At 35.9% G+C, this 57,671-nt stretch carries 33 protein-coding genes (2 of these 33 cut by a window edge); 26 read left to right on the forward strand and 7 right to left on the reverse strand.

The genetic code is table 11. The features are described from left to right. From Q5N74_RS09105 to Q5N74_RS09115, 3 genes are all read left to right on the forward strand, one after another. On the forward strand, positions 1 to 588 hold the final stretch of the coding sequence (locus tag Q5N74_RS09105; RefSeq protein ID WP_304388473.1) for a glycoside hydrolase family 2 TIM barrel-domain containing protein. The gene continues 2,619 nt to the left of window position 1, outside the view; 588 of the gene's 3,207 nt are visible here — the last part of the coding sequence; its start codon lies off the left edge, out of view; the stop codon is at positions 586 to 588. 260 nt (positions 589 to 848) lie between these two features. Next, a complete protein-coding gene (locus tag Q5N74_RS09110; RefSeq protein ID WP_304388474.1) occupies positions 849 to 1,043 on the forward strand; it encodes a hypothetical protein in 195 nt (64 codons plus the stop codon). After that, positions 1,015 to 1,239 (forward strand): hypothetical protein, encoded by a 225-nt coding sequence (locus Q5N74_RS09115; RefSeq protein WP_304388475.1) that lies wholly within the window; start codon positions 1,015 to 1,017, stop codon positions 1,237 to 1,239. The genes Q5N74_RS09110 and Q5N74_RS09115 overlap by 29 nt, the downstream gene beginning before the upstream one ends. Positions 1,240 to 1,395: 156 nt before the next feature. Here Q5N74_RS09115 and Q5N74_RS09120 read toward each other — a convergent pair whose 3' ends face one another. The 6 genes from Q5N74_RS09120 to Q5N74_RS09145 form a co-directional block, all read right to left on the reverse strand. Then, entirely contained in the window at positions 1,396 to 2,301 is a 906-nt protein-coding gene (locus tag Q5N74_RS09120; protein WP_304388476.1) for a DUF1735 domain-containing protein, read from the reverse strand. Positions 2,302 to 2,321: 20 nt separating this feature from the next. Then, positions 2,322 to 4,052, reverse strand: a complete 1,731-nt coding sequence (locus tag Q5N74_RS09125) for a RagB/SusD family nutrient uptake outer membrane protein (protein WP_304388477.1) — start codon at positions 4,050 to 4,052, stop codon at positions 2,322 to 2,324. 31 nt (positions 4,053 to 4,083) lie between these two features. Then, positions 4,084 to 6,879: a SusC/RagA family TonB-linked outer membrane protein gene (locus Q5N74_RS09130; protein ID WP_304388479.1), complete on the reverse strand. Its 2,796-nt coding sequence runs from the start codon at positions 6,877 to 6,879 to the stop codon at positions 4,084 to 4,086. Between the two features lie 56 nt (positions 6,880 to 6,935). Continuing rightward, on the reverse strand, positions 6,936 to 8,855 hold the full coding sequence (locus Q5N74_RS09135; RefSeq protein ID WP_304388480.1) for a RagB/SusD family nutrient uptake outer membrane protein: 1,920 nt from the start codon (positions 8,853 to 8,855) through the stop codon (positions 6,936 to 6,938). Between the two features lie 11 nt (positions 8,856 to 8,866). After that, positions 8,867 to 11,923 carry a TonB-dependent receptor gene (locus Q5N74_RS09140; RefSeq protein WP_304388481.1) on the reverse strand — a complete coding sequence of 1,019 codons (3,057 nt, stop codon included), beginning with the start codon at positions 11,921 to 11,923 and terminating at the stop codon, positions 8,867 to 8,869. 240 nt (positions 11,924 to 12,163) lie between these two features. Continuing rightward, positions 12,164 to 15,256, reverse strand: coding sequence for a glycoside hydrolase family 2 TIM barrel-domain containing protein (locus tag Q5N74_RS09145; protein WP_304388482.1), 3,093 nt, complete (start codon positions 15,254 to 15,256; stop codon positions 12,164 to 12,166). Between the two features lie 579 nt (positions 15,257 to 15,835). Between Q5N74_RS09145 and Q5N74_RS09150 the strand changes: the two genes are divergently transcribed. The 23 genes from Q5N74_RS09150 to Q5N74_RS09260 all read left to right on the forward strand — a co-directional run bounded on the left by Q5N74_RS09150 (position 15,836) and on the right by Q5N74_RS09260 (position 56,269). After that, entirely contained in the window at positions 15,836 to 17,311 is a 1,476-nt protein-coding gene (locus tag Q5N74_RS09150) for an arylsulfatase (protein WP_304388600.1), read from the forward strand. A gap of 44 nt (positions 17,312 to 17,355) precedes the next feature. Then, positions 17,356 to 18,792 (forward strand): arylsulfatase, encoded by a 1,437-nt coding sequence (locus tag Q5N74_RS09155; RefSeq protein WP_304388483.1) that lies wholly within the window; start codon positions 17,356 to 17,358, stop codon positions 18,790 to 18,792. Positions 18,793 to 18,842: 50 nt separating this feature from the next. Next, positions 18,843 to 20,993 carry an alpha/beta hydrolase fold domain-containing protein gene (locus Q5N74_RS09160; protein ID WP_304388484.1) on the forward strand — a complete coding sequence of 717 codons (2,151 nt, stop codon included), beginning with the start codon at positions 18,843 to 18,845 and terminating at the stop codon, positions 20,991 to 20,993. 81 nt (positions 20,994 to 21,074) lie between these two features. After that, positions 21,075 to 23,252 (forward strand): glycosyl hydrolase, encoded by a 2,178-nt coding sequence (locus tag Q5N74_RS09165; protein ID WP_304388485.1) that lies wholly within the window; start codon positions 21,075 to 21,077, stop codon positions 23,250 to 23,252. 9 nt (positions 23,253 to 23,261) lie between these two features. Further along, complete coding sequence (locus tag Q5N74_RS09170) at positions 23,262 to 25,397, forward strand: glycosyl hydrolase (protein WP_304388486.1); 2,136 nt, start codon at positions 23,262 to 23,264, stop codon at positions 25,395 to 25,397. A gap of 64 nt (positions 25,398 to 25,461) precedes the next feature. After that, on the forward strand, positions 25,462 to 27,120 hold the full coding sequence (locus Q5N74_RS09175; protein ID WP_304388487.1) for a T9SS type A sorting domain-containing protein: 1,659 nt from the start codon (positions 25,462 to 25,464) through the stop codon (positions 27,118 to 27,120). Between the two features lie 316 nt (positions 27,121 to 27,436). After that, on the forward strand, positions 27,437 to 29,074 hold the full coding sequence (locus Q5N74_RS09180; protein ID WP_304388488.1) for a discoidin domain-containing protein: 1,638 nt from the start codon (positions 27,437 to 27,439) through the stop codon (positions 29,072 to 29,074). Between the two features lie 17 nt (positions 29,075 to 29,091). Next, entirely contained in the window at positions 29,092 to 31,695 is a 2,604-nt protein-coding gene (locus tag Q5N74_RS09185; protein ID WP_304388489.1) for a fibronectin type III domain-containing protein, read from the forward strand. A 69-nt stretch (positions 31,696 to 31,764) separates the two neighbouring features. Beyond that, positions 31,765 to 33,273 (forward strand): arylsulfatase, encoded by a 1,509-nt coding sequence (locus tag Q5N74_RS09190; RefSeq protein ID WP_304388490.1) that lies wholly within the window; start codon positions 31,765 to 31,767, stop codon positions 33,271 to 33,273. 162 nt (positions 33,274 to 33,435) lie between these two features. After that, positions 33,436 to 35,256, forward strand: a complete 1,821-nt coding sequence (locus tag Q5N74_RS09195; protein WP_304388601.1) for a glycoside hydrolase family 97 protein — start codon at positions 33,436 to 33,438, stop codon at positions 35,254 to 35,256. 96 nt (positions 35,257 to 35,352) lie between these two features. Then, positions 35,353 to 36,945: a sulfatase gene (locus Q5N74_RS09200; RefSeq protein ID WP_304388491.1), complete on the forward strand. Its 1,593-nt coding sequence runs from the start codon at positions 35,353 to 35,355 to the stop codon at positions 36,943 to 36,945. Positions 36,946 to 37,107: 162 nt separating this feature from the next. Beyond that, the gene (locus Q5N74_RS09205) at positions 37,108 to 38,466 is read left to right on the forward strand and encodes a sulfatase (RefSeq protein ID WP_304388492.1); all 1,359 of its coding nucleotides are present in this window, start codon (positions 37,108 to 37,110) and stop codon (positions 38,464 to 38,466) included. A 20-nt stretch (positions 38,467 to 38,486) separates the two neighbouring features. Beyond that, positions 38,487 to 39,536, forward strand: a complete 1,050-nt coding sequence (locus tag Q5N74_RS09210) for a glycoside hydrolase family protein (protein ID WP_304388493.1) — start codon at positions 38,487 to 38,489, stop codon at positions 39,534 to 39,536. Positions 39,537 to 39,542: 6 nt separating this feature from the next. Further along, positions 39,543 to 42,125 (forward strand): GH116 family glycosyl-hydrolase, encoded by a 2,583-nt coding sequence (locus tag Q5N74_RS09215; RefSeq protein WP_304388494.1) that lies wholly within the window; start codon positions 39,543 to 39,545, stop codon positions 42,123 to 42,125. 7 nt (positions 42,126 to 42,132) lie between these two features. After that, a complete protein-coding gene (locus Q5N74_RS09220; RefSeq protein WP_304388495.1) occupies positions 42,133 to 43,410 on the forward strand; it encodes a DUF6786 family protein in 1,278 nt (425 codons plus the stop codon). A 20-nt stretch (positions 43,411 to 43,430) separates the two neighbouring features. Beyond that, positions 43,431 to 44,447, forward strand: coding sequence for a family 43 glycosylhydrolase (locus tag Q5N74_RS09225; RefSeq protein ID WP_304388496.1), 1,017 nt, complete (start codon positions 43,431 to 43,433; stop codon positions 44,445 to 44,447). Positions 44,448 to 44,479: 32 nt separating this feature from the next. Next, the gene (locus Q5N74_RS09230) at positions 44,480 to 45,940 is read left to right on the forward strand and encodes a sulfatase (protein WP_304388497.1); all 1,461 of its coding nucleotides are present in this window, start codon (positions 44,480 to 44,482) and stop codon (positions 45,938 to 45,940) included. Positions 45,941 to 45,984: 44 nt separating this feature from the next. Further along, positions 45,985 to 47,841 carry an alpha-L-fucosidase gene (locus tag Q5N74_RS09235; RefSeq protein ID WP_304388498.1) on the forward strand — a complete coding sequence of 619 codons (1,857 nt, stop codon included), beginning with the start codon at positions 45,985 to 45,987 and terminating at the stop codon, positions 47,839 to 47,841. A gap of 119 nt (positions 47,842 to 47,960) precedes the next feature. Then, positions 47,961 to 50,273: a glycoside hydrolase family 95 protein gene (locus Q5N74_RS09240; protein WP_304388499.1), complete on the forward strand. Its 2,313-nt coding sequence runs from the start codon at positions 47,961 to 47,963 to the stop codon at positions 50,271 to 50,273. Between the two features lie 13 nt (positions 50,274 to 50,286). Beyond that, positions 50,287 to 51,840 carry a sulfatase-like hydrolase/transferase gene (locus Q5N74_RS09245; RefSeq protein ID WP_304388500.1) on the forward strand — a complete coding sequence of 518 codons (1,554 nt, stop codon included), beginning with the start codon at positions 50,287 to 50,289 and terminating at the stop codon, positions 51,838 to 51,840. Positions 51,841 to 51,853: 13 nt separating this feature from the next. Further along, positions 51,854 to 53,983, forward strand: coding sequence for a Sip1-related alpha-galactosidase (locus Q5N74_RS09250; RefSeq protein ID WP_304388501.1), 2,130 nt, complete (start codon positions 51,854 to 51,856; stop codon positions 53,981 to 53,983). A 39-nt stretch (positions 53,984 to 54,022) separates the two neighbouring features. Further along, positions 54,023 to 54,667, forward strand: coding sequence for an SGNH/GDSL hydrolase family protein (locus Q5N74_RS09255; protein ID WP_304388502.1), 645 nt, complete (start codon positions 54,023 to 54,025; stop codon positions 54,665 to 54,667). A 42-nt stretch (positions 54,668 to 54,709) separates the two neighbouring features. Next, positions 54,710 to 56,269 (forward strand): ThuA domain-containing protein, encoded by a 1,560-nt coding sequence (locus Q5N74_RS09260; protein ID WP_304388503.1) that lies wholly within the window; start codon positions 54,710 to 54,712, stop codon positions 56,267 to 56,269. A 53-nt stretch (positions 56,270 to 56,322) separates the two neighbouring features. Here the strand turns inward: Q5N74_RS09260 and Q5N74_RS09265 are convergent, their stop codons facing one another. After that, a protein-coding gene (locus Q5N74_RS09265) for a sulfatase (RefSeq protein ID WP_304388504.1) crosses the window boundary here: on the reverse strand, positions 56,323 to 57,671 show its 3' portion. It continues 514 nt past the right edge of the window; the window shows 1,349 of its 1,863 coding nt (coding positions 515–1,863); the start codon falls outside the window, past its right edge; the stop codon is at positions 56,323 to 56,325.

Here is a 57,671-nt window from a genome sequence, read left to right on the forward strand (position 1 = left end):
TTAAATGCAGTAAAAGGGCATGTAACTATTGAGTATAGTATTCACCCTTCTGGGGAAATTACAGTAACCAATAAGTTGAGTCATATAGATGAAACGTTACCTCATTTACCACGATTTGGAAATAATGTTATCATTAAAAATGAATACCAAAATGTAGAATGGTTTGGTAGAGGGCCTCATGAAAATTATAATGATAGAAATACATCGGCATTGGTTGGTGTTTATAAAGCATCGGTTGGCGATTTGTATTTCCCATACATTCGTCCGCAAGAAAACGGATATAAAACAGATGTTCGTTGGGTAACTTTCACGAACACTTCTGGTAAAGGTGTTAAAATAGAAGGGCAACAATTATTAGGTTTTAGTGCACACCATCAATACAATAATGATTTTGATTCTGGAAAATCAAAACAACAACGTCACACTACCGATATTAAGAAAAGAGATTTTGTAAACATCAATATCGACTACAAGCAAACTGGAGTAGGAGGTGATAACAGTTGGAGTGAAAAAGGACTAGCACATGAGGAGTTTAGAGTGCAGGCCAAAAATTTGGAGTATGCCTATAAAATAATCCCTATAAAATAACAGTGTTGTTTTAATTAGAGCTCCTATTTTTCTCAAATAGGAGCTCTTTTTTTTTGGATTAAAAATGAATCCCTTAAGAAAGTAGAAATATTAAGTCTAAAGGCTGGGAACGTATTTTAAATTCGTAAACAGTTATATGAAAAATAAAATGATACAAGAACTTCTTTTAGGAAGTTCTTTATTTATTGTGGGTGTTTTTTGTGCACTTTCAATCCAAGCGATGGTACCAGAAAAAGCGACGAAGGTTAAACAAAAAACCAATGTGCTATTTATTTTTGCAGATGATAAAAGGGCGTATGGCCGACCATTATAATACGTCCATGAGAAGTTTGGGTAGTGATGGTAAGCTAAGTGAACCTGTAAACAAAGGTTATTCAACCAATATGTTTTCAGATACAGTTATGAACTATTTAAATAACTATGTAGTTGGTAATAAAGAAACCCCATTCGTCTAGAGAAGATTATAAAGAGATGTACATAGGTGAAGAGATGCCTTTACCAGGGAATAATAAAGCGCTATATCCATTTAAGTTCGATAATTTAGATATTAGAGATGAAACATTGGGGACATGGCCTCGAACTCCAGAATTAATTCAAGCCTCTTTTATACTTAATGTAAGAGTTAATACTGGGCTTGTGCCCGGTTTTTAAGGCGCTTAAAGCGCATTTGTTTATAAAACGACTCGTTTGTTCATCAAAGCACTTTAATAAACATAATAACTTCTATTTAGCTCGTTATTGGATAAAAAAAAAGTCTCTTAAAAGTTTAAACTTTTAAGAGACTTTTTTTTGCGTAAAACTTTTTTACTATAAATCAAATTGATTAACACCGTCTACAATTCTATTTCTAAAGTCTAAAACATCCGTTGCTTTATAGCTTGCTCCGTTAAAATCGAAGGAATAGTTAATAGTAACCTTTCGTGTAGTAGGATCATAGAACGAACCACCATCATCTACAACTGGTACAGCTCCAGAGATGCTTTCAATTGTTATTGTGTTGTCATCAGCTATCACAAGGTTCATTCGTTTGTCTGAGCCTCTTAAATCGGCCAAACCACTACAGCTAACTGTATTTGGAGCTACCATAGATAATTCTAAAACATCTGTAATGCCACCAGGGTATACAATGGTTTCTTCTGCAGCACCTTCTGTTTTTACAACTTGCCCAGTTTGAACATAATTACCATATAGTTGGTTGATGTATGAGAACGTGATTACAGACGATTTGTAATTTGATAAAATCGAATCTGCTTTCACTACATTATCTAATTTAAACCCTAGTGCGTAGTTATTTCCTAAGGACACATCGTCTGCAAGAAAGTTAATAGAATCTGCTTTTACATAAACAAATCCTTGCACTTTTCCTGCTGGTATAATAATTTTGTTATTTGCAGGGTTTCCATCGGCATCAACCAAGGTATAGTGGCTTTGTGGCAATACCGTACGACCAGCATCGGTTACTAAAGCATCATCTAATGAAAATGTAACTTCTACATTTTCTGTATTGGACAGTCTTCCACCTAATACAACACCTACACCAATTTGCAGACCTTCTCCCATTATAAAAGTACGGTCAATTTGTGGTTTAGGTAAATAAACAGAGGTAAACTCAAATTCATTATCAACAAAATCGTCGTAAGAACAAGATGTAGCAAGGAACCCTACTACAAGTACCACTAGCATGGTAATATGTTTTAATTTATTGTTTTTCATAATCTTTATATTTAAATTTTTTACCATCCTTGGTTTTGTTTCAAGTTTTTGTTTAATAATAACTCGGCATATGGTAATGGTAAATAATAGTTTTTAGCTTCAAACACTCTTCTTTCTACATCTACATTTTCATAAGAAAAAGTATCGTCGGTGTTTTTAGTAATCTTAACACCTTTTACATTTTCTGTGTTAATGATATCTTTCCAGCGTCTTAAATCATGAAAACGTTCGCCAGTAAAACAAAGTTCAATACGTCTTTCATTTTTTAGAAGGGTTCTAAAATCTGATTGAGTAGTAGATACTTCATCTAGATAAGGATCAAAAAATAATCCGGCTCTTTGTCTTACTCTCGCTAAAGCGTCTTTTGCAGAAAAATTATATCCAGCAGGTGTTACATCAGGTCCATAAGCTTCGTTTAAAGCTTCGGCATAGGCTAAATAAATTTCTGTTAAACCTAATTGTACATACACTTTAGGTTGGTTCGTGATAGGGTCTATGGCCGATGGGTCAAAATTTAAGTTATTTAGATATTTTTTTAAGTAATAACCAGTTCTTGTGCCTTCGTTAGGGATAAAACCTCCATAAGTATCTAATCCACCTTGAAAAGTTTCTATAGGGTTGTAATCGGTACAAGTCGCAGATGTAAAACATTGGTCTCCATTATAGAAAACGAATTTATAGAATCTATTATCTCTAGAAACGTATGGTGTGGTAGCATCGTAAGTACTATTGGCAGCACTAATAGGGTATCCATTAGATGCTGGAAAAGCTTCGATTAAGTTTTGAGAAGGGTTAACTTCTCCTTGACCGTATAAGGTTGGAGGGTATAATCTGTTTTCAAGACTATTGTTGTTTCTTGAATTACGCATTCTCCAAATATGGTCTGGATTGTCTTCTCTACTAAAATCGAATGATTGTAATGATTTTAATCCGCCATTTTTCACAATAACCTCATGTGCTAAACTTGCAGCTAATTCCCATTTAGTAGTATCGTTTGTTGGGTTAAAAGCAGGACTTGCAGCCATTAAAGCTACTTTTGCTTTTAGTGCATAAGCAGCTAAACCACTTGCTCTACCAATTTCTTGATCACTATACCCTGGGTTGTTGTTTTCATTACCAGAATAGGTAAGTGGTAAATTTTCGATGGCTACATCTAAATCTTCCATAATTTGAGTTACACATTCTGCATAGGTGTTTCTAGCTATAGAGGCATAGGCTTCATTCTCTAAAATTCCATCTATAATAGGAAAGCCAAGCATGGTGCCATTTTCATCAGGACCACCAAATACTTTTAGTAATTCCCATTCAGCAAAAGCTTTTAAAAAGTGTGCTTCGCCGTAGTATCTGCTTATTACGATATCGTTCAAATCTGAGCTTGCTTCAGATGGTAAATACGGTAAACCTTTATCGTGTACTAATTCAATATATTGATACACTTGTCTGATATTATCGTAGGATTGTTGCCAAACATAGCCGTAAGGGTTATCTGTAGGTCCCCAATAACTGGTTACTAGGGCTGTTTCTTGTGAATTTAAAACGCCGTTATCTGTTAGATATTCAATTGAAAAATCTCTGAAATAATCAAAAGAATAATCGGTATATACATCTTCAATAAGACCTCTTGAGCGTAATCCTGAAGATGTTATTTCTTCCTCTTGGGTGTATTGAATTTCGTCTTCTAAAAAACTACTACATCCTGAAAAGCTTAATCCCAAGACTATAATGGTTAATATTTTATTAGTTAATTTCATCTTTTTGTGTTTTTTTTTTAACATTTACTTATTAAAAATCTAAAGAAGCACCTAAAACAAACGTTCTCATCATAGGGTATTCATAAATTCCAGATCTAGGATCTTCTGGATCTAAATCGTTCATTTTACTAAATAATGCTAAATTACTTCCTCTTAAAAATAACTTCACGTCTGCAAATGGTCCGTTGCCAATGATTGATTGTGGTAAGGTATAACCTAATTCTAAATTAGATATTCTAAAGAAACTACCATCTACCAACCAATAGTCAGAATTTTTATAATTATTAATACTACTAATAGTACTTAACCTTGGGTTGGCGTTACCATTTGGAAGATCGCTATTTACGCTTCCGAAGTAGTTGCCTAAACCACCATGTTTAAAATAAGCGTAATTGTTAAGGTTAATATCATAACCGGAAACTCCCATACCTACAACATCTAAGTTGAAGCCTTTAAAGGCAACACCCACATTAATACCATAGTTAAATCGTGGTGTGTTATTACCAATAGCGCGTTGGTCTCTTACATCAATAACATTATCTCCATTTTGGTCTACGTACCTAACGTCGCCTACTTTTACATCTCCAAATTGAGGTAGGGCAGAACCTATATTATCTGCCGTAAAAAGACCATCACTTACGTAACCAATAATGTTATCTTCCGCTTGACCTTGTTGTAATCTGTATTGATCTGGGTAAGGTACTTCTGCAATTTTTTCGCCGGTAATCTTATTATAACCTGCGTTTACACTTACGTAATATTTAAAAGTATCAAAACTATCACTAAAAGTAATGTTTGAATTAAAACCTTTATTACTTCTTTGGGTAAAGTTTAATTGAGGTAAATACACATCATCTCCTAAAGCACTTGCATAAAGTTGACTGGCCTTTGTTAATTGATCTTGAATATCAATACTAAAGTAATTAATATCTAATTTCAACTTTTTGAACATACTTAATTCAAAACCAGCAAACATTTGATTGTAAACTACCCAGTCGATATCTTCGTTACCTGTAGTCGCTTGTCTGTATCCAAATTCATCTTGTGAATTATTTCCAGTACCTAGAAAAATGGTGCCATTATTTCTACCACCACCCCATGTGTCTAAATAATAGAATGTAGAAGCTGTATATTCTGTTCCTACCTGTCCAAAAGAGGTTCTGAATTTTAAATAATCGACCGTTTTACTATCCTTTAAGAAGTTTTCATTGGATGCGATCCAAGAAAAACCAAGGGTAGGGAATAGGTTGGTTCTATTGTGACCAATAAACTTAGAACTACTGCTAGAGTTTAAGTTGGCGTAAACAACATATTTATCTAATAACGCAAACGATCCATTTAAATTAAAGGTTAGGTTACGTTTATCTGGTTGTGTAGATTCTCTATTAGGTTGGTAATACAAGAGATGACTGAAATTTAAGTTTAATGAAGCGTCATTCATGTCCTTAAAGTAGTTAAAGTTACCACCGTAAGCAAAGTTTCTTTGAATAGCTGCATTCGATCTACCTACGTTAAGGTCTATCGATTCTTGTTTGTACAAATTTAAGGCTAATGAATCTAGTCCAGCTTCATCTTGTAAGTTTTCTAGGGTATATAAAGCTGGTGTATTGTTTGTTATAAGCGAGTGCGCATTATACGTTCGCATCATCACATACGTACTATACTTAAGTCCTGGTACATAGTCTTTAAAATCGAAATCTAAGCCTAAATCGAAAACCATATTGGCTGTATAATCTGTTCTAGTTCCTCCGTTTTCTAATTCAGATAATAAGTTTGTGTTGAACTGGTTACTTACTACATAGGCAGAATCACCCACTTTTAAAGGGAAAGCGTTTGCTGGTGTTGAAGTAATCCAATTAAACATAGCATCAGCATTAAGTACGGGTCTGTCATCTTCTCCAAACTTTCCATAAACACTGGCATGTGTTGTTAATAAGTTATTAATTTTAGTGTTTATTTTGGTTCTGAAAGTAAGGTTTCTTCCTTTAATAGGGTCACCAATTTTCTCAATACCTTTCCAATCGGAATACCCTAGGAATGCACTGTATGATACATTTTCTTCACCACCATAAAAATTAAACGATGCAAAATTAGATGGAGACGAATCTTCCAGAAAAGTATCCTGTCTGTTTACATTAGGAAAGTTTATAGGGTCTGAACCGTTGCTATAGGCAGCAATTGCTTCAGGGCTATAAATAGCGCCTAAACCATCATTGCTCGCAGCTTGGTTTATAACTGTTGCGTACTCTGAAGCTGATAACAGCTTAGGTAAGCGTGTTGTGGTATTAAGACCTCTTTGATAGTTAACCTCTATAGTAGGTTTTCCTATTTTACCTCCTTTGGTAATCACGTAAATAAGTCCGTTATCACCTAAGTTTCCTAACAAAGAATTAAAAGTACCATCACTAAGTACTAATACTTCTTCAACTTCTCTTAAATCTACTTGTAAACCTCTAGGTTGGCCATCAATTAACACATAAGGCGTACCTCCGTTTAATGTATAGGTATACCCACCATCGGCACCAGGTGTATTTGTTTGTCTTATAATTTTTAATCCTGGTACGCGTCCTCTTAGGGCTTCAGATAAGTTATCACCAGGTGTTTTACGAAGGTCATCACCAGAGACTCTAAATACGGCCCCTGTTGAATTACTTAAATTGAAAACCCCAAAAGGTGTTGTCAACATCTCGTCTTTACTAGTTGTTTGGAGCGAATCTTGTGCTGCCAAATTAGTTAGAGGTGTATTTTGAGCCACACCAATATTAATAACTACCGCATTTAGTAAGCAGAAAATAAAAATTTTCAATTCTGTTATGGTTAGTTTCATTTGTTTGATTTTATAATTTTTAGTTTGTGGAATCTCACGTTTTTGAATTCGTTTGTTTACCACCCCTCTGTTTGTCTAAATGTTGGTACAGCTTCAATTTCTGAACTAGGAATTGGCCACCAATAGTTCTTGTCAGAAAATGTTTTTCTAAGATCATTTTGTTCTACATTTTCAAAACTAAAACCAGTAGGGTATAGAGCAGATGTTCCACCTTGCCAGCGCATTTCTAAAAATTCAACTTTTAAATTTTCATCTAAATGTGCTACTTTCCATCTTCTTATATCATCATATCTAAAACCTTCAAAACACAGTTCAATGGCACGTTCATTTCTAATACGCTCTCTAAAGCTTTCTTTAGAGCCTGTATAAGAAGCGTGTACATTTGGCATGCCTACTCTATTTCGTATCATATTAATGGCCTCGATCGCTGTTAGGTTAGCTCCAGGAGCGGTACCTGTTGGTCCATAAGCTTCGTTCACTGCTTCTGCATAATTTAAATACACTTCACCCATTCTGAACAAAATATTATTGGCATAATAATCTAATTGACCTTTCCACCCTTGGGTTAAAAAATAACCATTAGGAATCCATTTTCTAATCCGGTATCCCGTTTTATTTTTAACCTGCCATAGTCTATTATTTGGCGTATTGGGATCGTGAATATCTAATCCAAGGTTTCCTTGTTCGTTCACAATTGCTAAATCGGCAAAGCCAGATCTATTTGTTGCATTTGAGGATGTTACCGTCCATGGCACACCATCAAATAAAATGGCATTGTAGAATCTAGGATCTCTGTTTATAAAAGGTTCTTGTGGATTGTATGAAGGATCATTCTCAATAGCCAAACCGTTTTTTGTTTCAAATTTGGCGACAAAATTAGCTAAGGCACCTATGTTCATCGGGTTGTTATTTCCTTTTGCGATGTCAAAACCAGTTGTTAAATAGGTTCTAGGTAGAGGCACTAAGGTACCACCACCACCAGCAGTAAAATCGTTTACTTCCATGAAAATAACTTCTGGAGGTAATGTTTTAGATTTCCCAGGGCCTACAAACATGCTTCTGTAAGGCTGTAATGCTTCTGGTTCTGGCTCAAAAAGATCGGCGCCTTCGTGATCAACATCTATGCTATTGGCATTAGGCGCACTAGCAAGCGTGTATAATCCATTATCATTAGCGAAATTAATAAGGTTTGAAGCTGCTGCTGCGGCATCTACCCATGCTTGTTGGCTATTAGCTGTGTTTACTAAAGGGCTGGCTCCGAATAATGTTACTCTAGACTTTAAGGCGTAAGCGGCACCTCTTGTTGGGCGACCTAAATTCTCTGCAGTCCAACTTACAGGAAGTAAACTTATGGCAACATCTAAATCTTCTAGCATATTTGCTAAATTACTTTCGTAGGTTTCTCTTTCTTGATCAAATGGGTTATTAAGGTTTAAGTTTTCCTTTAAATAAAGAAGACCTCCGTGACGCTTCGTCATTAGATGGTAAAAATAAGCTCTTAGAAAATAAGCTTGCCCTTTTAACTCATTAACCTCGGCTTCAGTAGCGTTTATTATTTTGTCACTGTTTGCAAGAAAACTGTTTACGGTTCTAATACCTCTCCAAGATTCAAAATACCTGGAAACAAAATTTGGTGTTTGACCTTGACCTACATCACCATTAAGGTTCATTAAGGTTAAATAGTCTGAATTTGCATAAGACTGGTACCTTTCTGGCACATTGTTATTCATTCTTCCAGGGTAGCCTTCTCCTGCCATGGTCATGGCTGGGAGTACATCTGGATTGTTGGATTTTGCACTTACTTCCGATATTAAACTGGTATAAGCACCATCTAAAAATCTTTTAGCCAAACGAATATCGCTAAAAACATCGTCTTGGTCTAATCCTTCGAAATCTTGGACTTTTTCTAAATAATCTTCACAGCTGAAAAATAGACTAACAAAGATTAAAATGAATGTATATTTTGTTGTTTTCATAGTTTTAATTTTTAAAAGCTCATATTTAAACCTAGGTTAATTCTTTGTAGTATAGGGTAAGAACCCGGTGAATTACCTTCAGGATCGGCATATTTCAAGTCTGAAAAGGTAAGTAGGTTTGTGCCACTAAGATATAATCTTAAATTGTTTAGACTGTTACTGTTGTCCATATTAAAATCATAGCCAATGTATACGTTTCGTAATTTAATATAGTCTAAACTCACAATTCTTGCTGTTGTTGCTGCGGCTAAATTAGGGTTGTCCAGCCCTACGTGTAATGCTGGATAACTCGCATCAGTATTGGTTGGTGTCCAATAATCTAATTGGCCAAAACGTCCAACGGATTCTCCACCTGGTAGTGCGTAGGCTAAACTTCCATTAACAAGCCCTTTATGGCCTTCGATACCGTTAATTAAGGTACTCATAGACCATCTTTTATAAGACCAGTTAAGTTTTAAACTATAACTGTGTTGAGGTGCATCTGGTAAATCGAAACGAATCATATCTTCTAAATTATTTCCAATTACAGTTCCATTGGCGTTATAATCTATATATCTATAATCTCCCAATCCAGGGTTACCAGCATAATATGGGTAGTTTACTAGTTCGTCAATATTTTGAAAATAGCCATCTGTTTGTAATAAAGCCGAGGCCCCAGCTGGTTTACCTGCTATTTTTGTGTATTCTGGCGTCCCAGGTCCATCTGCAGGACTTGAGAGAATACGGTTTTCATAGAAACCATAAACGGCGGTTGCAGAATATTTAAAGCCTCCTGGTGTTTTGTTTTTATAAGTTAGTGTGGCTTCGTAACCATGACTCTCTGATGCTCCTAGGTTAGCAAAAGGAAGACTGGCGTTAGAACCAAAGTAAGCTGGAATTGTAGCCGAAGGTCTGTTAATCAAACCATCTCTTTGGTCTTTGAAAAATTCAACTTCTCCTGATATTTTATTATTAAAAAAACCGAATTCAATACCTAAATTTTGTTTTGTAACAGTAGACCATGTTAATAGTTCGTTACCTATTTGAGATTCAGAGATAGGGAACAGACGGTCTGTGTCACCTTCACCAAAGTTATATCTCCATGTTTCTCTTGGTCTTGAAGAATCATAGAAACTTAAATATTGCCAGCGGTTGTTACCCAAGCCACTTTTGGTACCAGTTGTACCATGAGAATATCTAATTTTAAAGTTATTGATAGCAGGAATGGCCTTTTTTACAAATTTTTCTTTAGCTAAATTGATACCTACAGAGTAAGATGGGAAAAACTTAAAACGAGAACCTCTTGCGAAAGTTTCATCGCCATTATACGAGCCATTTAACTCGAAAAAATAACGTGTATCATAATCATAGGTCGCTCTGCTCACCCAAACTTCTTCAAAATAAGGGAATTGCGTATTGTTAATTCTCTTATTACGGCTAAAAGCAGCTAAACCTGTAACATTATGTTTTCCAAAAGAACGCTTATAATCTAATTGTGCTTTTTGATAGGTTATTTCTTGAGTACTTGTAATGTTTTCGTCACCTAAATTAAAGTCGAATGGGCGCTCATAATCTCTACCTTCAAAAGAATCCCATGTACCATCACGTAATAAATCATAGCGATCTAGTCGTGATTCTACTGATGAATCAAATGAAATGGTGCTCGTTGTTTCGTAATTACTTATAAAGTTATACTTACCAATAAAAGACAAACCTTTTGTAACAAAATCCAATTCTTGTTCTAATTGGAAATCCATAGAAAAGACAGTGTTCAACACATTAGAAGATCCACTCAAGTTGTTACCTACAGTACCACTAATTGGGAATCTTTTTTCTACTAATCCGGGATAAAGCGGGTCTGGGTATTGCTCTAATACCGATTCTGGGTAAAAAGGTACGCTTCCTCCAGGGGATAATGTATATAAGCCTAAAAAGTTACCGCTTCCGCCAGCCTTATTCTGGTCTTCAACACGGTTACTAATACTGGTTTTTAATTTGGTTGTTTTAGATAGGGTGAAATCTAAATTTCCACGAAAAGAGTATCTTTTAAATTTATACTCAGGATCGAAGTTAAAAAACTGTTGTGAATGGGTAATATCACCTTCTTGTAAATATCCAGCAGAAGCATAATATTTTACGAAATCAGTACCACCTCTTACAGAGACCGATTGATTCGAACTTGTTACGTAATCTTTTGTGGTGTAATCAATCCAATCTGTATCGGGGTAGATGTATGGTAAATCGCCATCTCTCCAATGGTTCAAATCAGTTTGCGAAGAAAAACCACTATCAAAAGCAGCATCATTATAAACCCCTACATTACGTAAACTCTCAGCAGTATAAGCATCTAAAGAATCATACGTATCTGGGTATAGTTTTACAGCAAATTCACTAGTAAAACTTACTTTAGGCCTACCTATTTTTCCACGCTTCGTTGTTATAATAATAACACCATTAGCACCTCTAATACCGTAAACTGCTGTTGCAGCACCATCTTTAAGTGTACTAATACTTTCCACGTCTCTTGGGTCTATGTTTGAAAATCCACCTACAATTTCGACACCATCTACTAAAATTAGTGGGTTTGCATTTCCACGAATAAATATTTGACCATCATCTGCTCCAGGTTGTCCACTACTTTGAACAATGTTAAGTCCAGGTGATAGACCACTAAGGGCATTGGTTATGTTGGCAGAACCAGTTTCTAATAGTTCGGTTCCTTTAACTTGATTAATAGCTCCTAAAACACTTTCTTTCTTTTGACTACCGTAACCTACAATTACAATTTCGTCTAAAGCAGAAGCGTTTTCTTTCATTACAACATCTAGCTTCTTTTGAGATTTAATAGTAATTTGTAGATCTTCGAAACCTACATAAGAATATATAAGAACGGCTCCCTGTTTAACGTTCAATGTATAATTTCCATCAAAATCTGTTACGGCACCGGTTGATGTACCTTTTACTATAATATTAACACCTGCAAGAGGCATGGTCGTTTCGTCTGTGACTGTTCCTGAGACCACGGTTTGTGACCATGCAGAGACGAGACTAAAACAACATAGAAAGAGTGTAAGTATTTTTAACTTCATAATTTCATAATTTAATTAGTTTTTAGTTTTGGTTTTAAGTTTTATTTAATCCTACGAGTAAAAAATCAGTGTTAAGATATTACTTCTACAAAATTAGCAGGTTTAATCGTTTAGGGTTTCTCAATTAAGGGGTTCAAATGTTACAGAAATGTTAATTCCTGTATGAAAAGCACTCAAAATGTAAAGAACTTAGGTTTACGATGTGTTTCCTAAAAAAAAGCTTTGCTGTATTCAATTTGGTTATTTTACAGCAATTTCATCTATAAAAAGACCGCTGTTATTTAAGGTTTCTATGGTTATAGTGTTCGCACCACGATCTATTTTAATAGGTGCTTTTACTTGATTCCAAGTACTTCCCTTGGTTGCTGTATTGGGTAAAAATAGTTCGCTACTTACTATCTGTCCATTCACTATAACTTTAATATGGGTCCCAGATTTGCTTGCTGTTTTTGAACTATAACGAATATATAAATCGGCATTACCCGCACCACCATCATTTTCTTGATACCAAGAGATGGAAGCGCCTTTTTGATCCATGCTAACATAGCCACTACCATTAAAACCTTCTCCTTTTGATGCTATTTGTGCATTTTTAATAGTGGCATCTTCAGCTTGATCTCCTATTTGCCCTTGAGACGCTAGGGTTTCATTCCATGTAAAACCTTCGTTTTGTCCAAAAGTTTCCTCTAAAACTTGTATAGGCTTCCCATCAACAACGATTAACGCTTTTACAGTTGTTTCCAAGTTAATTTGAAAAGCTTCTGTATAAATGGCAGATTGCTGGGTTGGAGTGTCTCCATTTGTAGTGTAATAAATATCTATTTTAGGATTGATTTTTGCGCCTCTTAAATTGATAATATTAATATCGATGCTCACTTGGTTAGAAGTAATTAACTTCTTTTCTCCCAAAATACAACTCGCCAATAGATTAATAGGTTCTGCTGGGTTTGTAGACGTAATGTAAGCACGCGTTAAGCCGTAAAAAGCTTTTCTATGGTTAGGACCTACATGTTGTTCTACATCCACAGGACTTCCATTATCTAAGGCTTTTATTTTACCTGCTCCAATGACATTAAAATAGGTTCTGTTTTCTCCATATGGATAAAAGGTTCCATGGGCATCTGTAGTGGTAACACGAACTTGCACAATATCATCCGTTATATTTCCTAACGATTCACCATCTACTGATAATTTAATTTTAGAAGGTTGCTTTGCTGTTTTTATTATTTCTTCTGAAATTGCTTTCCCAGCTTTATAACCAACAGCTTTTAAGGTTCCTGGTTTCCAAGGCACCATCCATTGGCATTGCATGGTTTCCCATGCTGTTCCTGGCGTTTGTTTTCCTAAGGATGTATTATTGAAAAATAGCTCCACTTCATCACAATTGGAATAAACCCACACAGGAATTTCAGTACCTAAAGCCACTTTTGGATGTGTCCAATGTGGTAAAATATGCACCATTGGCTTGCTAGTCCATTGACTTTGATATAAATAGAATAAATCTTTTTCAAAATTAGCTAAATCGATAGCACCTCCCATGAAGGCTCTAAAAGGCCAACCTCCGTGTACATAACCTGCTTCGCCAATATAATCATGACCCGTCCAACGGAAAGAGCCTGCATACGCCGGAATATCTCTTAGTTGCGCAATGTTTAATCGTGAAGAAACACGTACCGTGGCGTTATCATAACTGGAGTTGAAAATTTGTTTTCTGTTTTCTCTGTCTGCTTCCGCTACCCAATCGTGTGTAAAAACTTCTTTTTCGGTTAAGTCTGCAATGGCATAAGGTCTTTGGTTTTTATTAGGGAAGCCATCTCGAAACCATGTTTTTGTTCTGTAATAGCCTCTAACTTGCCAAGTATGGGTGTTTTCTGTACCTATAAAGACTTTGCCTTCTTGGTTTTTTTCTAAATTTTCTAGAAAACCTTTCTTTTCGCTGCTTCCGTTTACTCCTAAAACATTCATGAATTCAGATCCTGAATGTCCTGAAGTTACTGGTCGGGTAGGGTCTAAGGCATTGCAAGCTGCAACCAAATCTTTACCAATAGCGCCACGTGTTTCATTACCAACGCTGTAAATAACAATGGATGGGTGGTTTCTGTCTCTTTTTATCCAATCGGTTAAATCTTGCTTCCACCAGGTATCGAAATGATGTGCGCCATAATCGTTAGTAGCTTTTTTCATCCAACCATCAAAAATCTCATCCATAACCAACATGCCTAATTCATCACAGATGTCGTAAAAATCGGGTGTTTGTGGATTGTGAGCAGTTCGAATCGCATTCACGCCCATATCTTTTAATTGCTGAATTCTAAAACGCAGTATTTTGTAAGGTACCGCAGCACCTAAAGCGCCAGCATCTTGATGGTTACATACACCTTGTAATTTTACGTTTTTACCGTTTAACCACATGCCAGTTTCTGGTTTCCACTCCACATCTCGAATACCAAATTTGGTTTCAACTAGGTCTACCACCTTGTTGCCTATTCGTAATTCGGTTTTTAAAGTATATAAGTAAGGTGTTTCAGTAGACCAACGATTGGGGGTATTGATGTCTAATTCGGTTTTAATTACAGCTTCTTTATCTAGCTTTGTTTTATCTTTTGTAGTCGCTACTACAAGACCATTTTTATCAATAATTGAAGTGATTAGTTTTGCGTTTTTGCGTTTATCATTATTACTAACTAGTTGTGTTTCAATAAGAATTTTGTTCCCTTCAGTTCTAATAAAAATCCCATCTCTGGAAATACGGGCTTTGTTCTTTACGTCAATCCATGTGTTTGCATAAATACCACTTCCAGTGTACCAACGTGCTGATGGTTGCTTATCATTATCAACGCGAACAGCAAATGTTATCGTCTCAGAATTTTGAGCTAGTTCACTAATATCATATGCAAAAGAAATCCATCCATAAGGTCTGGCACCTAATTCTTTACCATTTGCCCAAACGGTACTATTCATAAATACACCATCAAAAGCAATTTCAATATGGTTTCCTTTCCAAGTTTGAGGAACAGTAATTGTTTTTCTGTACCATCCAAAACCAGCAGGTAAATAGCCGCATTGTGCGCCCATAGGGTTGCTTTCGTCATACGCGCCTTCAATGCTCCAATCGTGTGGTAAATTTAAAGTTCTCCAGGAAGCATCATCAAATGCCATTTGTTCGGCACCGGCAACATCTTCTTGTACAAATTTCCAATTCGCATTGAAATTTAGTCGCTCGATATTAGTTTGTCCTTGAACATGAAATCCAGTGAGTGTTAGACATAGACTTAAAAACAGAATCAAGTTTGTGATACTTTTTGTTTTACAATTCCCTTTGTAGTTAAGCATACTTTTATTTTATAATTAGTAGTTGAATTTTTATTCAAAACCCATGTGTTTTGGGTAGGTTTTATAATGTATAATAGATTTCAAATATATCAACTTAAATGCGCCTTTGCTTATCAATTACTACCCACAAATGTTGCAAACATATAAAAGCCTGAGCACAAACGCCTAAAAAGAGGTGTTTGCAACATTATACAGCTTCTTTCTTTTAAGTGCTAATGTCGACATAAAATAAAAGTTATAAACCTTTAAAATGAGTTTTGAAAAGTACCGTGGTAAATTTTTAAAGAGGATTTAATCATTGAATAAAGGTTTTTCAACGGAAAACGCACTTAATAAGTAACATATCACCCCCTTAATTGAGAAATTAAATTTCATTAAACAACTTAAATTTGAAGTGTAATACACTTGGCACTAAATAATTGTGTGAATTAAAAAAAAGGGAAGTTCATTTTTATTTTTTTTAATTGAAAAAAGAACGGTCCAACAATTTCTGTGTAAAGAATATTTAAATAGTTAGTTAATATGAAAAAAATAAAATTACCTGTATTCCTTTTTGGCATTGCCTTAATGGTTTTAAACATGAGCTGTAAGAGTAAAGTTCAAAATGCAACGGCAAATGTGGAGGGCGATTTCCAAAAACCAAACATAGTTGTTATATATCTGGACGATTTGGGATATGGCGACTTAAGTTGCTATGGAGCTACAGAACTTCACACTCCTAATATCGATGCTTTGGCAACTGGAGGTGTGAAATTCACGAATGGTTATGCAACTTCTGCCACTTGTACACCAAGTAGGTATGCGCTGTTAACCGGAATGTATCCGTGGAAAAATAAAGATGCTAAAATATTACCAGGAGATGCCCCTTTGTTAATAGATGTGCAACAGCAAACTTTACCAAAATTACTATCTAAAGCGGGGTATCAAACAGGTATTATCGGGAAATGGCATTTAGGTTTGGGTTCTGGTGATGTAAACTGGAATGAAACTATTAAACCAAGCCCGAATGAAGTAGGTTTTGATGTGTCTTATATTCTAGCAGCTACACAGGATCGAGTGCCAACTGTGTATATTGAAAATGGAAATGTAGTTAATCTAGATAAAAACGATCCTATAGAAGTTAACTATAAAAAGAATTTTGAAGGCGAACCTACCGCTATTTCTAATCCGGAAATGCAAACAATGACATGGCATCACGGTCATAACAATAGTATTGTAAACGGAATTCCAAGAATTGGTTATATGAAAGGTGGTGAAGCAGCAAAATGGAGTGACGTAGATATGGCTGATCATTTTTTAGTGAAAGCTCAAAATTATGTGAAGACACATAAAGAGAAACCGTTCTTTCTGTATTACGCCATGCAACAACCGCATGTACCAAGAACGCCACATCCGCGTTTTGTAGGTAAATCTGGAATGGGCCCAAGAGGCGATGTTATTTTAGAAGCCGATTGGTGTATTGGTGAATTCATGAAAACTTTAGAGGCAGAAGGTGTTTTAGAAAATACATTGATTGTGTTTTCTAGTGATAATGGCCCTGTTTTAAATGATGGGTATTATGATGATGCTGTAGAGAAACTAGGAAATCATGACCCAAAAGGAGGTTTACGTGGTGGTAAATACAGCTTGTTTGAAGCAGGTACTCGTGTTCCTTTTATTACCTATTGGAAAAATCACATCAAGCCAAATGTGTCTGATGCTTTAGTGTGTCAAATAGATTTGTTAGCCTCTTTAGGGAGTCTTGTAGGTGTTGAAGATAAAACAACAGACAGTGAAAATATATTGAATGCTTTATTAGGTGAAGCAGAAAAAGGACGCGGTCATTTAATTATTGAAGCAAATTCGAATACCGCTTTAAGAAGCGGTGATTGGATTATGATTCCGCCATACAAAGGCAGTCCTATGAATAAAAAAGTAGGAACGGAAACAGGGGTTTCATTACAATACCAATTATTTAATTTGAAGGAAGACCTTGGTCAAGAAACTAATTTAGCCAAATCGAACCCTGAGAAATTGGAAGACATGGTTCAAATTTTCGAAAGATTAAAACAATAAAATAAAAGGAAGTTAAACTTTACTCCAAGAAAACGCACAAGCAAATGGCTAAAATCAGAAACCTTATAAGCATCGGTATCCTTGCATGCTGTTTCAATACTAAGGTGATGGCATTTCAGAAAAACCAAGAAAAACCCAATATCATTTTCATTATGGCCGATGATTTGGGGTATGGCGATTTGGGCAGTTATGGACAAACAAAAATTAAAACGCCGCATCTAGATAAAATGGCCTCTGAGGGTATGATTTTTACCAATCATTATGCCGGTTCTACGGTGTGTATGCCTTCCCGTGCCAGTTTACTAACAGGTTATGATCAAGGTCATGCCAGTGTGAGAGGGAATCCTATTTGGACGGAAAGTGGTAACCCTGTGAACCTTCAACGGAATGAAATTACAGTTGCTACCGAGCTTAAAAAAGTGGGATATAAAACAGCTATCATTGGGAAATGGGGGCTTTCTGAAGGTGTTACTAATGAGAATATGCCATCGGAACATGGTTTTGATTATTTTTTAGGGTACAAAGAACACCGTCATGCACATCATTATTACTGGGATACATTATACCGTAATAATGATGCTTTTATTTTAAAGGATAATAAGTACGCCTTAAAACAAGGTAAATACACACACGATGTTTTTGTAAACGAGGCATTGGCTTATGTGGAAAAGGAAAAGAACCATCCGTTTTTTCTGTACTTAGCACTAACAATTCCTCATTTAGAATTAACGGTTCCTAAAGATTCCAAAGAACCTTATCAAAAATTAGGATGGCCTAAACGAAAAATGAATACCACAGGCCATTATAAAAATGATGAAGAAGGAAATACCGCATATGCTGGTATGGTCTCTCGAATGGATAGAGATTTAGGGCGCTTATTTGAGAAACTAAAGGCTCTAGGAATTGAAGATAACACCATTATTTTCTTTACAAGTGATAATGGGCCTGAATATGAAAGATATGATAAATTCTTTAATAGCAACGGCGCATTAAAAGGAGGGAAAAGAGATTTATATGATGGCGGAATACGTATCCCGTTTATAGTTAAGTATCCCGGTAAAATTGCTCCGGGTTCTAAAAGCAGTCACATCTCTGCTTTTTGGGATTTCTTACCAACCGTTTGTGAATTGGTTGGAGTGACACCTACTCATAACGACATAAACGGAATTTCTTTAGTACCAGAATTGATGGGAAATCAAAAGAAACAAAAAAAGCATGACTATCTATACTGGGAGTTCAACGAAAAACAAGGACCTATTCAAGCCATTCGTAAAAACGATTGGAAATTGGTTTGGAAACTTGAAGGAAAACCAGAGTTATACAATCTTTCTACTGATATAGGGGAAACCAAAAACCTTGCTTTGCAAGAACAAGATAAATTAAACGAAATGCTCACATTACTTAAAAAGATTAGGACAGAGCATAAAGAATTTCCTTTAACCACGAGGGAAATAGCACTAAGAAAGCGCCTTAATAATTAAAGGCAGATAAAAAACTATTTTAAAAACGATAATAACTAAACCAACTAATAATGAAACATATTTTACAATGTACCTGTTTATTCTTGCTATGTACTTCAAGTTTATTCAGTCAAACTAAAGTCTTGTCATTACAGAATGCTACCGGAATTGTAACCGATAATTTAGGCTCGGTAATTAAATGGGAAAACCAAATTGTAGGCTATGGAGATGCCACACAAAGTAATACAAATCTTGGTGCCGAAGAATCACAAGAAACCTACCCAGGAAAAACAACAGTTCTATTTAATAGAGACGGCTCGTTTCTAGAACTTGAAGGTTCAAATACTTCTATTTCAGATAACGCTTACAGTGTTTTTTATGTGGGCAAAACAGAGAATTTAACAACGAATAAACCTGCGGGCTTATTAGGAAACTATGATATGAGTGGAGGGTTTTCTAGTTGCTATGGCATTAGGTTTGTAAGGCTGCAAGATGGCACCATTGGTTTTGACTATGCACGACCAAATTATACACGGGTAACTTTAGGGACTAATCAAATAACTGAAAATAGTTATTTCTTTTTTGGTTTTACGATGGATGCTTTAGGGAATTATCAATATTTTGATAGCACTTCTCCTCTAATAACGTCAGGCACTATCACTAACAACATGCGTGCTAACCCTAATGAAAATCTTAAATTTAATATTTTTGAAGAAGTAGCTGGAGCACAAACATACAACCACACAGAGGTTGTAGAATTAACCATGTTTGATGGCGCACTTTCTACGACTCTATTTGAAGATGAATACACGCGATTAGCCACAGAATACCCAGAACTTGTTACAGCAGAATTTTCAGTGGCAGATGTGTTGCCAGCTAACCGTACTGGGTTGCCTGCCACATCTGATATTGTAATAAACTTTAGTCAAAATGTAGATGCTACTTCTGTATTACCAAAAATTTATGTTGATAAAAGTGATGTGGAAGCGACTGGAACATGGAGTTTATCACCTTCTAACACACTTACTTTTTCACCAGATCAAAATTGGCCAGCGAATGTATTAGTGTCTTTGCAAATACAAGAAGGACTAAAATCGACTGATGGTATTGCCATCGATTTATCTAAAGGATCAAAATACAATTTCATAGTAGAAACAGATGAAGATTATGGTGTTTCAGAAAATATAGTACTAACATCCATAGCAACGGTGGATTTTCCTCAAGAAGGGCACACCTTAGGAATGAAATTAAACTTACCAACCAATAGAACTCATAAAATGCCTGTGCATATTTGGGTACACGGTGGCGGTTGGTCAGGAGGAACCGCCGCTGCATCTGCAGGGGCTTATTCTCCTCATGGAGAATATTTAGCTGAAAATTTAGGGATTGCGACTTTAGGAATTGCATATAGATGTTCAGGTTCTAGCGGAACTTTTACTTTGGCAATGGAAGATGTAGCTACCGCATACCAATGGGCTTTAGATAATGCAGATGCCTATAATTTTGATATGACTAAAGTCTTTTTTAGTGGAGGGTCTGCGGGAACACCTTTAGCAGCCTTAGCATCGCAAAGGCTTCCTAATGTTATTGGGTTTATTGGATTTAATGGAATTTATGATTTTGTAAATGATGCAGGTGATTTTGGTACAGGCAATTGGTACAAGCAAAATGTGCCAAGTGAAGAGGCTAACTCACCTATTTTTCAACTTAAAACCAATCCACCAGCAACGATCATGATGCATGGTGATGCAGATACAACCATATCCCATACTCAAAGTACGCTTTTTGCAGACGCTATTAATACGAATGGAGGCGATGCCACGGCAGTAATATACCCAGGTGAAGTTCATGCCTTTTTTAACCCCGGAAAACCAGCTTATGAAGATGTTTTAATTGAAATGGTCAATTTTATGTCTCAAGCACTTAAAACAGCAGAAAGTTTGGGAGTTAATGATTTACGCATAAATGATGCTAAGCTATTAGCGTATCCCAATCCGGTAAAAAAAGGGGATACTCTTAATATTGCTTTAGATTCAAGTGGCATCCAAGGGGAACCACAAGTTCAAATAGTGAATCAATTAGGGCAGCAATTGGCGAAACCAGCTATGCATGTCGATACGAATACACTTTACATCGATACCCAAAAATATGAAGAAGGTATTTATTTCTTGAGCATTTTTGTGAATCAGACGTCTAAAACTGTAAAGTTTGTAATTCAATAATTCAACTAGGAAAACGAAAATAATAATTAAGCATTTTATAAATCTATAATTAAGATTTAAAAAGAAACTAAACTATACTTTATGAAAATTAAATTACTTTATGCATTCGCACTTTTTTGTGCTATGAATTCTTTTGCTCAAACGGATCCTTGCGGCACTAAAGTAGATGATACTTTCGAGGAAGCCGGAGCCTTGCCAAATGGCTGGACAGAATATAATACCTCGGGACGAGTAACTGTTGAGGGAGGTAAACTGAAGTTTAACCACAATACCACGAAGCCTTCGGCGTATCGTACTTTCAGCCCAACTTCTAGCGATTTGTCTTTTTCTTTTGATGTCTCTGCGTCACGTAATTCTGTGAATTGTCAAATTCACTTGGTGTCGTCAACAGGTAAATACTTATCTAGTATTGCCGTTGGGGTAGGACCAGCGACTATAAAATATGCAACAACCATGGAAGGTGGCGTTCCTAGTGGTTTTATACCAGGAACACCTGAAGTAAGTTTTAAAACGAATACCGTTTATACGCTTTCTGCGCAAGTAGATTTTACTTCAAAAAAAGTAAATATTTACAGTAATGGTGAACTAATGGCAACTGATGTTCCTTTTTTAGAAACGGCAGAAGATGTTGCTGAAATTGATATTCAGTTAATTTATATGTATTCCAATAATGGGCAATTCTATTTCGATAATATTTCCTTGATAAGTGGAGAGGCCAACAGATTACAATTAACTAGCAACGTAAATGCTGCAGAAAATTTAGTAGCATCTGCATCTATTGGCACTAGCTATAATCAATACCCACAATCTGCTGTTGATGCTTTTCAACTGGCAATTGATGATGCTAATGCAGTACTTGCCAATTGCGATTCCGCTTCAAATACTATAGATACATCTATGTCAGATCTTCAAGCGGCTCAAGATATTTTAGATGGGTCTCGAGTAAATGATCCGGTTCTTAAAGTGTACGATGGTTTTAATTTTTCAGGTGAAGAACACGAAATATACTGTGGTTATTACAATGGTGGTTTAGGAGCCTATGAAGATTGGGCTGTTTCATTTACGCTTGAAAAAGGGTATATGGCAACGTTTGCTCAAGATGTGAATGGCTTAGGGGTTAGTAAAATATATATTGCTCAAGATCATGCTATTGAGATTAACTTGCCTGCAGATTTGCAGCGTTCTATTTCATTCATTCGTGTGAGTCCTTGGTTTCCTGTAGGTAAAAAAGGAAGTTTAGGAGGCGATATAAAATGGAGTTCGGCAGATAACTATAATACTACTTGGCATTATAACTGGGGCTTGGAATCGCCTAGTCAGAGCTCAGGAGTGCAATTTGTTCCAATGGCGTGGAGTAAGTCTGATAATTGGACATCGCTTGAAAAGATGAAAGCAGTTGGGGAGAACATGTCCTTTAATAATCTCATGGCGTTTAATGAACCGGATAACTCGGGACAATCGAACTTAACGGTAGAAGAGGCTTTGGATGCTTACCCTAAACTTTTGGCTTCTGGTCTTAGACTGGGTGCTCCTGGTGTTGAGAATGTACAATATAGTTCAACAAATGATTCGTTTAATGAAGATTCTTGGATTAAAGCATTTATGGACGGGTGTGTAGCACGTGGTTACCGTGTTGATTTTATTCCAGCTCATGATTATGTGCGTCGTTCAAAGTCTAGCTTCTTGGAACGTTTTAAAGGTCTTCATGACCGATATAATCTTCCGATATGGGTAACAGAATACAACTATGGAAACCCAAATATGGGGTCGGCAAATATTACAGTAGAACAAGGTTACACTAATATAAAGGGCTTAACTGAAGTTCTTGAAGGGGCAGATTTTGTTGAACGTTACAATTGGTATTATTTCTTTGGTGCAGCTTCCGGTATAGGCGGTATAACTGATGGCGAACTGAATATCACGGGGCAATTTTATCGAGACCTTGAATCACAAAATCCCTCATACATTCAAGAAGTGTATGCGCAAGGCCAATTAAGTACTTCCGATTTTGATAGAGATAAAGGGTTAAGCATTTCGCCAAACCCGGTTACAAAAGGTATAATTACGGTTAACTATAGAGACTCTTACTTCTCAAAAGATACTACAATTAGAATTTTTAATAGTTCAGGACAAGAATTAAAAAAGTTAAATGATGCATCTAAACAAATTGATGTTTCTAAGTTCAGTAATGGCATTTATTTCATTCAGTTCATTTCTTCGGAAACAAATGTGACAAAAAAAATTATAGTTAATCAATAAGATCAGATTATGAGAAAATTAAATACACTACTAATTATATTATTTTTTACCATCTCTGGTTTTGCTCAAACAACTACCTGTGGTAGTGTTGTTGACGATACGTTTGAAGTGGACGGAGCTTTACCAAGTGGCTGGACCGAATACAACACCTCGGGGCGTGTTACTGTAGAGGGCGGTAATTTGAAATTTAACCACAATACCACCAAGCCTTCGGCGTATCGCACATTCAGTCCTACTTCTAATGATTTGGCCTTTTCTTTTGATGTATCTGCTTCACGTAATTCTGTGAATTGTCAAATTCACTTGGTGTCATCAACAGGTAAATACTTATCTAGTATTGCTGTAGGTGTTGGACCAGCGACTATAAAATATGCTACAATCATGGAAGGTGGCGTTCCTAGTGGTTTTATTCCTGGAACACCAGAAGTAAGTTTTAAAACGAATACCGTTTACACACTTTCTACTCAAGTTGATTTTACAAATAAAAAAGTAAATATTTATAGTGACGGCATATTAATGGCGGCCGATATCCCTTTTTTAGAATTAGCCGAAGATGTTACTAAAATTGATATCCAATTAATTTATATGTACGCCAATAATGGGCAATTCTATTTCGATAATATATCGATATTACGTGGAGAAGCCAACAGATTGCAATTAACGAGCAATGTGGCTGCTGCTGAAAATTTATTGGCATCTGCATCTATTGGAGATAGTTATAATCAATATCCACAGTCTGCTGTTGATGCTTTTCAATTGGAAATAAATGATGCTAATACGGTACTTTCAGATTGTGATTCTGCTTCAAATACCATTGACACGTCTATTTCAGACCTGCAAATAGCTCAAGATATTTTTGAAGGGTCTCGAGTAAATGATCCAGTTCTTAAAATTTATGAGGCTTATAATTTTGCTGGTGAAGAACATGAAATGTATTGTGGTTACTATAATGGTGATTTAGGCGCTTATAATGATTGGGCAGTTTCTTTTACTTTAGAAAAAGGATATATGGTCACTTTTGCAGAAAATATAAACGGTACGGGAGTAAGTAAAGTATATATAGCCGCCGATACTGATTTAGCAATTAATTTACCAGCAACTTTACAAAAGAAAGCCTCTTTCATTCGTGTTTCGCCATGGTTTAATGTGCAAAAGAAAGGAATGGCTGGAAAAGGTACAGATGTTATAGTTGAGTTTGATAATTCGTGGCATTATAACTGGAGTATTTCAGGTTCAGATGTGGGTGATGCCAAATTTGTTCCAAATCAATGGAGTGGAGGTTCTGTTGCTAACGCAATAAGTTTAGGTAATAGAATGGACATCTCACATTATATGTCTTTTAACGAACCCGATGGATCAGAGCAAGCAAATATGACCGTAGATAGAGCTATTGAAAAATATGAAGATATGCTCGCTTCTGGTTTACGTTTAGGTTCACCAGCAAATAAAGATAATGCAAAAGGAGGCGTATGGCGTGATGAATTTATGACCAAAGCTGAAGCTGCAGGATATCGTGTAGACTACATTGTAGTTCATTATTATAAAAAAACCTCACCTGCAAATTTTTACAATTGGTTGAAAGCTATTCATGATAAATGGCAACGTCCTATCTGGATTAAGGAATTTAATTATGGAGCAACTTGGACCGATCAACCTGCTTCAAATGAGGCAGCAAGAGATGGGTTGCAATCTTATATGAATATGTTAGATAACACTAGTTTTATAGAGCGTTATGCTGTATTTACTTGGCAACCAGATAAACCGGTTTATTCTTTAATGACTGTTCGTAATCCAGTAACCTTAAGTAGTTCTGGCATCATGTATAGAGATCATACATCACCATTAGCTTACAGTCAGGAGTCCTATGCACAAGGCGAACAACTATCTGTAAATAACAATGCGATGTCAACGCATGTTTTGGTTTCAAAAACAGTAGTGTCAAATGGTTTTTTAAATTTGATTTATTCAGATGAAATCAAAAACAGTAGAATAGAACTTAGTATTTACAACACCTCAGGGCAGCTTGTAAATAAGGTGTCTGACTCTAGTACTGAAATAAATGTTAACCGCTTGTCTAGTGGTTTATATATTGTTAAAATAGAATCTAGTTTGGGGGTTTTTACTAAAAAATTTATAATTCAATAAGGTTTACGTTTATAAAAGAACAGGACAAGATCTAAAGTGGATTTAAAGTGTGAAAACCAACAAAATGAAATTAATTAAAATGATGAAAAGATTACATGTGAATAAAATTAAAATAATAGGTATTGTTTTAATTTTAGGTTGCTTCAATTTTAAGGCATTTAGCCAGACTATTTATACCAACGACATGGATTATGTTTTAGGAGACACAAAGCAACGCTTCATTACAGGGGCAGTGACAACACAAGCGCAGGCAGATAATTTGTTAACGGGATTTAAGACTATGAAGGTAAATGGAATACGTATTCCTATTTTTCCAATAGGTGAGAACCCAGAACCAGCTATAATGGACTATTTTTTCGAACAAGCTCTTGCTCAAGGGTTTCCTGTTTTTGCGAATCCAGCACAAGATTCTGGGGCACGTAGAATAGCGAGTGGTTCTCTAAAAAGCGCAGATTTAATTACAACCAGAGACAATCCGAATGCAACCGCAACCGTTATTAATGTGGTTTCTCAATTTGCATTAGACCACCCAGGACTTAAATGGATTAATCCCTTTAATGAAGATGGAAAACCTGGAGATGCTTGGAGTGCAGCGCAAATGAATGCGATCTATAGTGGCGTTAAAGCAAACATGGAATCGTATTTTGCTAACGGCCAAATTCCAAATGTTCCTGAGTTAATAGGGCCATGTGTTTGGGGGCTTCCAGCGTCTATATTAGTAATGGAACAAACCAATATCGGTGAATATATTACTGTGGCATCAAGCCATAATTTAGGTTTTAATCACGGGAGGTGGCCCGATTTTATTGCCTTAGCAAATGCGAATACAACTGGAGGTGTTTCCAATCCTTTACCTGTTTGGGATTCTGAAGTGAATAACAGTAATAATGGAGGTCTTTCACGAATTGATGCGGCAATAGCAAATGAAGTAGATGGCTTAGTTATATACAATTCTGGGAATACCATTAATATCAATAATGGAAAAATAGGCGACCTTAATGAAGTCTATATGTCTAAGTATTTAAAGCCATTTGTTAACCTTGCACTTACTGGTACAGCTACACAGTCATCAACAAATCCAAGTTGGAATATGGAGGCTTCTCGTGCCATTGATGGTGATATTGCAGGGAGCTTTTCGGGGGGAAACGGATCGATTTCATTAACAAGTAGTGAAACAAACCCTTGGTGGCAGCTAGATCTCGGTTCTAATACAGAAATAGGATCTATTAAAGTATTTAATAGATCGGATGGATGTTGTAAAGCCAATATGTCTAATTTTACAGTGACAGTCACAAACACTAGTGGTGCAGAAGTTTTTTCTGAAACTTTCACAGATTTTCCAGATCAAGCACAGGTAGTTGAAACAGGTAATGTAACTGGTAGAATTGTTAAAATTCAATTAAATGCAACAGCGGCCTTAGCAATAGCAGAAGTACAAGTTTTTGCTCCAGAATCACAATTATCCATAGCTGATTATAGTGAAGGTGTTGAAGTAAGGGTCTATCCAAATCCGGCTTCCGATAGTGTTACGGTGGCAGCACCTATATCCATATATAATCAATATGAAGTATTCAACATTAATGGACAGAAAATGTTAAGTCATAAAATTTCAAACGATGCGTCTGAAATAGTGATTGACTTAGGTGAGCTATCCAAAGGTATTTATATATTAAAATTAATGGGAGCGGAATCTTCTAAAATCCATAAGCTTATTAAGAATTAGTTTTAAGAGAACGTCTATTTACTAGTACACAATTAACAAAGCAGCATCTATCATGGATGCTGCTTTTTTTGTTTGAGTAGGATTCTATGTTATTAGCTTGAATTCAATAAGAAAGCAATGGTTTAGCAACAAATTGACTCCATAATTGAGAATTTAGAAAGCTCTGAAAATGTTTACTTTGTGTTAAAGAGCTAAAACACCTATTTTCCTATTTAAAAAAACGGAAAAGGGTGTTTGTAAAATGAGTAGTTCGATGTTTTAAGTTGGTCAAAACCGATTAAAAACAGACCTCAAAGTTCACTTAAATTTCAGAAAAATGAGAATAGAAAATTACACAAAAAGTATTAAAGTTATTTTATTTGCCTTGGTAACGGGATGTCTTAGTTTTAACTCGTTTAGCCAAACTATTTATACTAATGATATGGATTATGTGCTAGGTGATACAAAGCAAGCATTTATTACAAATCAAATTACAACCATAGAAAAAGCAGATAATTTACTTAAAGGTTTTGCTAAATTGAAGGTAAACGGTATTCGTATCCCGCTTTTTGGAAGAGGTGTTGATGGTGTCGATCTTAATCCTAACAAATCAATGATGGATTATTTTTATAATCAAGCCTTGGCTCAAGGTTTTGATATTTTTGCAAACCCTGCCCAAGGAGGTGGAGGCCATAGAGTAGCAAATAATAGACTTAATGGAAATGGTTCTAATGAAGGTGCAGAGTCATCTGTAAATGGTGTTCAAGCTGCAACCGATGAATTGGTTAATAGAGTCATACAATTTTCAAATCAATATCCAGGATGTAAATGGATAAATCCATTTAATGAGGATGGAAGGGCAACTAATAGTACTTGGAGTATCAGTCAAATCAATGAAATATATCAAAGACTTTATAATCATGGTGTAAACGGTGCAGAATTAATAGGACCTTGTACTTGGGGGCTTCCTGCGGGAATTGACATGTTGCAGAATACTGCTATTGCAGATTATATTACTGTTGCAGCAACCCATAATTTAGGTTTTAATCATAACCAATGGTCTAGCTTTATAGCTTTGGCTAAGGCTGAAGGTTTTCCTGTTTGGGATTCTGAAGTGAACCATAATGATGCAAAAGATAACGGAACACGATTAGAAAAAGCCATTGAGAATAAAGTTGACGGCTTGGTTTTATACAATTCATGGAATACCATTAGTTTAACCGATGGGTCTATAAACCCAGCGGCACAAAATCAAATGCTTTTATACCTAAAAGACTATACGATACCCGTTAATATCGCAGTTAACGGTACAGCATCACAATCATCAACAAATCATGATTGGAATATGGAAGCGTCTCGTGCAATTGATGGAAATACTGCAGGTAGCTTTGCATCTGGAAACGGATCTATTTCACTTACCAATGTTGAAGAAAATCCTTGGTGGCAAGTTGACCTTGGAGCGAATAAAAGAATAGATGATATTAAAATTTTTAATAGAACAGATTCTTGCTGTAAAAATAGAATGTCGGATTTCACGGTATATGTTATCGATGCTAGCGGAACAACTACCTTTTCTAAAACATATACAATAGCTCCAGATCCTTCGGTTGTAGTTAATGCAGGTAATGTTCAAGGGCAAATTATTAGAATACAGTTAAATTCAAATAACGCCTTAGCTTTAGCAGAGGTACAAGTTTACGAAGCAGAAGCAGGTTTGTCTGTTAATGATAAAGAAACGATTCCTGTTTCTGTGTACCCGAATCCAGTTTCCGATATCTTTAAGGTGGCAGCACCCATAGCGACATTCAACCAATTTGAAATCTATAACATTAGCGGACAACAAATTTTAAGTGGTAACATTTCTAATAGTGCTAGAGTATTTGAGGTTAATTTAAGTGCTTTTTCTAAAGGGATTTATGTGTTGAAATTACAAGGTGATCAAGTTTCAAGAACATTAAAAGTTATTAAAAAATAAAGGTTTATATCGGAATAATGTATTTAAAAAAACTAGTTTCATTAGTTGTTGTTAGCCTTTGTTTTCAACTAGTAGTCGCTCAAAATAATCAAGGAATTATACATGTTGACACAAAAAATGGTCATGAGATTAAAGTGGGCTCTAGCGGATTTAATGTGCGTATTGCAGATAAAAGTTGGAGTTTTCTGCATCCAGATTTTAGGCAAGTCGTACATGAATTAAAACCAGGGTGGCTTCGTTATTTTTCTGGCACCATGGGTGATGCTTTTAGCAGTGCTACAGGGCAGTATGATATGGATTATGCCATGATGTTCGACCATCCAAAACAGTACCTTAAAGGCTATAGGTTTACTGAAATTAAAGGTCCGCACCGCATCATCGATTTATATGATTTACTAAGTGAAATTAATGGGAAATTAATCATAACAATCAATGGTTTTTCCGAAACACCAGAAATGACTTATGAGTTGGCCCGTTTTTGTAAAAACAATAATATAGAAGTCGCTACATGGCAATTTTGCAACGAACCCTATTTTTATGTGCCTCACAGAGAACGCTATTGGTGGAATAACGGGTACGATTACGCTGCAAAAATGAAACCTCATGCCGATGCTATTAAAAAGGTATATCCAGACGCTTTTCTGGCATTAAATAATACTTGGGATGGTATTTGGGGCTTTATGAAAGAAATTAATAGCTACCAAAAAGAGCAAGGAGCTTATTGGAATGTATTTTCTAAACATTCGTACGCACCACATACAGGTAAAAAGGAGTCCGTAGAAAGCGCTTATAAAAGAGCCAACACCAAATTATTAGAAGCTACGTCTCCTGCTGCTATGCAGGAAATTGAAGCGTACGCATCCAAAGATATCCCAATGGTTATTACCGAATTTGGAGTTTGGAACGCACCCTTAAACGGAATCTATTCAAGTATTTATAATATTGAATACGTGATGCGCCAATTACAACATACAAATACGTGGTATGTAGGCGCGCATGAAGTTAGTAGTAAATATGCCCCAAAAAAGAATATTAATAATGAGATAGAAGCTGCTTTTAAAAACGGCACAACACTTAATACCGATAGTATTTTAACAGGTATAAACAGAACTTTGGAAGGGAAAGCCTATGAAATTTACCATAAGGTCACGAACCATTCCGATTATATTTTCGACTCTAGTATTACAAGTGCTTTTAAGGCTCCAGGGCTAAAAAACGCTGTTGAAACGGGCTGCTTCACACAAGCTTACCGTGGTATAAATGGTTATGATTATCTAGTATTTACCAACAGAACCAATCAATCTAAAGATTTTGAAATTGTAATTGATGGTGTGCCGCTAAATAAAAAAATAGAGGTAAGTTATATTACAGCCGATTCCATAGAGGTTGAAAACACCGAAATTAAACAGTCCAGCTTCAATTCAGGTAAAATTAACATTCCTGCCTTTAGTGTCTCTGTAGCAAAATGGGCTTCCAAATTGGTAACCAAACCTGCTGTTCCAACTATTTATAAAGGCGAAGTGCTTGCTAAAAGCATCAAATTAACTTGGGGAGCTATTGAAAATGTACAACATTACACCCTTTTTTATGGTGAAGATGCTAAAAATTTAAATAAGACAATTAAGATTGAAGGTGCTTCCGTAAACACAATCGAGATTAATAATTTGAATACTAACGCGACTTATTATTTTAAAATGAGTGCAGAGAACGAACAAGGTGTAAGTCCGTTTTCAAATGAAATTAATATAAAAAACAGTATTCCTGAAACACCTGAAATTTTTAAAATATCAAGAAGAAATACAACAGCTACCATTTTTTGGAAAAGTGTTGCAAATACATCGGGTTATACGCTTAAATATTTAAATGAAACATCAGGACAAGAAACTTTAGTGGAAACCAATAATGTGTATGGTTATAGGGTTGAAGGTTTGGAATATGATGTTCCTTATCAATTTTCTGTAGCAGCGAATAATGGGCTTGGTCGTGGGCAGTTTTCAAAAGTAAATACACTTGTTTTATCTGAAAAGGTTCCGTTTAGTCCAAGAAATGTATCGGCCATTAAAGCTGAAGATGGTAGTGTATCTGTAAAATGGCTTGCCCAAGATTCCATCCATCCGGAAACGACTTACAATGTGTATAGAGGGAAAGAACTTCATAAGTATCAAAAAATAGCAGAAGGAATTAAAACAACCTTTTATAAAGATACTTCAGTAGAAAATGATCAGGTTTATTTCTATACCGTAAAAGCGGAAACATCTGCTGGTGAAAGTAATTTTTATCCGAATACTGCAACTTTATTAAGTTTTGAGGATGAATTCGCAATCGATATTCAGTCGGTTAAAAAAGAAAACGATGGCTTTTTGTTTAAAGTCGCTTTTCAAAATATTCTGTTAGATGGAGACTATTCATACGGACTCAAAATAGAGAATATATCCTATTTAACGGTTGAAGAACAATTGGTTCATGGTCGAGACTTGTCGCATAATTCAAAAACGTTTGAGGTCTTTGTACCCAATTCAGATTTGGCTAAAAAATCAAAATACGCGATTAAGGCGTTTATAAACACCAATGGGAAAAGCCTTTTTAGTAAGTTGCCAAATAAGAGTATTCAGACAGATTAATCTTGTCAGCTTCAATAATTGTATTATTTTTAAAAAATCCATGTTTTCAGAATCAAAACAACCAAAACAATGAAAATAGTTAGAGTTCTTTTAGTATTAATTTTAATAGTGTCTTGCCAAGCAAAAAAAGGACTTAAAAAGGAAACTATAGTAAGTTCTACGAATGCACCAAACATTGTTTATATTCTAGCAGATGATATGGGCTATGGCGATGTATCTGCTTTAAATCCAGAATCGGGTATTCAAACACCAAATATGGATAAACTTATTGAGGAAGGTATGCATTTTACAGATGCACATACCAATTCGTCTGTTTGCACACCTACAAGATATGGTATTCTTACAGGTGCTTATGCTTGGAGAAGCCGATTGAAAAAAGGGGTGTTAAATGGTTACGACCCATCTTTAATTGATGAAAATAAACTTACTGTAGCTTCTTACCTAAAAAGTAATGGCTATAACACGGCATGTATTGGTAAATGGCATTTAGGTCTAGGCTTACAAACCAAAGAAACAGGTGCGGCTATTACTATGAAAAAGGGCTTTAGCAATGTCGATTTTAACAAAAAAATCACGGGACCAAATAATTTGGGTTTCGATTATTCATACATTATTCCAGCATCTTTAGACATGCCACCTTATGTATATTTTGAAGATGGTACAGCCGAGGAGTTACCGACAGATTATACCGATGGAAAAAACCAAAATAAAGATGGTCGCGGTGTTTTTTGGAGGTCAGGAGAAAAGGCTCCAAGTTTTGAGTTTGATCATGTTTTAGATCATTTTACAAAGAAAACAGTATCCTATATCGATGCACAGAAAGATGAAGCAACCCCCTTCTTTATTTATTTTCCATTAACAGCACCACACACCCCTTGGTTGCCAACGGGCGATGCTAATGGGAAAACGGAAGCAGGGCGTTATGGCGATTTTGTTACAATGGTAGATGATGCTGTGGGTGCCGTTGTTATAGCTTTAGAAAAAGCAGGAAAATTAGAGAATACCTTAATTATTGTGACTTCAGATAATGGTTCGCACTGGAAACCAGAAGATAAGCAAGCATATGCACACCGTGCTAATTATATTTTTAAAGGACAGAAAGCCGATATTTATGAAGCAGGACACAGAGTGCCATATATTGCAAAATGGAGTGGTGTTATTCCTGCAGGACATCAATCCAACCAAACGATGTGTACAACAGATTTAATGGGTACCATAGCTGGATTATTAAACAAGCCTACAATTGAAAATGGCGCAGAGGATAGTTATAACCTTTGGCCCGCTTATACCTCGAATGTTGAAAAACCAATAAGAGTGGCAACGGTGCATCATGCTTTTGATGGGATGTTTTCCATTAGAAAAGGACCATGGAAATATACCGAACATTTGGGTTCAGGTGGGTTTACTCAACCTAAAAGGATGGAACCAAATAATGGTGAAGCCGCTGGAACTTTATATAATTTGGACACCGATATACAGGAAGAAAATAATGTTTATAGCGAGCATCCAGAGGTTGTAAAAGAACTAAGTCTACTTTTAGAGCAGTATAGAAATCAAGGATATAGTAATAAATCATAAACGGATAGTTTGTTTTTAAAGTGAAAGCATTCCTAAATTAAATTTCAACAAATAACATATAATATGCATCTTAAATCATTTTCATTACTAAAACACAATCTGCTGCTTTTAATAGTGTTTTTCACACTGAATGCTTGCGCTAATAAAAAGCCCATCTTGACAGTGAAATCTCCAGAAGGCAAACTATCTGTTGTTATAAATAACGACCAAAATAAGGTGAGTTATACATTGTTGAAAGAAGGGAAAGCGCTTATAAACACTTCAGAAATATCCATTTTATCAAGTGAAGCTTCAGCAATAATTAAAAGTTCGAAATTAAGCTCAGAAAATAACACATGGCAGCCTGTTTGGGGGCAATTCAGCGAAATAAAAAACGAGTACAATGAACTTGTTTTAGATGTTGAAATTGAAAAAACGAAGGCGAAACTGTATGTGCGTGTTTATAACGAGGGTATCGGATTAAGGTATCAATTGGAAGGTTATTCAGAAGGAGCAGAAGCTAATTTTTATTGCGAGTATAATTTAAGTAATACAGATGTGTTGTATTGTCCGGCAGGAGAAAATGTTCCTTTAGGTCCCATTGTTGTTCAAGAATTAGCATCTGCTGAAAAGCAACCTAAATTAGTGATGCCTATTGTAGTAGATAAATCGGAAAACACTTTTTTATCGCTATTAGAATCTGATTTATTTGTAGCTCCTGAATTCGGGGTTATAAAATTCAATTTTAATAAAGCGAAAAATACGGTTGCTTCTTCAAACAAAAAGAAACTTACAGGAAAGTCTTCCTTAACACCTTGGCGCGTTATTTTAGTTAATAGTCGTGTGGGCGATTTAGTAACCAATACAGTGCCTCTTAATTTAGCAACACCCAACCAATTAGAAGATGCTTCTTGGGTAACCCCAGGGAAAACACTTTGGGATTGGAGAGTGCACGATTATAAAACAAAAGATGGGTTTACCTATGGTATAAACACTGAAAGCTATAAGCGATTTATTGATTTTGCTGAAGAAAAAGAAATCGAGTACTTTTTAATAGATGCTAATTGGTTTTCAAAAGTGACTAAAGGCCATTTTGAAGTGCCTGAGGAACTTGATCTTGAAGCAGTGTCTGAATATGCAGCGAGCAATGGTGTTAAGTTGATCCTTTATTACGATAGGCATAAAGGTGATTTTGGAGACGAAGCTTTGTTTCCTTATTTCCAATCTTTAGGAATGAGCGGTATTAAATATGGTTTCATGGGGCACAATGTCTCTTTTACGCTTGATGCGATTCAAAAAAGTGCAGAAAATTATTTATTAGTCGATTTCCATGACTCACCAGTACCTTTTACAGGTATAGAACGCACATTGCCAAACGCTATAACGAAGGAGTATTGCCATGCGCAACAAGATTCAAGAAGAGCTTTCACTCCAGAAACCTTTATTAAAATGGCTTTAATTAATGCGATTCAAGGGCCCTTAGATATGAATAATGGAAATTTCGATTTAACTGGAATTAACAACGGGAGCAGACTAAAAGGACCTAAAAAACAAGATTCTTATTTTTCTACGGTAGCATCAGAAGCGGCTCGTACCTTAATAATATATAGTGGCTTGGTGTGTATACCAGATGCTCCAGAGGCTTATCAGGAAAAAGCAGATCTTTTCGAATTCATTCAAAAAATGCCAGTTGGAAAATGGGATGAAAGTAAAGTGCTTCATGCTAAAATGGGCGACTATATTTCAACAGCTAGAAGGCATGGTGAAGCTTGGTTTATTGGCTCGGTTTACAATCAAAAAGGAGGAACGCTTACTATCAATTTAGATTTCCTAAAGGAAGGTAAGAATTACGAAGTAACTTTTTATGAAGATACCGCGGAAACGCATTGTAAAACCAATCCAGAAGCCTACCAAGTAAGAACAGCCGTTGTTAAAAAAGGGGACCTTATAAAAGCACAAATGGCTCCTGGTGGAGGCCATTGTATGTGGATTAGACCAGAATAAAAAATGAGAGTTGAAACGGGCATGATCTTTAATGGTGGAAAAACCAAGTGAGATTTGTACAATACATAGGATTATTAAAAAAATAAATATTTAAAAATGAATAAATTAGTATCAATTACACTATGCTCACTTTTGTTAGTGGCCTGTGGAGGGAAAAAGGGAGTGCAAAAACCAACAAAACCTAATATTCTTTTTGTGCTAGTAGACGATTTAGGCTATGCCGATTTAAGTGTGATGGGAAGCCAGTATTATGAAACGCCAAACATCGATAAAATCGCCAAATCTGGAACCGTTTTTACAAATGGATACGCAGCTTGTACCGTTTGTAGCCCATCGAGAGCCAGTTTAATGACGGGGCAATCTCCTGCACGACATGGTATTACACAATTTGAAGGATTAAGAAATAGTGGGCAAGCTTGGAAAGAACGTAAACGATATACCAAATTATTACCCCCAGAATTTAGACATCATTTAGATTCTAGTTCGGTAACCTTACCAGAAGCTTTTAAAGAACAAGGCTATGCTACTTTTTTTGCGGGTAAATGGCACTTGGGTGGTGAAGAACAAAAATCGTTACCAACAGATCATGGTTTTGATGTAAATATAGGTGGAAACCACGCTGGTGGCCCTAATGGTGGCTATTTTTCTCCATTTAACAATCCGAATTTACCAAATTTACCAGAAGAAAAAGGGCTGAATTTGTCTATGAAATTGGCAAATGAAACAAGCAAATTCATTAAAACAAACAAGGACAAGCCGTTTCTTGCCTACCTGTCATTTTATGCCGTTCACGGAGGTATACAAACCACAAAAGAAAAATGGAATAAGTACAGAAATAAAGCAGAAAAAATGGGAATCGCTGAAGAGGGTTTCGAAATGGAGCGCGTACTTCCTGCTAGAAAACATCAAGATAATCCGGTTTATGCAGGGTTAATTGAGCATGTAGATGAAGCTATTGGAACGGTAATGCAAACATTAAAAGATTTAAATTTAGATAAAAACACCATTGTTGTTTTTACTTCGGATAATGGAGGTGTTACTTCTGGTGATAACTTTTCTACAAATCAACTTAGTTTAAGAGGAGGAAAAGGATACCAATGGGAAGGTGGAATAAGAATACCATATTTTATTCATGTGCCTTGGTTGAATCAAGATGGCGCAAGTATCAATGTACCTGTATCTGGTACAGATTTATATCCAACCTTGTTAGATTTATCGGGTTTACCACTTAAACCTACAGCACATATGGATGGGGTTAGTTTAAAACCACTTTTATTAGGAGAAAATATAGATGAAAGACCTCTGTATTGGCATTATCCGCATTATGGAAATCAAGGTGGCGAACCAAGTTCTATTATTAGAAAAGGAAAATGGAAACTCGTTTATTATTGGGAAGACCTTCATGCTGAATTATACAATTTAGATACAGATTTGGGTGAACGTACCGACCTTGCAGAAAGCAATCCTGAAATGGCAGAACAAATGGAAACCCAACTTTTAGATTGGTTGCATTCTATGGATACACATTATGCCGTTGAAGATCCTTTATGGGACAAGGCAGCTCGTGAAAAATGGTTAGAACATCAAAAAAAAGTATTATTACCAAGACTAGAAAAACAACGTAAAGAAATGTTGAGCCCAGATTGGAAACCTAACAAAGATTGGTGGGGGAGTGAGGTTACAAATTAAGTAAACAATTTAATAGCTGTAAATAAGGAGATATTCTTTTTTTTAGTTTCCTAGAGAAGAAAATGAAACCTCATGCTAGCTGCTTTATATGAATGATTTTAGATTAAATCAATAATGATTAGACTTGTGTCTTTTATTTTATTATGTTTTTTGAGCGTTTCTATGAACGCTCAAAAACCCAATTTTATAATCATCCTAACAGACGATCAAGGTTATAATGATTTAGGTTGTTTTGGTTCCCCGAATATTAAAACACCCAATATAGACCAAATGGCAAAAGAGGGCATGAAGTTTACAAGCTTTTATGCTCAAACGGTGTGTGGCCCTTCACGTGCAGCATTGCTTACCGGTAGTTACCCTATAAGAATTGGGGAGCCAAACAATATGAAAGCTCTTCATACGCAACTGCATCCAAAAGAAATCACTATTGCAGAAATGCTTAAAGCAAAAGACTATAAAACCGCTTGCCTTGGTAAGTGGCATGCTGGCGAAAAAGAAGGTCAAATGCCCAATGAACAGGGCTTTGATTATTTTGTTGGAACACCACGCTTTAATGGATACACCAAGTTGATAGAAGATACGCCATTCAGATGTAAATTATTAAGGAATAGAGATACCATTCAAACTATAAATACGATGGAGGAGATGGGGCAACTCACCAAAATCTACACAAAAGAAGCCATTAGTTTTATTAAACAGAATAAAGAAAATCCTTTTTTTCTGTATTTAGCTCACAATATGCCACATGTTCCTTTAGGGGCTTCGGAGAAATTTAAAGGAAAATCTGAAGGCGGATTTTATGGGGATGTGATTGAAGAACTCGATTGGAGTGTGGGAGAAATTCTCAAGACCTTAAAAGAACAAGGTCTGGACGAAAATACTTTAGTGATTTTTACATCAGACAATGGTCCTTGGATAGAAGATGTTATAGGTAACCATGCAGGAAGTGCCAATCCATTAAAAGGAAACAAAATGCAAACCTGGGAAGGTGGTATTCGAGTTCCTGCGGTTTTGCAATGGAAAGGCAAAATAGAAGCAGGAACGGTAAGTGATGAAATTGCCACAACCATGGACTTTTTTGCAACTTTTGCTGAACTTTCAAACGCTGAAATACCCAAAGATTTAACTATAGACGGTAAAAGTTTTACAGATATCATTTTAAAAAATGGAGAAAGTCAACATGACTATTTCTATTATTATGCATACACGCACTTACAAGCAGTAAGAGACAAAGACTGGAAATTGGTATTACCAAGACCAGAAAAACCAAAGTATATGGGTTGGTGGGCACGGAAAATAGATGCTGTTGATGAGGTTCAGTTATACAATTTAAAAAATGACAAAGAAGAACAGATTAATCTGGCAACAAAATACCCTGAAAAAGTAGAAGAACTCATGGCTTCAATTGAGGAAGGGCGCAAAGAATTAGGCGATAACAATGTTATAGGTGCTGGAGCTCGTTTTTTCGATGATAAACCAAAAGATCAACGACTGCATAACTACAATAAATGGAACAATTAAATACGTTAATACAAATCAAAATGAAATTACAACAATTCACATTATTAATGCTGATTTTCACCTTCTTAGGATGTAAAACACAAGCTCAGAAAATGAAGATAGATTATGTAGGTAATGCTGCAGATAATGCAGGAATGCATGTTTGGGGTTCTTCACCTATACAAGATAAAGAAGGGAAAACACATCTTTATGCGGCACAATGGTCTACCAAAACACAGCCTGATTTCAATGGTTGGTATAAAGATTGTGAAATAGGCCATTATGTGAGTGATAGTCCAGAAGGCCCCTTTGAGTATCTAGGTATTGCGGTACCAGACCGAGATGGGATGTTTAATTCACCTCACAATCCAACTATTAGCTATATCGATGGACAGTATCAACTTTGTTTTATTGTTAATGAAAACGACGATTTAACGACCCAACGCATCGTGATGTATGTGGCCGACGATCTGAAAGATACTTGGAGACCGGCAAAAGGAGGAGAAGCTGATGGTACTATTTTACGTCAAACTAAAGATTCTACAGTATGGAATTATACCGCAAGATTAGGAGTTTCTAATCCGTCATTAATTAAATACAAGGGAAAGTACTCTTTATATCATAAATCGGTAGTCAGAAAAGAACCTAAAGGATATGTTTACTCCTATGGTGTTGTAGTTGCAGATGCTGTTGAAGGGCCTTATATCCATAAGCCTACAAGAGTAACCGAGGAAAAAATGCCACTTGAAGATGCTTTCGCTTTTACAATGAAGGATTCCGTATACATGATAAGTCGCGATTTTAGAGCTTCTTTAGGGAATAGCGGCGGTGGTTTGCTATGGAAGTCGGGGGATGGTTTTTCTTTTCCTGCTGAAAAAACAGTACGTGCTTATGAAGATTTGCAACATTATGTAGGTGAAGAATATTTGAAAGATGCTGTTTCATACCGAGGTAAAAAAGATGGTCATCTTGAACGTGCGCAAATACTTTTCATTGATGATAAACCAGCTTATTTGTATTTAGCTACGGGAGTTCAGGTAAAACCAGGTTATGGAAGTAGTTCACATGTATTTAAGATTAGTTTTGAATAATAAATTATGAAAAAATCATGCTTTTGTTCCTCATCTATATTGTTTTTATTAATTGTTGTAAGCAATAGTTTTGCCCAACAAAAAAAGTGGCCCGTTTTAAAAACATATACAGGAGAATATTTAAAACGTATTGCCATGCCAGTTGGAGGTATTGGTACAGGTACCATTTCATTAACAGGAAATGGGGCTATACAGGATTGGGAAATTATGAGTTATCCAGCAAAAGGATTTAACGCCATTATACCTAAAGGACCACCATCAAACCGTGCCGCTTTTTTTGCTATTAATATTCAAGAAGAAGGAAGCCAAGGGCAAGCTATTCTGTTAGAAGGTCCTGTATCAGATCGTTATTATGACGGCGAACGGGGGGCGGTTGCAACCAACCATGGGTTACCGCGTTTTGCCGAAGCCACCTTTAAAACAGCCTATCCTTTTGGACAGGTACTTCTTAAAGATAAGGAGTTGCCAGTGCAGGTAACAGTGGGTGCATTTAATCCACTCATTCCTGGAAATGTCGATGCTAGTAGCATACCTACAGCGATACTCAGTTATAAAGTTAAAAATATTTCTAATAAGCCTGTTTCCATTTCTTTAGCAGGAACGGTTCAAAATTTTATTGGTTTTGACGGAAGTAGAGGTAAGACCGATAAAAATATAAACACGTTTAAAGATCAAGATGGAGTTAAGGGAATTCACTATACCTCCAATGGTGTTGATAAAAACAGTTTTCAATATGGAACATTTAGTTTAACAACCAATAGTAAAGAGCAGATTTCATATCGTACCAATTGGATTCCTCAAAAGTGGGGAGATACCACGCTAGATTTTTGGGATGATTTTACCGAAGATGGACTCTTAGAAGAAAGACCTACTTATGATGCAGATGCTCCTATGGGCTCACTTGCCGTAAAAACCACTTTGGCTCCGGGTGAAGAAAAAGACATTCGTTTTTTTATAACCTGGCATTTTCCAAACCGTCCAGCATGGCGAAACCAAAAAGTTAATGTTGGCAATTATTATACCAGCAAGTATGAAGATTCTTGGGATGTGGCTAAACAAACAATAGCCAAACTTTCAGACTTAGAAAAAGGAACAGAAACTTTTGTTAATACATTTTTAGCTAGTGATATTCCTCAAATAACCAAGGAAGCTTCTCTTTTCAATTTAGCACATTTAAGAACACAGTTAGGATTCAGAACTAAGGAAGGTCATTTTTTAGGGTTTGAAGGTACTGCTGATAATGTGGGGCGAGGTATTGGTTCTTGTACGCATGTATGGAATTACGATCAAACAACCCCTTTTCTTTTTGGAGAGATTGCACAAACTATGCGAGATACGGAGTTTGGGTACGCTACCACAGAAGAAGGTTTGATGAGCTTTAGAATAGAGCTTCCATTGAGTACATCGGCTCAAAAACATGGAGTGGCTGCTGCTGATGGACAAATGGGTAGTATCATGAAGTTTTATAGAGAATGGCAATTATCAGGAGATGATGACTTTTTAAGGAAGCATTGGCCAATGGTAAAAAAAGCATTAGAATTTTGCTGGATAAAAGGTGGTTGGGATGCTAATAAAGATGGCGTGATGGAAGGTTCGCAGCATAATACCATGGATGTAGAATATTTTGGACCTAACCCACAAATGGGGTTTTGGTATCTCGGTGCTCTAAAAGCATCTGAAAAAATGGCGAAACATCTGGGTGAAAAATCTTTTGCTAAAACTTGTAAAAGTTTATATGACAACGGTTCAAAATGGATGGATGCAAATTTATTCAATGGTGAATATTACGAGCAAGATATTCAGCCCCCAATGCTACAAGAAAATGTAGCACCCGGTCTTATGATGGGCATGGGAACTAAGGATTTAACCACTCCGGATTATCAGTTAGGAAAAGGTGTTTTGGTCGATCAGTTAGTTGGTCAGGTATTGGCTCACATTCTTGATTTTGGATATTTGGCAAACGAGAAAAATATTAAGAAAACCCACGAGGCGATTATTAAATATAACCATAGAGAAAACCTTTCCAAACATCCAAATTTTATGCGTTCTTATGCCTTGGGTGACGAGTCTGCTTTATTAATGGCAGCTTATCCTGGTGAACGTCCAGACAAACCGTTTCCGTATTTCACAGAAGTGATGACAGGTTTCGAGTATACAGCGGCCGTTGGGATGCTGTATGAAAATCAGGATGCTATCGGCCTTAAAACGATGCAAGATGTGAGGGATCGTTATGATGGTAAAAAAAGAAACCCTTTTAATGAAGCCGAATTTGGCAATCATTATGCACGAGCGATGATGGCTTGGGGAAGTGTATTGGCTACCACAGGTTTTAATTATTCTGCAGTAGATAAATCGATGAAATTTAATGCAAAAGATGGTACGTACTTTTGGTCTAATGGTTACCAATATGGAAATGTTAAAATAGCAACTGAAGGTTCAATGAAAACAGTGGCTCTTACCGTTTTAAATGGTTCTGTAAATCTTAATTCATTTACTCTTAAAGGGTTTGGTGCTATTTCATTTAAAAGAGGAAAAACTTTCAAGCAAGATGAAACAGTTTCATTTAAAATAAAAACGAATCATAAATAATTAAACTATGAAACATTTTAGGTCTTTCAAATTGAAATTTACGTTAATTTATATAGTAATGCTTTCTGTTTTTTTAGTCGGATGTAAATCGAAAGAGTCTGACAAAAAGGTAGATAATAAAGATGAGGCGGGTTACATTAGTTATGCTGATGATGTCGCTTTTATGAAAGATTATATAGATGTTCTTGAACTTACTGATGCATCAGGAAAAGCAAAAGTAGCTGTTTCTAAAGCCTTACAAGGTCGGGTGATGACGAGTAGTTCATCAAATAATGAAGGAAGAAGCTATGGTTGGATAAACCGAGCGCTTTTTAAATCGAAAGACACACTAGAGCATATCAATGTTTTTGGAGGGGAAGAACGTTTTTGGATAGGACCAGAAGGGGGGCAGTTTTCAATCTTCTTTAAAAAAGGAAGTGCATTTACTTTAGATGATTGGTATACACCGAAACTAATAGATTTAGAACCATTCGATGTAGAAAAATCAGCTACAAACGCCGTTACTTTTTCTAAAAAAGCATCTTTGGTAAATTATTCAGGTTTTAAGTTTGATTTTGGTATTGAGCGTGAAGTAAAAGTACTATCAACTCAAGAAATCACAAAAGCCTTAGGCGTTGAACTGAATGATGAAATCAATGTAGTTGCCTATCAAACCACCAATTCTTTAACCAATTTAGGGGATGCTAATTGGGAAAAAGAAACAGGTTTGCTGTCTATTTGGCTTTTAGGGATGTTTAATCCATCACCAGAAACCACCATTGTAATTCCTTATATATCTGGTGATGAAGTAGAACTTGGCATTCCTGTAAACGATGATTATTTTGGAAAAGTACCTTCGGAACGTTTGATAGTTAAAGAGAATACCTTGTATTTTCAAGGAGATGGTGAATTTAGAAGTAAAATTGGTTTATCTCCAAAACGCGCAAAGAATGTGTTGGGGTCTTATGATGCTTTAAGTAAAACACTAACTATAGTGAAATATAATAAACCAGAAGCAGTTACAGATTATGTAAACTCGCTATGGGAACTACAAGACAAACCTTATTCAGGCGATGTTGTGAATTCATATAATGATGGAGCTCCAAAACCCGGAGAAAAACCATTAGGACCTTTTTACGAATTAGAAACTTCTTCACCAGCTTTAAATTTAAAAGTAGGTGAACGAGGCGTTCATATTCAATTGACTTCTCATTTTGAAGGCAGTACAGAGCAGCTTACTAAAATTTCAGAAAAGGTGTTAGGTGTTTCAATTTCAGAAATTAACAATGTATTTAATCTTAAGTAATCCTAAAAGTAAAGCAAGTTATGCGTAAAACGAAAACAGGTTTAGTAATTGTAATAACATGGACTTTTTTACTGGCCTGTAATTCTACTAAAAAATCGAATAGTGTAAACGAAGTAGTTGCTACTGCTACAGAATCTATAAAATTTTCATATCAGGAAGTTGCAGGAATAGGTAAGGATGCCTTGTATAACAGGCGTGACAATAGCGATATTATAAAAGTAGGGGATACCTATTATATTTGGTATAGCCGTATGGATAGCCCCGTAACTTCTGGGTATTGGGCAACCATTTGGTATGCAACATCTCAGGATGAAGGACATACTTGGACCGAACAAGGTATGGCACTTGGTTTGGGGGAAGAAGGCAAATTTGACAGCCACTCGGTGTTTACCCCAAATATTTTAGCTCATAAAGGAAAATATTATTTGTATTACACAGGTGTGAAACCAACACCAGGAAATGAAAACAAGGAGTTTGAAGGTAACTCAACCACAGATATCACCGCAATTGGTCTGGCTGTATCAGATAGTCCAGAAGGGCCATTTGTAAGAGTTGAAAATAATCCTGTTTTAGAGATTAGTAATGTGGCTTCAGATTTTGATAGCTTTAGAATTGATGATGCTAGTTTATTAGTTAAAGATGAAAAAATATGGTTATTCTATAAAGGACGGTCTATTATCGATGGAAAAGATGGACCAAAAAAAACCAAAATGAGTGTAGCTTATGCTAACGCTGCAGAAGGTCCTTATCAAAAACATAAAGGCGCTTTATTAGATAAAAGTCATGAAGTACTAATATGGAAACGACAAGGAGGTGTAGCCTCTTTAGCCTCCATTAATGCTACCATAAATTATGCTAAGGATGGTGAGCATTTTTCTGTATTACAAGATAGTCTGAAAAATATACCTAAAGCACCAGGTTTGTATCGTCCGCATTTAGAAGATGGTAACACTGAAACGGAGATCCCTGGTTGGGGAATCGGAATGATTCAAAAGAAAGGATTAGCATATTTGGTGCGCTTTGAAATGAAGTCATAGTATAAGGTTTTAAAAAAGATAAGATTATAAATATGGCAACATGCCTTTTTAATTTGAAAAAATCGAGTGGTTTTAAGATATTATTGTTTTGTCTATGGTTTTGTAGTAGCGTTCATGGACAATTAAAAGATAGAGTAAAGTCACCTAATTTCATTATCATTTTTACAGACGACCAAGGTTATGGAGATCTTGGTTGTTTTGGCGGAGCGCATGTTAGTACTCCAAATATTGATAGAATGGCAGCAGAGGGAATGAAACTTACCAGTTTTTATGTTGCAGCTCCTGTTTGTAGTCCGTCAAGAGCTGCATTAATGACCGGATGTTATCCTAAAAGAATAAACATGGCAACTGGCTCAAACTTTGGAGTTTTACTTGCTGCAGATTCTAAAGGTTTGCATCCTAATGAAATTACTATAGCAGAAGTTTTGAAAACTAAGGGGTATGCAACAGGAATTATAGGGAAATGGCACTTGGGAGATCAACCAGAGTTTTTGCCTACTAAACAAGGTTTTGATGAATTTTATGGATTGCCTTATAGTCATGATATTCATCCCTTCCATTCAAATAATGTGAAGTTTAATTTTCCTGATTTACCATTATTAAAAGACGAAACAGTGGTTGAATTAAACCCGGATGCAAATTATTTAACACAGAGAATTACAGACAAAGCGGTCAATTTTATAGAGAGACATAAAGACGAACCTTTTTTGTTGTACATTCCACATCCTCTTCCACACAAGCCTTTGTATGCTTCTCCTGAGTTTATGAAAGAGGTGTCGAGTGATATTAAAACAGAGCTAGCTAAAGAAAATGGAAACGTCAATTATAAAGTGAGAGATAAAATTTATCCTCAGGCAATTAATGAAATTGATGCTTCTGTAGGGAAAATTTTAGCATCTTTAAAAGCCAATGGTTTGGATGAAAACACTCTGGTTATTTTTACTTCGGATAATGGTCCATCAAGAAATGGCTTAGGAAGCGCTGGTCCTTTACGAGGCAATAAAGGCGAAACGTTTGAAGGAGGAATGAGAGAACCTGCTGTTGTTTGGTGGCCAGGAAATATACCTGCTGGTACTGTTTCTGATCAAATTTTAACAACGATGGATTTTTTACCAACATTTGCAAAATTAGCAAATGCAGAAATACCGAATGATAGAATTATTGATGGTAAGGATATTTGGTCCGTTCTTTCAGGAAAACAAGAAGAGAATAAAGCGATACACGAACAATTTTATTATTACAAAGCAAACCAACTAGAAGCGGTAAGATCTGGAAATTGGAAGTATCGTAAACAAGGTGAAAAAAAGATACTCTATAATCTTAAAACAGATCTGGGAGAAGTTGTAAATGTGGCAAGTAAGTATCCTGAAATTGTTGAAAAATTAGATCAATATTTTAACGGTTTTGAAAAAGAATTGGGTATTGGAGAGGAACTCAGTAATAAATGTAGACCAGCCGGATTTGTAGAAAAACCGAAAGCACTTAACAAATAGAATGAATTGAGTTCATTCTGACTTATATCGTTTAAAAATATAATATGAAAAAAAGGAATCAAATACTGCTTTGTTTAGTTTTTTTAAAGGCTGTTTTTTGTGTAAACGCTCAAAAACAACAGAATTTAGTTGATTCACTCGAAAAGTCTGCGCTTCTAAAAAAAGATCTTCCTTGGTTTGCACAATTTCAAGTTGGGGAACCACCTGTAGAAGGATTTCCTGGCGAATCTTTAGAAGAGAAAAAGATTAGAATTGAAAAATGGGCAGACGCTAAATATGGTCTTTTTATACATTGGGGGCCACAACGAGCAGGCGGTGAATATTTAATTTCAGAAAACGACTTAAAAAAGTTTAATCCTACCGATTTTGATGCCGAAGAATGGGTCATGACCGCAAAACGTTTAGGTTTTAAATACATGGTGATTACTGCCAAACATCATGCTGGATTTTCAATGTACGACTCCAAATTAACGGATTATGATATCATAGAGCAAACACCCTTTAAGCGCGACCCTATAAAGGAATTAGCTGAAGCCTGTGCTAAAGAAAATATGCCTTTCGGTGTGTATTATTCTGTTTGGGATATACATCACCCAAGTTATACCGAGAACATTGGTAGCACAGATTATGTTAAATATCATGAGTTCATGTTGGGACAGGTTGAAGAATTATTAACCAATTATGGACCAATGATTAGTGTTTGGTTCGACGGAGAATGGGTGAATAGTTGGACGGTAGAGCGTGCTACAGAATTTCGAGACAAAATTAGGGACATACAACCTAATACGGTAATTGCTAATCGTATTGGTCAGCGAAGAAAAGGAGAAGGAGACCATCACTCACCTGAGAACTTCATGCCCTACATTGGAAACCAAACAGACTATTGGGAATCTTGCGCAAAATTTGACGGCAGTTGGTTTTACAATGGTAGTGAAGATTCAAAATCTGCAGAATGGGCACTATATAATCTGTGTTATGCGGCTTCTCGAGGCGGTAATTTTTTAATGAATCTAGGGCCAACTCCAAAAGGAGCATTTCTTAAAACGAGTGTTAATAAATTAGAGCAAGTGGGAGACTGGCTTCGGGTTAATGGCGAATCCATTTATGAAACCGAAAAAGGACCACATTATATTTTAGAATGGGGAACAAGCACCCGAAGAGGAAATACATTGTACTATCACATTTTTGACTGGCCAGAAAATGGTCAGCTTATAATACCGGGTTTGAAAACAAAAGTTAGATCAGCTTCTTTTTTAGCAGATGCATCGAACGCAGCTTTAAAAGTTGAACGTAAACAAGGAAATGTTTATATCAAAATACCTAAAGTGGCACCCTATAAAATGGCTAATGTTATTAAAGTTGAATTAGCTAACGCGCCAGAAGTAGACCATGCCGTAAGGGCTTTTCAAAAAGAATTAAAAACAAAAGACGCCATGCGAGGAGTTCCTGTTGGTGGTTATTTTTTTCCAGCAGGATTTGGAAACAGTCATGGTGAAAATTTACATTTTAACTATGGAACGGGAGCAGGGGCACAACGTGAAAACTTAAAGGGATGGACTGAAACTTCTGAATGGGTTGAGTGGGATGTCTTGGTAGAACAAGATGGAGTATACAATATTGAGATTACTTACGGCAATCTAGTGGATGGAGGTGCATTTCAATTAACTATTGCTGGTAAACGTTTTGAACATACTGTTAAAGCAATTCCATTACATCCAAAAGCTAAAAAATCACCATTAATAGTGAAATACGAAACATTTAATTTGGGTGAGATAACCTTAAAACCAGGAAGGTACAAATTAATAATAAAGCCTTTAGTAATACGTGATGAAGCTATAAAACTCCATCAAGGTTTGATGACTTTTAGAGATGTTACATTAGTGCCTGTCAATAATTTATAAATTAAGAATAGTAAATAAAAATTAAGTAGATAAAACGAGCATGCTAAAAAGTTTATTACCTAACGTAATGACTAATAGCGAACAGCTTGTGACCGTTAAAAAACAATAAATACAAACACATGAAATTCATAATCAGCACCTTATTACTAGTAGGTTTTTATAGTTGTGCTCAAACTCCTGCACCCAAAGAGCAAACACCTTTAAAGATCTGGTTCAACCAACCCACAACGAAATGGAACGAAGGCCTTCCTATTGGAAATGGAAACCTAGGCGCCATGATTTATGGTACACCGAATAAAGAAATTATATGTCTTAATGAAGAAACCATTTGGACAGGCGGTAAAGATTATAACCGAGATAAAAAAGATGCTGGAAAGTATATAGATACCATACAAAAACTCCTTTTTTCGGGTGCCTATATGGATGCAGAAGCCGTTGTTCAAGATAAGATTCTTGCAGATCGTTTATCAGATGGTAAAAGCACGTATCAAATGTTGGCAAATCTATTTATTGAGACACCAAATTTAGACTCAGTAAGCCAGTATAAACGGGTGTTAAACCTCAATAATTCCGTTGCTTCAACGCGTTTTGTAAATAATGGTGTTGGATTTAAAAGAGACTACTTTTCTAGTTTTCCAGATAAGGTGATGGTTTATAAATATTCAGCAGATAAAAAAGGAGAAATCAATATGTCTGCTTGGGTAAAACGTAATGAACAAACTAAAATTTCAGTGTCTGAAAATCAAATTATATTTTCTGAACATGTAGGTGATGGCCATGGTGTTAAATTTCATGCCATCGTTCATTTTGAAACCGAAGGCGGAACAGCAGAAGTAAAGGATGGGAAATTAGTTATTTCTAATGCAGACAGCGTTATTATAAAAGTTATCGCTTCTAGTAATTATCGCGGTTCGAATCCTGTAACAGATTGTAAGAACATATGGAAAGGAGTAGCTTCCTCGTCATTTAAAACCCTTTTAGAGAGACATACATCCGATTATCAATCGCTATTTAATAGACTGGATTTTAAAATTTCAAACGATACAGGTGATGCTTTGCCAACCGATGAACGTTTAAAGAAAGTAAAACAAGGTGCTGAAGATAATTACTTAACCCAACTGCAATATCAATTCGGGCGGTATTTATTAATTAGTAGCTCTAGACCGGGTACGTTGCCTGCCAATTTGCAAGGTATTTGGGCAGATGGATTTACACCGCCATGGAATTCTGATTATCATATCAACATCAATATTCAAATGAATTATTGGATGGCTGAAATGACAAACCTAGCAGAATGCCATGAACCCTTTTTAGAATTTGTTGGTAATTTGCGTGAAATGGGACGCCTAACCGCCCAAAAAGTATATGGAGCTAGAGGCTTTGTTGCACATCATACCAGTGATGTTTGGCATTCTACAGCGGCATTTGGAAAGGCCAGATATGGTATGTGGCCCATGGGAGCTGCTTGGTGTGCTCAGCATTTATTTACACATTATGAATATACTGAGGATATAGATTATTTGAAGAATCATGCCTATCCAATCATGAAAGAAGCTGCTTTGTTTTTTGTAGATTTCATGGTGGAAGACCCAAAAACAGGACTTTTAGTTACGGGACCATCTATTTCACCAGAAAATAATTTTTTAACCAAAGAAGGGGAAAAAGCTACGCTGAATATGAGTCCAACCATGGATCGTGCCATTGTATTCGAACTGTTTAAAAACTGTATTGCTTCCGCAGAAATTTTAAATAGTGATAAAGAATTTAGCGACCTTCTTAAAAGTAAAATTCAACAAATGCCACCGCTTAAAATTGGTAGTGATGGTAGATTGTTAGAATGGGTAGGAGAGCTTAAAGAAGCGCAACCAGGACACAGACATATTTCTCATTTATACGCGTTGCATCCATCAAATCAAATTTCAAAATCTAAAACACCAGAATTATTTGAAGCTGCTAAAAAAACAATTGAGGGTAGACTGTCTAAAGGTGGTGGACATACAGGTTGGAGTCGTGCGTGGATTATCAATTTTTATGCACGTTTGTTAGAAGGTGAAAAAGCACATGAAAACATTTTAGCATTACAACGAAAATCTACATTACCAAATTTGTTAGATGTACATCCTCCGTTTCAAATTGACGGAAATTTTGGTGTGGTATCTGGAATTACAGAGATGTTAATGCAAAGTCATATTGATGAAGTTCATATACTTCCTGCATTGCCAGAAGCATGGGCATCAGGTAGTATTCAAGGTATTGTTGCTAAAAAAGGGTTTGAGATTGATATGACTTGGGAAGCCGGAAAGTTAAAAAACTTAGTCATCAAATCGAAATTAGGAAATACTTTAAAGCTGCGTTATAAGGATGAAGTCAAGGAAATAGAAACGAAAAAAGGTCAAGTTTTAAGTTTTAATAGCGAATTGAAACAAATTTAAAATGGCATATAAGATGAAAAACAGAAGCTTAAAGTTTATTTTCGGTGTTGTTGTATTGGTAAATACCATGATGGCGGCACAAGATAAACAACCAAATATCATTCTTATTTATGCAGATGATCTTGGGCGTGGTTTATTGGGAACATACGGGCAGAAAATTATTAGTACGCCCAATATTGATAAATTGGCCAATGAGGGGCTTCGTTTTGATAATGCTTATGGTTCCCATTATTGTTCACCTGCCAGAGCTAGTTTATTAACAGGTATGCACGATTGCAGAACAGACCAATACAATATTACCCAAGCAGGTATTTACATGCAATTAGATAATGGGTTAAGCTTGGATGAAATAAAAGACAGAGTGAATGCGGTGGCAATGCCAGCCAAAAAAGACGCCATTTTTTTAGCCGAAGTGGCGCAAAAAGCAGGCTATACCACGGCCGAATTTGGTAAATTAGAATGGGGCTTTTCCACAACACCCGAACGTTTGGATCGTCATGGTTGGGATTATCACTATGGTTATTATGATCACCAACGCTGTCATGGATTTTATCCGTCATTCTTATTTGAAAATGGAAAAAAAGTTGACATTCCTGGGAATACTTTAATTGATTGTGGTAAAAATCCTGAAGGGGAATCGCCTGAAAACTATAAAAAACGTTGGGATATGACGGGTAGAAAAGTCTATTCCGAAACTATTATAATGGATAAATTGTTGGACTATTTGGAGGTGCAAAGTAAAAAGGAAACCGAACAACCATTTTTTGTTTACTTCCCCTCACAATTACCACACGGGCCTATCTCAATTCCAGAAGTAGCACCCGAATTTAAGAACAATCCTAACTTATCTGAACTTGAAAAGGAATACGCTTCCATGGTTAAAATGCTAGATACAGATGTGGGTCGAATTTATACAAAGTTGGAAGAATTGGGGGTTTTAGATAATACCATTTTAGTGTTTACAGGCGATAATGGTCATGAACTTTATTACCACCAAAAAGACCGATGTGATAAAACACACGATTTAACAACAGGGCAAACGTATAATAATATAAGTACAAAATTTTATAGCCATTTGGGAGGTGATGTATTTGATGGTAATGATGGAATGGCTGGTATAAAGCGTTCAAACTGGGAAGGTGGCGTACGTGTTCCATTAGTTTGGTATTGGAAAGGGAAAATACAGCCAGGAACGATTTCAAATCAAATGGTGAGTAATTATGATTTTCTTAATACACTAGCCGAAATAGTAGGTGGAAAAACGCTGAAAGAGAAAGATGGTGTTTCTTATGCGAAAACCCTTTTTGGTAAAAAAAGTAAAGAGAGAACCTATACGGTATATTCATCTACAATGGGGCCCGCTTTGGTTACTAAAGAAGGTTGGAAACTGCGTTACTTATTGAAAAAGAATGTGTTTCAACTGTATTATTTGCCTGATGATTATAAAGAGGAAAATGATTTATCATCAAAATACAAGAAGAAAACCGAATCACTAAAACAAATACTGTATAAAGAGTGTAACAATAATTGGCAAAATGGTGTGAGTGCGAATAAAGTTAAACCCTAAGAATATAAACCAGATGAAACTGTTCAATAATTATTCAAAAATAAAAACAGCGATACTTTTTACTTGTGGTGTACTTGTTGTGATAGGGTGTGGCATTAAAGACGTTAAACCTACAGAATCGACAAGTATTAACTTAAAGGAAATTCCAAATATTTTAGATTTAAGGAATCTTGGTACAACGGGTCTTTACTCATTAAATAAACAACTGCTTTCACCAAACGGCGATGGTATTATTGCTGAGGTTGCCCTAAAGCTCCCTGAGTATCAAAACGGGATGTATTACCGTCCGTTTTCTGAAAAATTAGCTTCAGGAAATAGAATGGAAGCACTTTGGTTTACAAACGTTTCAGAATTATCAAATTACAAAAAACAAAAACCGAGGGAAGATGATAATATGAGTTTTGGGAGTTTCATTCTACTTCAAAAGAATAATGGAAATTATTTAGCAATTCTTCCCATCGTATCTAAAATGCTAGGAAACACTTTTGATGTTGAAAAGGATCATTTCTCATTACAATTAGCCACCTACGGAACCCAATCTATAGACGTTAAAGTACCTCTTTTTTCTTATGCAGAAGCATCAAGTCCTTATGAAGCAACGCGGTTGGCTTGGGAATTAGCCAAAGAAGCAGAAGGCGTTAAAGGGAATTTTAATTGGCGATCTAACAAAGAATATCCCGAGCCTTTTAAATATTTAGGATGGTGTACTTGGGAACATTTTAAAAAAGATATTAATGAAGATATCATAACGACTTCCATTCACGACATAAAAACCAGCGATTTACCCATTCGTTGGGTTTTAATTGATGATGGGTATTTAGACCAAAGGAACGGACAATTACTGTCATTTGGAGTCGATAAAGTTAAGTTTCCTAATGGATGGAAAACCATTACAAGCTTAAAAGACGACAAAATAAAATGGATGGGTATTTGGAGAAATTTTAATGGGTATATGGGAGGCGTATCTACAGAAAACAGTTTAGAAGGTATTTCTAGTAATCTCGATACTATTTTTCATGGTAAAAATAACAACCAAACCCGTATGATGGCGAAAAACACGCAAGAATCTGCCAATGCGTTTTATGAGGCCATGACATCGGATACAAAAAATAATGGATTTGATATGATTAAGGTCGATTTTCAATCCATGAATTTACAATTCAACAAAGGCAAAGAAAACCCTGTATTGGGTGTGCATTACAATAACAGGGCTTTAGAAACGAAGGTGAAAGAGAAAAACTTAAAATTATTAAACTGTATTGCGATGCAGAATTTTAATGTGTTTAATCAAACCTATAGCAATATCATTCGATCGAGTGTTGATTATAAAATAGATTTAGATCGTATCGATTTAACCATTGTTCAAAACTTCACCAATGCGCTTTGGTTGGGGCATGTGCATTGGCTGGATCAAGATATGTTTCATACCAGTTTTAAAGAAACGGCACGCCTTATGGCGGTGTCTAGAGCTATATCTGGAGGACCAATTTATTTATCCGATGAAACTAAAAATATTGACGCTACGTACTTAAACCCATTGATGTATAACGATGGTGAAATTGTTGGAACGTTAGCACCAGGTGTGCCTTTGCCAGAAAGTTTAAAACAAGACCCATATGTGGGAAACAAAGCTTTTAAGGTTATTGCACCGCTTAAAAATAAATCTGCCAGTATCATGGCCGTTAATTTGAATAAAGGGACGCCTCTTAACGCGTCAATTTCCATAAACGATTATCCTTTTGCAGGAGGGATGATACAGCCCTATGCAGGACTTTGGGATATCCCAAAAGAAGGCATTCTTCTTTATGATGCTTATGGAAAAACAGCAAAACCACTCACAGAAGACTTCAATTTTGAATTGAAAACCAGAGAAGAACGATTGTTTCAGTTAAGTCCCATTATAGAAGGTTGGGCTGTAATAGGAAGAACCGATAAATATTTGGCTGCAGGTACCGTAGAAGTGAAATCTATTTCTAAAAGCGACATAACCGTCACTATGAAAGAATCGGGACCTTTAACGGTTTGGAGTAAAAACGGCGTACCCAAAATTAACGGTGTTCCGTTTAAGAGTTTAGGCGGTCACTTATATATATCTGATGTGGCAATGGCAGTTGCTGGTCAAGAAATTAAGATAACACGATAGGGTGCTATTGCAGAATTATGATGTTTAAAATAAAATAATATGAAAAAAATAACGTGCTTGTTGGCTTTGGTAGTAATTGTTTCTGCGTTTAAACAGCGCGATTTACCAAAGGTATTAATTATTGGAGACTCCATTTCTATAGGGTATACGCCCTTTGTAGAGGCACATTTAAAAGGAAAAGCCGAGGTATTTCACAACCAAGGTAATGCACAGCATACGGGTATTGGTTTAGAGAAAATAGACAGCTGGTTGGGTAAAACCACATGGGATGTTATTCATTTTAATTGGGGTTTATGGGATTTATGTTATAGAAATCCAGAATCTTTAAATCAAGGGAACCGAGATAAAAAAGAAGGTTCACAAACTTTTACTCCCGAGCAATATGGTGAAAATTTGGAGAAACTCGTATTGCGATTAAAACAAACGGGAGCAAAACTAGTTTTTGCAACCACTACTTATGTTCCAGAAGGAGAAGTAGGTAGGTTTGAAAATGCCAATATTGAATATAATAAAGTGGCTCTAAAAATCATGAAAAAACATGGTGTTAAAGTGAATAACATGAGTAGGTATTCAAAAAGAATTCACAAAAAGCATAGAAAGGCTGGAGGAGATGTTCATTACACCAAGATTGGTTATGAATGGTTATCGAAGCCCGTTTCAAAAATAATTGAGAAGCAACTTTAATTTAGCTAGAGTGTTTTTTACCGAATTTAAATAATTAGTAAAATGAAGCAGTACCTTTTAATTATTGTATTTACGTGCTTTGGCTATTTTGGAAACACTCAAAATAATAGAATCAGTATCCTTAATTTTAATGGAGATCATGGATATGTCCATCAATCTAAGAGTGCAGGGATGAATCTGGTAGAAAAGTTAGCTAAAGAAAACGGATGGAAAGTTGTATCCACAGGTGATGCATCTATTTTTACTTCTGAAAAATTATTGCAGTTTGATGTTATAATCTTCAACAATAATTGTGGAAATAAAGGAAGAATATTGTCTGATAATCAACAAATGGCTTTTCAGGAATATATTAGAAATGATGGAGGCTTTGTAGGGATTCATTGCGCTGGTGCCATTTGGAATGAAGGCGGTGAATTTCAATTATGGTATGAAGGCTTGATAGGGACTAAACTTGTAGACCATCCAAAAGTACAGTCAGCTAAATTGATAGTAGAAAATGTAAATCACCCCAGTACTAAACATCTTCAAAAAGAATGGACTGTTACAGATGAATGGCATCGGTTTTCCTTCAACCCACGGAAGCATGTCCATGTATTATTGTCTGTAGATGAAGATTCGTATGAAGGTGTACAAAAAATGGGTGGAGACCATCCGTTTACTTGGTATCAATATTATGATGGGGGACGTTCGTTTTTCACCTCACTAGGACATACCAAAGAAATTTATGCGGATCCAAACTATCAGAAATTGATAGCGGGTGGTATTATATGGGCAGCAAATCGTTCACAAATAGAGACTGATTTACCAGTGCAAAACGGACTGCTTTTAGATTTAGATGCTGATAACAACGTACTTGTTGAAGATGGAGACAAAGTAAGTGCATGGGGAAATAAAATAGAAAATAGTATTCGAAAATTTGTAAAGCAAGACGAAGGCCGGAAAATTAAAGGTTCAGGTAGGCCTCAATTAAAAATGAATGTTTCAGGTTTGAATGGGCACAATTCTATTGTGTTTCACCGACAAGAACTTATAAATAATCATGAGGATGCTTTCGACCATTTAACCACTGGATCTGGTTTTACGTGGCTTTCTGTGATGTCTGTTTATGAACAAGTAAAAGGAAAACCTGGTGTGAATTCATTTTTCGGGAACTTACGAAATACAAACCTCGATAAACAAGGCCAGTTTGAGGGTTTTTGGGGAGGTGTGAATTTAGAAAATCATGTTTGGATGTCGTCTAGAAATGGACTAGAAAAAGGAACTTGGAATGTAAATAGCCCGTTGCTACTTGCAAAAGAATCATTTAAAAAAGAGGTTTATTATCTTGTAATGGGACGTCTGGGAGCAGGTGAAGATACGGTGACTATGGAGTTATTTGTAAACGGTATAAAACCTATTGTGGTAGAACCGTTTCCAGTAAACCCAAATGCTAACCCATCAAAAATGGCTATTGGCCAGGAGCGAGATGCTACCAATCATCCCGGAGCAGAATCTTTTGATGGTGAAATAGCCCGTTTCTTGATTTTTGAAAGACCTCTTTCAGATAAGGAATTGAAAGAGGTGTCAGATTATTTAATAAAAAGGTATACTATCAATCTGTAGATGCATACTAATTATTTTATTTCTAGTAGTTAAGATCTTCAGTTTTACCGTTGTTACTTAGTCCATAATTCCTCATATGGCATATACCCTGTATTTATGAGAGCAGATTTCAAGTAAAATTGATTGAGTGTTTTATGTTTTCTAAGTGCTATAAGTTCATTTTCTATAGGTTTTATGCGGTGCCCTAAGTTTTGTAACGTGGCATAGGCGATAAAATAATTGTTTTTCACTAGGTCTAAAACGTAGTGTAATGCTTCTAAATTATTAGCCTGATTTATTAATACTTCAGCACTCATCAAGCGTACCTCGATATTTTCAGCTTCGTTTTTAAAGTTTAAAGTTATTTCTTCAGGAATTTTGGTTAGGTGTTGATCTTGCAATAATTTAAGAACAGCCACCGTGGCCCAATAGCGAACGGCTGGTTCTTTTGAATTTAAATGCTTTGTTATTGTTTCCATATCTGAGAGTTTTGCAGTACTTAAAAATGCAGCAGCATCAATAATAGTACTAACGGGTTGGTTGCTATTTCTAACGTAATTATAGAACGAGGTTGTTTCGTCTTTTCTACGCATAGACCAAGGGTATAAACCTAAGTCTTTATGTTCTTTCATGAAGTTTAAGAGTTTGTGCTTCATTTCAGAAATTTTATTTTGATGTTCTTGAGCGTTTATAAGGTTGTTAACCTCGTAGGGGTCGGTTTGCGTGTCAAAAAACTCTAAGGCTTCTGTGGGGTCCCAAAATACGTTTTGAAGGTCATTTAAGTTGCCTTTTATATGGGCATGATCCCAAGCCTGGTAGGAGGGCATTTGCCATTGATATGATTGTCGCGTACCGTTGGGGTAGGCTGCATTAAAATTCCAAATAAGTTTAAAACGACCATCTGTTAACCCTCGTGACGGGATAAAACTTTGCTCTTGGTTAGCTCTGTATAAAAACAATTCTGTACTTGGTTCTGGTAGGTTATTACCTAAAAAAGGCTTCCCCATCATAAACTCTGGTGTTTTAATATTTAGTAAATTAAAAACGGTTGGTGCAAAATCGACGAAGCCTACTAAGTTATGATTTACAGAAGGTATATTTGTTTGTGCCAAATGTTTGTATTGCTCTGGAAAATGCACTATTAAAGGCACTCGGGTGCCCGTATCGTACAAGTATGCTTTTCCTCTTGGTAAACAGCCGCCGTGGTCTGAATAAAAGAAAACGATGGTGTTTTCTGCTTCACCTGAGGCTTTAAGTTCGTCCAACTTCTCTTTAATCCAAAGATCCATTTCATTTACCGAGTCATAATACCATGCGATATCATCTCTAATTATGGGTAAATTTGGTAAATAAGGAGGTAAAGTAATACTATCTAAAGCGATTGTTCTTGGTTCCCTTCCTTTAGTGTTTTTAGTCGCTACGC

This window comes from Mariniflexile sp. AS56 (genome assembly GCF_030552475.1).
GTDB lineage: Bacteria > Bacteroidota > Bacteroidia > Flavobacteriales > Flavobacteriaceae > Mariniflexile.

Bases quoted from the DNA above. Each gene is read 5' to 3' on its own strand.
- Q5N74_RS09110 (WP_304388474.1), top strand. From the start codon at position 849: ATGTGCTATTTATTTTTGCAGATGATAAAAGGGCGTATGGCCGACCAT.
- Q5N74_RS09120 (WP_304388476.1), bottom strand. From the start codon at position 2,301: ATGAAAAACAATAAATTAAAACATATTACCATGCTAGTGGTACTTGTA.
- Q5N74_RS09125 (WP_304388477.1), bottom strand. From the start codon at position 4,052: ATGAAATTAACTAATAAAATATTAACCATTATAGTCTTGGGATTAAGC.
- Q5N74_RS09130 (WP_304388479.1), bottom strand. From the start codon at position 6,879: ATGAAACTAACCATAACAGAATTGAAAATTTTTATTTTCTGCTTACTA.
- Q5N74_RS09135 (WP_304388480.1), bottom strand. From the start codon at position 8,855: ATGAAAACAACAAAATATACATTCATTTTAATCTTTGTTAGTCTATTT.
- Q5N74_RS09140 (WP_304388481.1), bottom strand. From the start codon at position 11,923: ATGAAGTTAAAAATACTTACACTCTTTCTATGTTGTTTTAGTCTCGTC.
- Q5N74_RS09145 (WP_304388482.1), bottom strand. From the start codon at position 15,256: ATGCTTAACTACAAAGGGAATTGTAAAACAAAAAGTATCACAAACTTG.
- Q5N74_RS09150 (WP_304388600.1), top strand. From the start codon at position 15,836: ATGAGCTGTAAGAGTAAAGTTCAAAATGCAACGGCAAATGTGGAGGGC.
- Q5N74_RS09155 (WP_304388483.1), top strand. From the start codon at position 17,356: ATGGCTAAAATCAGAAACCTTATAAGCATCGGTATCCTTGCATGCTGT.
- Q5N74_RS09160 (WP_304388484.1), top strand. From the start codon at position 18,843: ATGAAACATATTTTACAATGTACCTGTTTATTCTTGCTATGTACTTCA.
- Q5N74_RS09165 (WP_304388485.1), top strand. From the start codon at position 21,075: ATGAAAATTAAATTACTTTATGCATTCGCACTTTTTTGTGCTATGAAT.
- Q5N74_RS09170 (WP_304388486.1), top strand. From the start codon at position 23,262: ATGAGAAAATTAAATACACTACTAATTATATTATTTTTTACCATCTCT.
- Q5N74_RS09175 (WP_304388487.1), top strand. From the start codon at position 25,462: ATGAAATTAATTAAAATGATGAAAAGATTACATGTGAATAAAATTAAA.
- Q5N74_RS09180 (WP_304388488.1), top strand. From the start codon at position 27,437: ATGAGAATAGAAAATTACACAAAAAGTATTAAAGTTATTTTATTTGCC.
- Q5N74_RS09185 (WP_304388489.1), top strand. From the start codon at position 29,092: ATGTATTTAAAAAAACTAGTTTCATTAGTTGTTGTTAGCCTTTGTTTT.
- Q5N74_RS09190 (WP_304388490.1), top strand. From the start codon at position 31,765: ATGAAAATAGTTAGAGTTCTTTTAGTATTAATTTTAATAGTGTCTTGC.
- Q5N74_RS09200 (WP_304388491.1), top strand. From the start codon at position 35,353: ATGAATAAATTAGTATCAATTACACTATGCTCACTTTTGTTAGTGGCC.
- Q5N74_RS09205 (WP_304388492.1), top strand. From the start codon at position 37,108: ATGAACGCTCAAAAACCCAATTTTATAATCATCCTAACAGACGATCAA.
- Q5N74_RS09210 (WP_304388493.1), top strand. From the start codon at position 38,487: ATGAAATTACAACAATTCACATTATTAATGCTGATTTTCACCTTCTTA.
- Q5N74_RS09215 (WP_304388494.1), top strand. From the start codon at position 39,543: ATGAAAAAATCATGCTTTTGTTCCTCATCTATATTGTTTTTATTAATT.
- Q5N74_RS09220 (WP_304388495.1), top strand. From the start codon at position 42,133: ATGAAACATTTTAGGTCTTTCAAATTGAAATTTACGTTAATTTATATA.
- Q5N74_RS09225 (WP_304388496.1), top strand. From the start codon at position 43,431: ATGCGTAAAACGAAAACAGGTTTAGTAATTGTAATAACATGGACTTTT.
- Q5N74_RS09230 (WP_304388497.1), top strand. From the start codon at position 44,480: ATGGCAACATGCCTTTTTAATTTGAAAAAATCGAGTGGTTTTAAGATA.
- Q5N74_RS09235 (WP_304388498.1), top strand. From the start codon at position 45,985: ATGAAAAAAAGGAATCAAATACTGCTTTGTTTAGTTTTTTTAAAGGCT.
- Q5N74_RS09240 (WP_304388499.1), top strand. From the start codon at position 47,961: ATGAAATTCATAATCAGCACCTTATTACTAGTAGGTTTTTATAGTTGT.
- Q5N74_RS09245 (WP_304388500.1), top strand. From the start codon at position 50,287: ATGAAAAACAGAAGCTTAAAGTTTATTTTCGGTGTTGTTGTATTGGTA.
- Q5N74_RS09250 (WP_304388501.1), top strand. From the start codon at position 51,854: ATGAAACTGTTCAATAATTATTCAAAAATAAAAACAGCGATACTTTTT.
- Q5N74_RS09255 (WP_304388502.1), top strand. From the start codon at position 54,023: ATGAAAAAAATAACGTGCTTGTTGGCTTTGGTAGTAATTGTTTCTGCG.
- Q5N74_RS09260 (WP_304388503.1), top strand. From the start codon at position 54,710: ATGAAGCAGTACCTTTTAATTATTGTATTTACGTGCTTTGGCTATTTT.